Here is a 56,658-nt window from a genome sequence, read left to right on the forward strand (position 1 = left end):
TAAGTTCTTTTTCAAGCTTCAAGATATGACTTTCACGATTTTGGAGCTTTTCAATCTCTTCTTCGATGCCTGCACCATACTCCAATATTTCTTCGATGCTTCGTCCATATTTTCGCTTTAATTGATTGATTTCATTTAGACGGCTTTCAATGAACTCCACCCGTTCCGTATCATAATCCAGGGAATCTAACTGATCTCTAATAGTAGAGACCGCTTCTTCCAGAAGGAAATAACTATTTGAAACGGTTTCCGAGCTCTTTTTTAACGATTCGTCAAGGCTTGCTGCTTCTTCCATATTACTCATGGCAACCGACAACCAATCAAATGCATGTTGCTCTCCATTTAAGGCATTATAACTGGTTTGCAGCGCTTCATGAATCTTTTCGAAATTGTTAATCTTCTTACGTTCTTCCATCAATTCTTCATCTTCATGAAGCTTTAAATTAGCTTTTTGGATTTCGTCGGATTGAAACTGGATTAAATCCAATCGATGGACCATTTGCTGCTCATTTTGGCTTAGGTTATTTAACTGTTTGGATGTGACTTCGTAATTCTTATATAGCTTTTGATATTCCGTAAGGGCGGCCGCAATTTTTTCTCCGCCAAATTGGTCCAGCAAAGGAAGATGAAGTCGCTCATCCATTAACTCCTGATGTTCATGCTGTCCATGAATATCAATTAGTGTTCGCCCTATTTCACGCAATATGGCTATTGTAACCAACTTCCCATTTACCCTGCAAACACTTTTTCCGCTAAGCGAAATGTCCCTTCTCAGGATAGCCATTCCATCGTTCATATCTATTCCAAATTCTTTGGCTTTTTCAAAAACCGGATGTTTATCATCTTCTATTTGAAATAAGCCCTCTATCTCTGCCTTCGATTCACCGTGGCGTATAAATTCTGCCGAGCCACGCCCTCCAACCAATAAATGAACCGCATCTATGATAATTGATTTCCCTGCCCCGGTTTCCCCAGTTAAAACTGTCAACCCTGTTTCGAACGAAACGGACAGGCTATCAATGATCGCAAAGTTTCTTATCGAAAGTTCTGTTAACAATCAGAATCACCTCACCAAAATATTAGAGCATGTCCAAGAATTTGCTGGAAATGATCTTTGCTTCTTCATCGGAACGACAAATTATTAAACATGTATCATCACCGCCGATGGTTCCGAGTATTTCTGGCCAATTTAAATTATCAATCAAGGCACAAATTGCTTGGGCATTACCTGGCATCATTTTCATGACAAGTAAATTATTTGCAGCATCAATGCGAACAAAAGCATCTACCAGCATTCTTTTTAATTTCTGTAGTGGATTAAAGCGTTGATCGGCTGGTAAGCTATATTTATATCTGCCATCCGATAACGGTATCTTTACAAGGTGGAGTTCTTTAATATCTCTTGAAACGGTGGCTTGTGTAACATTGTAACCGGCATTTTTAAGTTCTTCCACTAAGTCATCTTGTGTCTCAATATCATTATTCGTAATTATTTCCCTGATTTTTATATGACGCTGTCCTTTATTCATAAGTAGAAGCACCTCTCAACTGTTGCTCATTTTAAATATCTACGTTGTCTTGGTTCTAGCAAGCTTTTTTTGTATGTAATCGCTCGTCTTTTTCCTAATCTTCATATACGTTCTTCCTACAGAAATGACCGTTGAAGAAAGAGGCTATATTAATGTTAGCGGATTTTTATACAATTGTACAACTTTTTATTTACTGTACCGTTCTTCACGATTATTTTATTCTAAAATTTTCTTAGCATACTTTTGTACATTTCCTTGACGCTTCGCTTTGCCAATGTTGCCAAGTGAAAAAAAGCTCCTTTAGCTAACCATTCAGCCAAGGAGCCATGCAAAGATTCTTCTATTCTTTTTTGAACTGAGAATGTGCATCTCCAACGATGTCATCCACCGTTTTGGATAGCAATATGTCCCCCACGTCCTTAGGGCCTTCCCAAAATAAATGAAGCAGAAATTCAATGTTTCCATCCCCACCAGTAATAGGGGAGAACGATGCATCTTTAATATCGTATCCTTCCGTTTTTGCAAAGGAAATAATCTTATTCAACACTTCTTTATGAATTTTAGGTTCCCGGACAATCCCTTTTTTGCCGACTTGGCCCTTACCAGCCTCGAATTGAGGTTTTACAAGTGCCACGACGTCGCTTTTGGGGACAAGCAAGGTTTTTAAGACAGGTAAAATCAAAGTGAGCGAGATGAAAGACACATCAATGCTTGCAAAATTGGGCATCTGCCCATCAAGATCAGCAGGTGTGACATAGCGGAAATTAGTCCGTTCCATCACCTTAACACGCTCATCTTGCCTTAGCTTCCAAGCAAGTTGATTATAGCCGACATCTAGAGCGTATGACATTATGGCGCCATTCTGTAAAGCACAGTCGGTAAAGCCCCCAGTGGATGAACCGATATCCAGAAGGATTTTTCCATCCACGTGTAAATCAAATTCATTTAACGCCTTTTCAAGTTTAAGTCCGCCTCTCGATACATAAGGCATCACTTTCCCTTTAATCGTCAATTCAAGATCTACCGGCACTTTTTCCCCCGGTTTTTCATATCTTTCTTCATTTGCATAGACAAGTCCTGCCATGACCATACGTTTTGCTTTTTCACGTGTATCGGCCAGTCCTTGTTCTACCAATAAAATATCTAATCTTTCTTTCGCTACTTTCATATTGTCAGGCCCTTTTTTCTTTTTTTGGCGTTATCATTTTTATCTTTTTCATAACGGTATCAGTTGTCAATCCGATTTCATCCAATAACTCGTTGACACTGCCATGTTCAATGAAATAGTCTGGTATACCCATTCGGTCTATGATTGCCCCATAGAATCCTTGATCATGTGCATACTCGAGCACCGAACTACCAAATCCCCCTTGAAGGATTGCTTCTTCAATTGTAAGCAGTGGCATCTTCTCTCCAAGTAAACTGCTAAGCATTTTTTCATCAAGAGGCTTGATGAAACGGGCATTTATAACTTTAACGGAGTAATCCTCTTTTTCAAGTAGAGCTGCAGCTTCAAGAGCCATCGGAATGGTTGTCCCAAATGTTAAGATGGCAGCATCCGAACCCTCTTTCAACACTTCCCAAGAACCGATGGGGATTTGTTGTAGTTCTGTGTCCATGACAACACCCAGTCCATTTCCACGTGGAAAACGCATAGCTATTGGACCATCGTTATAATGTATGGCTGTATTTACCATATGCTGACCTTCATTTTCATCTTTTGGCATCATCAAAACGATATTGGGGATATGGCGTAAGAAAGCGATATCGAATACACCTTGATGTGTTTCCCCATCAGAACCGACCAGTCCTGCCCTGTCAATTCCAATAAAGACATTCAAGTTTTGACGGCAGATATCATGTACCACTTGGTCATATGCTCTTTGTAGGAAAGTCGAATAGATAGCCAAAAATGGTTTCATTTTCTGTGTTGCCAATCCGGCTGCAAAAGTAGCCGCATGCTGCTCTGCAATTCCGACATCATAGAAACGCTCCGGGAATTCCTCCGCAAAACCTACTAACTTCGATCCGACAGGCATTGCAGGTGTTATGGCTACTATACGTTCGTCCTCCCGTGCAAGCTTACGCACGGTTTCACTTACTAACGAACTCCAAGCCGGACCTTTACTAGGTGATTTAACAAAGTCACCCGTTTCGACTTGGTAAGGACCTGTCCCATGCCAATTGCCGGTCGTATCCAACTCGGCAGGCGAGTACCCTTTTCCTTTTTTGGTTATAACATGCAAAAGGACCGGACCTTTTGTTTTCTTGGCAAATCTCAAGTTTTCTAGCAATTCTTCATAATTATGGCCATCTACTGGTCCAAGATAAGTAAAACCTAATTCCTCGAAAAACATGCCAGAGACCAACAAATATTTCATACTGTCTTTCAAGCGTTCGGCTGTTGCTGCAAGCTTTCCACCAACGGCAGGGATTTTCTTCAGGAACATTTCCAATTCATCTTTTGCCCAATTGTATTTCCCTGCAGTCCTTAATCTACCCAGTACCGAATGTAAAGCGCCTACATTAGGGGCGATGGACATTTCATTGTCATTCAATATAACAATCATGTCCTTTTTTTCATCACCGATATGGTTCAGAGCTTCTAGAGCCATCCCCCCTGTAAGGGCGCCATCTCCAATGACGGGTAAGATGAAACTTTTTTCGCCCTTGACATCGCGAGCTGCTGCCATTCCCATTGCAGCAGATAGGGAAGTCGAGCTATGACCCGTTTCCCATACATCATGAGGACTTTCAATCATTTTAGGGAAGCCACAAAGCCCTTTATATTTCTTTAAGGTATCAAACTCTCCAGCTCTTCCTGTTAAGATTTTATGAACATAGGATTGATGGCCTACATCCCATAAAATTTTATCGTACGGACTATCGAATTCTTTATGAAGCGCGATTGTCAACTCCACCACGCCTAAATTGGGACCAATATGCCCACCAGTTACTGATAATTTTTCCACAAGGAATTTACGAATATCCACACTTAATTCAACAAGCTCTTCATTATTCATATTCTTCAAAAATGAAGGGTCTTTTATAGATAGAAGATCCAAACAGGACCACTCACTTTCTGTCATTTCCGGTTATAAGCTTAATCAAAGCCTCAAAAGCGACTATATAGAAGGCTTGACCGAAAAATTCTTTTTAAGTTAAAAATAGCCGCCAACACCCAGGTGATTTCGGCGGCTTATTGTACCTATTTTATCACGTAACGTCAATTTATAAAGTCATATTTATTTGCATAAATTTTCACAATGAGTATACCATAAAACTTTGTTTGATAACAAATTTAGTAACACTCAATGATCTCGGTTCGCAATCAGATTGGTCAATTCATTCAACAAGCCAGTTTGTAATTTCGTTTCCGCCAAGGATTCATGTGCCAAGTGAATATGCTGATTCAACTTTTCCTTTGCCCCCTGAAGCGTCAACAATGATGGATATGTGCTTTTATGGTTAGCCGTGTCACTGCCGACAGGCTTGCCTATCACTTCAACCGAACCTTCAATATCCAGAATATCATCCCGAATTTGAAAAGCAAGTCCCAGGTGATAAGCAAAGTCGCGTAAATGTTGGCGCTGTTCGGCAGTGGCTCCTGCTAAAATGGCACCGGAAAGAATGCTTGCCGCCAATAGTTTTCCCGTTTTATGTTCATGAATATACTCCATCTCACTAAGGGTCAACTGCTTGTCTTCACCTTCCATATCTGCTACTTGTCCACCAACCATCCCTTCAGCTCCAGCGGATTTTGCAATCTCACCTATTAACTCCAGCTTCATTTCCGCACTTACTTGTGGATGGGTCATTTCGGCGATCAGCTGGAAGCTATAGGTAAGCAGGGCGTCTCCTGCTAGTATGGCCACCGCTTCACCGAAAACTTTATGATTCGTCGGCTTTCCACGACGTAGGTCATCATCATCCATCGCTGGCAGATCATCATGAATCAACGAATACGTATGAATCATTTCAAGTGCCGAGGCCGCCGGGATCCCCAGTCTCATATCTTTGCCGAATGCCGCCAATACCGAGAAGACCAATAAAGGGCGGATACGTTTCCCCCCTGCCTCCAAGGAATAGGACATGGCTTCTTTAACACTTTCAGGCGCGTTCAATTTCTTAACATAATCAACGACTTCTTTCTCTATTAGAACTTTATACTCTTTTGAAAAAGTATCAAAGGTTGCCGTACTCATATTATTCTTCCTCCTGCACAGCAAAGGTTTCCAGTTCCCCATCTTCGCGTAAAATTTGCGTCAATTGATCCTCTACCGTTTTCAACTTGGTATGGCATAGTCTGGATAAATCCATACCTTGTTTATAAATGGAAATAGCTTTTTCCAGTGGAACGTCTCCTTCTTCCAACTGTTCTACTATTTTCTCAAGGTTTTCCATCGCTTCTTCAAATGTAACGTCCTGTTTGTCCGTCATGGCTCAATCCGCTCCTTTATTTCGGTTATCTCACATTCAAGTGTTCCATCTTTAATCGAAACAGCTATTTTATCCCCAGTCGATACTTGCTGAGTGCTCTTAATCAGCGTCTCATCTTCGGTAAAAACAAGCCCATAGCCCCGCTCCATGATTTTCAGTGGGCTTAGAGCCGACAAGGTTGCCGTCAATGAAACGAACCGCTGTGATTTTTGGCGATAAATCGCTTCCATTGTCTTTCGCAATGTTCTTTCATACTGCTGTAAGTCTTCCTTTGAAGTCTTGACGATTTGTTCAGGATGCTGTTTTTTCAAAGTTTCAGTCATCTGATTTAAATCATCCCTCTTTTTCATGAAATATCGCGTGCTCGTTTTTCCTAATCTCTCTGTCGCTCTGTCCAGCTGTTCAAGTTTTTGTTCGTACATTTTATGAGGATAACGGAAGGCATAAGACCTTTCGAGCCTACTCAAATGCGTTCGTTCGGAATTCACTTTCTCCTGGATGGAGCGTGTCAAGCGGTTCTTGCGGTTCATCAGCCTTTCCAGTATTTCATTTAGATGGGGAACTGCAAGCTCCGCTGCCCCAGTCGGTGTAGGCGCACGCATATCTGCTACAAAGTCAGCAATCGTGAAATCAGTCTCATGGCCCACTGCCGAAATAATCGGGATATCCGAATCATAAATCGATTCAGCCACTATTTCTTCATTAAACGCCCATAGCTCCTCAATGGAACCTCCGCCCCTTCCGACAATCAGCACGTCGGATTCAGCTCTCGCATTTGCCAGTGATATGGCCTGTGCAATCGATTTAGCTGCATTGTTCCCTTGAACCAGAGCTGGATAAATAATGATTCTAGTAATGGGATAGCGTCGCTTGATGGTCGTGATAATATCCCTTAAGGCTGCCCCCGTCGGTGATGTGATGACCCCCACTGATTTTGGGTATTGCGGTATCGTCTTTTTATGTTGAGCCAAGAACAAACCTGCATCTTCCAACTTTTTCTTTAACTGTTCATAGGCAATGTATAAGTCACCGACACCGTCTGGAGCCATACTTTTCACATACAACTGATACTGTCCACTGGCTTCATATAGGGAAATATCTCCCTTCACCAGAACTTTCATTCCATTTTCAGGAAGAAATTTCATCCCTTTGTTATTGGCAGCAAACATGACAGCAAGCAGGCGGGCTTTCTCATCTTTTAGAGTAAAGTACATATGCCCGCTAGTGTGTCGCTTAAAATTGGATATCTCCCCTTTTATGTATGCATTTTGCAAATGTGGATCCACATCGAACTTTCGTTTAATATATTTCGTCAATGCCGACACACTTAAATATTGTTGGTCGCTCATATTTTATCTCCTTCCGACGGAATCGGATATAAAGGAAGCTAGCCTATAAAGCAGACTTATAATTCCCAGTAATCTTAAAATAGAAAAAAGCGGTCTCTTGTTATTATAAAACAAGAGGTCCGCTTCTTTGAAATAATTTGGCGTTTTTTTTAACTTTTCATTGCTTGTTTATCCAAGTTAAGTGTTTTCTGAGCAGATTTAACAGTATTCTTCATGAGCATGGTAATGGTCATGGGCCCTACCCCTTTTGGTACAGGAGTTATGTAAGAAGCTTTATTTTTTACATCTTCAAATGAAACGTCTCCACAAAGCTTGCCTTCATCATTTCTGTTCATGCCAACATCAATCACGACGGCACCTTCTTTAATGTGGGAACTGGTGATTGTATCCCTTTTCCCAACAGCTACCACAACCACATCGGCCTGCCTAGTATAGTAAGCAAGGTCACTCGTCTTAGAATGACAATATGTAACCGTTGCATTCGCATTTAAAAACAGCTGTCCTGCTGGTTTTCCAACGATATTGCTTCTTCCTACGATAACTACATGCTTGCCCTCTAGCTTATAGTCGATATGTTCAAGCATGACCATAATTCCATAAGGCGTACACGGTAAAAAAGCGTCCTGTCCCGTCATCATCCTGCCGATATTGATTGGGTGAAACCCATCTACATCCTTCTCAGGCGATATCGCTTCAATAATCGCTTTTTCCTGAATATGTCCAGGTAATGGCAGCTGCACCAAAATTCCATGAATGCTGTCATCCTGGTTTAATTCCTCGATCTTCCGTATTAAATCCGGCTGTGTTAAATCTGCAGGTTGCTTAATTAATACAGAATGCATACCTAAATCTTCACAGGCTTTTTGTTTGTTTCGCACATAGGTTTGTGAAGCTTGATTGTCACCGACTAATATAACTGCCAAACCCGGCACGACATTTTTTTCACGTAATTGTTGGACTTCCTTGCTAATATCCTGTCTTACTGCCTCGGCAATTTCTTTACCATTAATGATTTGAGCTGACATGTGTATCATACCTCCCAAGTTAATACTGCTAAAGAAATTGCGGAGACTTATCAGTATCTAAACAGCCTTAGTTGCCGATTTTTTCTTTGACTTTGGATAAAACGGCATTCACAAAGCTGCTTGATTGGTCATCACCGAATTTCTTAGCAATTTCAATAGCTTCATTCATCGCAACACTTACCGGGACATCTTCGCTATAGACCATTTCATAAACTGCGATTCGCAGTAGATTCCGATCGATATTCGCTAGTCTTTCAAGTGTCCAGTTTTCCAAGTTCTCTCTGATCATTCCATCAATCTGTTCACGTTTTTCCGCAATCCCTGTCACTAATGTTTCAAAATATTCGTCAGTAGGTGCGCCATTCAGCACACTTTCCATAGCTGCTTCTGGTTCTGACTTGGCGATATCTATTTGGTATAGTGCTTGAAGGGATTTTTCACGGGCTACTCTTCTTTTCATAATCTTGCTCCTTTAACATCTACTATTATATATGAAAATGCTAGTACAGACGAACATTAATTAACAAATTATCGAAAATATTAAGATTTTATCTTTTTTCCCTCTTAATTAATCGATTTCCCACTAATAAAAAGGCCAAAAGACTCTAAAGGACGAGAACTCAACGTAATTTATCTTGAGTATTCACGTGAAATAGATTCTATAAACACTCTTTTGTTCAACAGATAGTTATATTTTTCGAAACTGTCAAAAGCTCTTGCCTAGCTTTCATGATCTTATTTCATCTTTTACACTCTAACAGAAAACGCCCATAAATTAAAGGGAAACTTCCATACACCGCCTTATTATGTTCGTATTACAAAATATTATGAGACGTGGATGAATTCATTAAATAAAGGCCCTAAAAACAAAAACCCGACAAATAGTCGGGTTTTTGCATGTTTGAGTTAGAATGATGCCGATTACACTTCTTGTTCGTAATCCGCTTCCTGTTTTGCGTTTTCGAAAGCTATTCCTACCACATGAATATTCACTTCACCCGCGTCGATAGCGGTCATATTTAATAACGCCTCACGAATGTTGTCCTGAACTTCCTGTGCAATCTTCGGAATAGAAACACCAAATTTCATAACACAATAAAGATCGACTTTAATTGTTTCTCCTGTTAAGTCTACCTTAACGCCTTTACCGTGGTTCTTCTTGCCAAGCTTTTCAACTACACCCGTAGCAAAATTTCCGCGCATATGTGCCACACCTTCAACCTCTGATGCAGCTATACCTGCGATAACCTCTATAACCTCAGGTGCAATCTCCACTTTACCAAGTCCACTATTGTATTCATCCATTTCGAGTAACTTGCCTTCCATTTCACTCATTATAAAAGCACCTCCTGTCTTCCTTACATTATGAGTTCATTACATCATATATTTCAAGGAATTTGGTATTAAATTCTCCAGAAACAAATTGTTCATGCTGAAGTAACTTAATATGGAAAGGAATTGTAGTCTTAATTCCTTCGATGACAAACTCACCCAAAGCACGTTTCATTTTCTCGATTGCTTCTTCTCTTGTCGGTGCGTGGACAATCAATTTAGCAATCATTGAATCGTAATATGGCGGTATCGTATATCCTGGATATGCTGCAGAATCAACACGTACTCCATATCCACCTGGAGGCAGATACATCTGAATTCTACCTGCGGAAGGCATAAAGTTCTTGTCAGGATTTTCTGCATTGATCCGGCATTCGATGGACCAGCCATTAAAGCTGACATCTTCTTGCGATAGGGAAAGCACATCACCGGAAGCAACTTTAATCTGTTCTTTGATCAAATCGACACCTGTGACCATTTCCGTAACAGGGTGTTCCACTTGGATACGTGTATTCATTTCCATGAAATAGTATTTCCTATTCACATAGTCATAAATAAATTCAACCGTACCTGCACCAGAGTAATTAACGGCAAGCGCAGCCGTAACCGCAGCCTGACCCATTTCCGCACGAGTCTCACCATCAAGTGCCGGAGATGGCGTTTCTTCTACAAGCTTTTGCAAACGTCTTTGAACCGAGCAGTCACGTTCTCCTAAATGTATGGCATTCCCGTGGTTATCGGCCATCACCTGTATTTCGACGTGACGGAAATCTTCGATATACTTTTCAATATACACGCCTGGATTGCCGAAGGCTGTTGCCGCTTCCTGCTGGGTTATGTTAATGCCTTTAACGAGTTCTTCTTCAGTTCTCGCGACTCGGATACCTTTACCCCCGCCACCGGCTGTAGCTTTAATAATGACTGGGTAACCCATTTCATTGGCAAGAGCAACGCCTTCATCCGTATCTTTAATGATTCCCTTAGAACCAGGTACGATTGGGACACCCGCTTTACGCATGGTTTCCCTTGCCACGTCCTTCGTTCCCATTTTATTTATGGCTTCAGGACTAGGCCCTATGAATATAATATTACATTCACGGCATAGTTCAGCAAAATTAGCGTTTTCAGCAAGGAAACCATAGCCAGGATGAATCGCATCCGAACCTGTTTTCTTGGCTGTACTGATGATGTTCGTCGTATTCAAATAGCTATCTTTTGATAGCTTAGGTCCTATGCAGTATGCCTCATCCGCAATTTGTACATGCAATGCTTCCTTGTCGGCTTCTGAATAAACCGCTACAGTTTCGATACCAAGTTCTTTGCAAGCCCTAATAATCCTGACTGCAATTTCACCTCTATTAGCAATTAATACTTTCTTAATCATTTAGAAACAGCTCCTCATTCAGGCTTCACTAAAAATAATGGTTGACCATATTCTACAAGTTGGCCTTCTTTTACAAGTATTTCAACTACTTCCCCGTTTACTTCTGCTTCGATTTCATTGAACAGTTTCATTGCTTCAACGATGCAGACAATTGTATCCGATGTAACTTTGGAGCCTACTTTCACGTAAGCATCAGCATCCGGAGATGGGGATTGGTAGAACGTTCCCACCATCGGGGAAGTGATTTTATGTAAGTTTTCTTGCTCATTTACAGGTGTTGCGGACGTTTCCGCTGCCGTAGTTGCTGGCTGTGCTGTCGGTGTAGGTTTAACTTCGGCCACTTTAGCTTGCACGACTTCTTGGGCAGGTGCTGGATAAGCTACTGTTCCTACCTCTGTTTTCTTTAATTTAATTTTCGTTCCTTCATTTTCATAAACGAATTCACCAATGTTGGATTGATCGACTAGCTTAATAATTTCACGAATTTCTTGGACCTTCATTTTAGGCACCCCTTGTCTAATTTTATGGAAATTTGAGACAATTTAATATATATGTAACTCTAACCATGTGTTGTATGGCTCTTGCCGTCTCTTTGCATTGAAGCCGCTTTCTACTAATACATCGAGAGACATTTACACACTTCTCCTGTATTATAACAGAATATTAAACTTCTCAAAAATATTGTCTTGCAGGAAGTATTATACCTTTTAATACCTGCTTCTAATATCATACAATATTAGCTTATAAATATTCAATGATAGATTAGTTGCGACTTGGTATTTACACTTCTATATTACACTTTCATCATAAGATTATGATTTTTTTGAAATCAATTTTTAAAAGCTTTCTCTAGTTCATGCCTGATTAAACCATATATATTCCTTAGTATAACCTTTTTATTACTTTTATGGAATATTAGAGGATAATTAGAAGCTGAGGAATTTCGTTCATCGCCCTCCCCTTCTTATGGATCCACCTAATTGGCAATACCAATAATTTTCCATATAAAAAGGCCTTTTCTACTAAAGAAAGGGCCTTTTTCATCTATTCATACCTTTTCGAACTGTTGTGTATCAGTTTCCAATCAGATGTTCAATTATTTTTCAGGTTGAAAGTTCACGACAACATTTTGTGCATTTTCCACCTCTTTACGTACAAGGCGTATGATGTTATTGGCTTCTGTTTTAGTTTGTTTATCGGCTTTAACACTAACCTTTACATCCGTTCCATCTACACGAACAAGCGCTGCATTGTAATCCATTGCTACGATTAAATTTTCAATGATATTTTCCTTCACTTTCGTCTCGCTTAATTGTTCAATTTTCGCATAGGCTTCATCTCTTTCTTCAGCCGATAGATCTGTATCACCCATTTTAACCGTTAATTCTTCATTCAATTTGGCACGTTCATCCTCAATTTGCATTCTTAATGCTTCAAATTCATCACCGGATGCAATGGTGACAGAGGAACCAGCTTCGTCTGTAGAAGTCTCTTTGCCTTTATCCTTCTCATTTTCTTCTTTACTTTCGATTTTACTTTCCATTTTACTTTCTTTTTGTTCTTCGGTTGCCGTCAAATCTGCTGCATTTTCCTCAGGAGCTGTTAAATAATAGACCGAGAGTACCACTACTAGACTCAACATCGTCAATAACCAAACCGTTTGTTTTTTTAATAACATGTGCATTTTTCCCCCTTATTTTTTAGGCATGACAGATACCCGGTGACTTGGCACATCAAGCGAGCGTGTTACAGCTTCGACAATCCATTTCTTGATTTGTATGTTGTCTGCCCCTTTGGCGACAACGAGTACCCCACGTACGTTGGGCTTTTGGGTTTCGGAAATGATTGGTCCCTCTTTTTCCCCATTTTTAATCAGGACAAGCTGTTCGTCTACCGAGGTGTCTTCGACCGTTCTTTTTCCGCCTTCCTGGTCGGTTTCTTGAGTGACTTGTTTTTGAGTGGTTTTGTTTCTTTCAAAGACTTTTTTCTCGGAAGCATCCACATAGATTACGACTTTTACATCATCCACACCTGAAATTGATTCTAGTGCTTCCTTCATCTCATTCTGAAGGTAAACTTCATAATCTTTTGTCGACTTGAAATCTCCCTGCTTTTTTTGACCAAACGTTTCTACATCCTCATCATCCTGCTTATCACTACTAAATACCGCTTTATCGTCCATAATCTTCCCAGTCTGGTCACTAGTGGTCAAAAGGTTTCCGACCATCATGATCCCCACACCCAAAAGGACAACAATTAAGGCATAGACATACATCGGTGGTTTTTTATCTTTTGGATCTTTTTGGTCCGAATCTTTATTCAATAGTTTGTTTAGCCAGGATAATGGACCCTTTTCTTTATCCATGTTTTCAGTCACTCCTCTCCCCGGCGATTTCAATGATCTCTTCATCAACAGACCAGCTTGTTGCCAGAAACTTCTTGACGGCTTCTAGATTTACATGAATGGTAGAAGTCTTTCCCTCTGTGTTAATATCCACCTTCGCCACCGTCTCTATCGCGGAAGTTGAGTCTTCTTCTGCCTCCTCCAAGGAAATATTGATATGTTGCAATTCTTCTAAGCTTGGACTTTGTTCATTGATGACACCTACATCAATCGAACTGATCTTCACCTTATAATCCTTCATCAACTCCTCTTCCACTTCTGTCTGTAAGTCAACAGCCATTTGTTCTAAAATATATGCACCTTGTGTAGCTTGTATTTCTTTTTTCTTCATTTCGGTTAAATTTCCTAAATCTTTTTTATTTTTATTTTCGAATTCACTTGTCACAGCAGTAAGGATTTTTTCAAAATCGGTATGAAATAACCCCAAGATTGGAGTGAGAATAATGGCTATCAACAACAACCCGATGACCATTTTTGCATATTTTTGCAGTGCTGAACTAGGAAGAAGCATATCGATCACGGTTGCCAGCAATACAAACACGATAATATTTGTTATCCAACCAGCTAAAAAGCTCACTCACACTTCACCCTTCCTAGCGGACCATCAGCGTTATGTTCCCGGCGGCTATAATTACGGTAATGCATAAAAAGAACATGAGAGATACGATGGCCAGCGCTGCAAAAATATAAATCATACTTTTACTGATGATGTCGAGACAATTGATGACGGGTCCTCCCCCGAGAGGTTGCAAAAGACTTGCCGCCAATTTATAGACAAAGGCAATCATTAAGATTTTTATGGCAGGGAAGGTGATAATGAGCAGAAGAATCACGACGCCTGCCAAACCAACCGTATTTTTAAGAAGGACGGATGCACTGATCACTGTATCCGTTGCATCTGTAAACATCCTCCCTATCACAGGAATGAAATTGCCTGTAATGAATTTTGCCGTCCTGATTGTCACACCATCAGCTACAGCCGATGATGCTCCTTGAACGGAAATGACACCGAGGAATATCGTCATAAACGCACCAAGGATCCCAATGGAAAAATTGCGTAATAATTGCGCAAGCTGGGTCACTTTATAATGCTCTGACAGCGTACTGACAATGCTTAAAATGGCTGCGAAAAATAACAATGGAAGAACGACATATTGTATCAGGATTCCACTAGTATTCATCAGAAACATCAAGATTGGGTGGAAGAACGCCGCAGATACAAGGCCACCTGAAGCCGCTATTAATGCTAGCAGCAATGGTAGCAGCGCCATTAAAAAGGAAATCATTAAATCAATCGTATCTTTTGTATATTCAATGGCCACATGGAAACTGTTCAACGCTAAAATGATTAAAACCATATAAACGATCGCATAGGCGACCTTACTCACTGAGCTTCGTTCAAAAGCATTCTGGAGGGCCTGAAGGAACATACTGAACACGGTTAACAAAATTAGTGCCCCCAGTAATTTACCGTTTACGAGAAATTCATGGAAGACGAATTTTATGATGCCTTTAAACCATTGTTCGAATGAAAACTGTTTATCTCCGCTTACAAAGTCCATGAAACTGCCCTTTTGGCTTTCGGGTAAGAAGCCCCCATATTCCGTTACGATGTTATCCCAGTATTGCTTAAGTTCATCAACTCCGAGCCTCTCAATTTGAGCTTGTACCAATTCGGATTGCATGATTGATTCCTGATTGTCCTTCAATGTCTGTTCTTCATCAGATTGCATGATGGGCTCTTTCTTGATTTCACCATTTTCGGCAGCATGTCCAACAGATGTATGCAGGAAAAAGAATAAAACGAATAGGGAGAATAAGAAAGGCATCTGCTGCTTCATACATTCACCTCATTGCCTAGTTGGAATCATCCATTAACTAGGGAGCATCTGTATAATTGTTTCAATAATGACCGTTAAAATAGGAATCGCCATGGCCAGGATCAAAATTTTCCCACTTAATTCTATTTTGGAGGCTAGTGAACCTTGTCCTGCATCTTTGGTGATTTGTGAAGCGAATTCCGCAATATAAGCGATTCCGATAATTTTCAAGATAGTCTCCAAATAAACTGTATTGACATGTGCATTAACCGCTATCTTTTCAAGCATTAAAATGATTTCGTATATTTTATCCGCAAGAAAAAGAAAGATCGTGCACCCGACAAAGATGACGAGCAGGAAAGCAAAATTAGGTTTCTGTTCCTTGACTATCAGGGCTAGAAAGGTGGCTACTAGGGCAATTCCGACGATTTTTATGATTTCAATCGCGATTACCCCCTTACTGAAATAGGAATACAGACTTAATTTTTTGAAATAAATCCTCTACCACAGAAGCTACCATGAATAAAATATAGATAAAGCCGAAAAGTGTCACCCATTGGGCATATTCTTTCTTGCCTACTTGATCGAGAATCGTATGAAGAAATGCCACGACCAGGCCCACACCCGCTATCTTGAATATGATGTCCACATCAATGCCCATGTTTATCCCTCCCGCATATGCCCTACATCAGCAAAATGATTAATAATAACCCTGATAAAAACCCTAGGCTTTTCATCATCTTTTCATATTTCCTCTGCCGTTCCAGTGCATCACCCTCTTCTCGTTCCAAGTGTGCCATCGTTAGCATGATTTGTTTCTGCTGATGGTACTTATCACTCTTCCCTAACGTTTCACCGAACTGAGAAAGGATTTCAAATTCCCCTTGTTTTAGGGCCAGGAACTGCCATATTCTCTTCAAACTATCGTCCCAAGCCTCTTTCACGGTCGTTTCACCGGAATCAAGTCGTTTTGCAAACGTATCGAAAAATACGGATAGCGGTTTCGGCATCTGCTTGGAGAGCTTCTGGGAAGCTTCTTTCAATGGGGTCTGCCCATACATGATTTCCGCCTCAAGCGATTGCATGGCGACTTTTAATTGACGTAACTGGCGGGGTCGCAGACTTAATTTCTTAGCCGCCTCAAACCCTGACCATGTTGTGGCTAAAATGATGATGACCGCTCCGATTAATTTAAACATCAGAGCTCACTACTTTCCCCGAAGATAATTGTGCACCCGCAGAATCGAATACGCTATAACTGCGGGTACCGGACTTCGTTCTTTGTAATTCGACGAAGCGTTCAAAAATGTTATGCCTTAAGATTTCTGAGATGAATGGGCGTTTTTTCAAATCTTCCAGCGTATGTCCATGCGTAGTAATAATCAGTTTAATCCCCGCATTCACGGCTTCGAGTACCGCTTGTGTATCTTCTACCCGACCAATTTCATCCACGATCAATACATCCGGGGACATGGAACGAATCATCATCATCATCCCTTCCGCTTTAGGGCAGCCATCAAGTACGTCCACCCTTGGTCCGAAACTAAGCTGGGGCACACCGTGGACACAACCAGCTATTTCTGATCGCTCGTCGACAATGCCCACTTTTTGTGGAGCGATTCCCTCACTATCCATTCCGCTCGATATCATCCTGGCGATATCACGAAGAATGGTCGTTTTCCCTGACTGGGGGGCACCGATCAAAAGGGTATGTTGCCATTCCCCATTATATAAATAAGCAGTGAGCGGTTCGGCTGCGCCTATCTTTTCACGTGCTATCCGAATGTTAAAGGACGAGATGTCTCTTATTGCCTTAACTACCCCATTTTCAAGGATGACCTTACCAGCAAGTCCCACTCGATGTCCGCCGGCTATGGTAATATAACCACGCTTCAATTCTTCTTCTAGCGTATATAACGAAAATTGGCCTATAGAATTCAATATTTGCTCTGCGTCACTTGGGGTCACCTCATAAGGAAAAAAGAAAGGATGCCCCCCTACTATCACCTCTAATGGTCTGCCAACTCGAATTCTTAACTCTTCCATCTTTTCAATCATCATCGGTGTCATGCCTTGGAGATGTGCGCATAACTTTTTTGGTAGAAAAGAAAGTACCATTTCCATTTAGAAAATCCTCCTGTATACACCACTTTCATTAAAATGTATGCCGGGAATCTCATAATCATGACAAGCTAATTAAAGAAACGATAGTCTAGTATCTTTTAACAAAAGTAAAAAAGCACAAAAAAAAAGCCCGGGAAGTTAATCCCGGACTTCTTCTGATTAGGCACGTGATACGTATGAGCCTTCATTTGTGTTAATCAATAATTTATCGCCTTGGTTGATGAAGAATGGCACTTGAACGGAAAGGCCCGTTTCAAGTACAGCCGATTTTGTTCCACCTGAAGATGTATCGCCTTTGATGCCTGGCTCTGTTTCTGCAACTTCAAGTTCAACTGTATTAGGAAGCTCGACGCCTAGTGTTTCTGCTTGGAAAGTCATGATATGCACTTCCATGTTTTCCTTCAAGAATTTCAATTCGCGTTCAATGCTTGAAGCTGGAAGTTCGATTTGATCGTATGTTTCATTATCCATGAATACGTGGCTGTCTCCGCTTGCATAAAGATATTGCATTTTACGGTTCTCAATATGTGCTTTCGCCACTTTTTCACCCGCACGGAAAGTCTTTTCTTGAATGGAACCTGTACGAAGATTACGTAGTTTAGAACGTACAAAGGCTGCCCCTTTACCTGGCTTAACGTGTTGGAATTCGATAACCTGCCAAATTCCATTATCTACTTCAATAGTAACACCCGTGCGAAAATCGTTTACAGAAATCATAAATTTGTCCTCCTACATGTACATGTTTACAGAATGATTAACTCTTTTGATGAATGTGTAAGTGCTTCGTTACCATCTAATGTAACGATTGTATCATCTTCAATGCGTACTCCGCCTATGCCCGGTAAATAGATGCCCGGCTCGACGGTAACTGCCATGCCTGGTTCTAAAATGATATCAGACCTTAAGGATAATGCTGGGCCTTCATGAACTTCCAGGCCAATCCCATGTCCTGTCGAGTGACCGAAGTATTGCCCAAATCCCTTTTCTTCAATTAAGTTTCGAGTTAGTGCATCCGCTTCCTTACCCGTCATACCAGGTTTGATCCCGGCCATTCCGCGTAATTGCGCTTCTAAAACAATGTCATAAATATTAATAAGTTCTTCACTTGGCTTACCGACTGCTACTGTGCGTGTAATATCCGACACATATCCATTGTAGTATGCACCATAGTCCAATGTGATGAAGTCACCTTTTTCAATTATCTTATCCGTTGCAACACCATGCGGAAGAGCCGATCGAACACCCGAGGCGACAATGATATCAAAAGAAGATGAAGTTGCTCCTTGTTTTCTCATAAAGAATTCAAGCTCATTGGAAACATCCAGCTCCGTGATGCCTGGACGGATAAAATCAAGAATATGTGTAAAGGCAGCATCAGCGATAGCAGCCGCTTCCTTTAATATCTTAATCTCTGAAGTAGTCTTTATCAAGCGTAAATTCTCAATAACTCCAGACAACGGCATAAGTTGACCATCAATAGCCTTCTCATAAGCCTTATATGTCGCATAATTCATATGATCTTGTTCAAAGCCAAGCTTGCTGATATTCATCTCTTTTGCCTGTTTTCCGACTTCTTCTATAATTGTTCCCGTGTGTTGAACGATTTCGAAACCTGTAGCCTGCTTCCCTGCCTGTTCTATATATCGGAAGTCAGTGATGAACTTAGCACCTTTCTGCGAAATAAGGACCACACCAGCACTGCCCGTAAAATCGGTCATAAACCGGCGATTATATGTACTTGTGATCAATAACCCATCAACATTCACTTTTTCCATCGAAGCGCGCAACCGTTCCAGCTTATTCATCCATTTCTCCCCTTTGCAATCTTCGTAATGGCCTGTAGTGCCAATTCATATCCCTGAATCCCCAATCCTACTATTTGTCCAGCAGATACAGGGGCAGTCACCGATTCATGTCGAAAACTCTCACGGGCATGTATGTTCGAAATATGCACTTCTATGACAGGAACATCAATACCGGCAATTGCATCGCGAATCGCGTAGCTATAATGCGTGAAGGCCCCTGGGTTGATGATGACCCCATCCAACCCATGGTCTTCTGCCCAATGGAGCTTATCGATGATCGCACCTTCATGGTTAGATTGGAAACAGATTAATGTCACGTCTAACCCTTCTGCTTGCTTTTGCAATTGGGTTTCCAAATCTTCTAGAGTCGTGGAACCATAATGCACCGGTTCCCGTTTACCTAATCGATTTAGATTCGGACCATTAACTAATAAGATCTTACTCATCTTTCAACACCTGCTCATGGTTAAGAATGCTTTCCATGAATATTCTATCATAAGTATAAATTGTCTTACTACTTTTTTACAAAAGTCAGATCAGCTTCCTGACTGATTTTGAGCGATTTCTTTTTGACGCAGATATTCGTGATGGTCATAGGATATGGAATATCCTACAAAAAGGCCGTATAAAATAAAAATGCAAACACTCGTTATGATGGAATTTGATGACATCTTTGAAAAAGTTGGCAAGTCTGAAAACATGGGCTTCAAGGCGAACATCAGTAACACCCAGCATAACAATCCGTAAACAATGCCAGCAAAGATACTTTTCAACTTTTTAAAGAGCCCATAATATATAAAAGCAACACCGATGGAAAGGATTCCGTAAACCAGCAAAGTCATCCCCGTCCCCTGCCATCGATCAATCCAGGCCATGTCCGACCAAGAGGTTAGTATGAATCTGGGGCTAAACTCCATAAACTTAAAATAATGTGCCGCTATTCCGGCTAAACTAGCAAAGATTCCGCCAAAAAAACCAATGGCGATAACATTAGCAAGCAACAAACTTTTATTCTCCTGCCGATTATTTTCATTTTCATTAGAAGACATTTCAAACACCTCCGATATGTAGTATGTCCTTTCTTAAATAGGAATATTTTCTTTTTTTGTCCGTAGAGGGTAGATTTACTAGAGGTTTTGGTAATTATTCTGTATGATTAATTCATAAATAATGTACTTTTCTCAAAGGATAATATCCGTTCTATGTTGAAGTTTATATGTATAAGAATGTTCTCTTTCTTTAGATCGTTCATTCCTTATTGTTGAGGAACAACATCTTAATTCCATCTCTCATTAAATTCGATAGGTCGGTCTTATAAAACCTGAAGGCACATGAGGGTCAACATGTTAGCATCCATGAGAGAGCTACATGAAAAACTAGTTAGGTTGGTGTAGAAATGTCTGAGGTTCAAAAACCCGTTTATGGAGGGCAGGCTGTCGTGGAAGGCGTCATGTTCGGCGGCAAGCATCACACAGTCACTGCTGTCCGACGTAAGGATTCAACGATTGCGTATTATCATTTACCACGAGAATCAAAGCCTTTTATGAATCGGCTAAAAAAAGTTCCATTTGTACGGGGCATCGTTGCGCTTATACAATCAAGTGCCAACGGCTCTAAACATCTCAATTTTTCCACAGAACAGTATGAAGAAGAAACAGCTGAAACGAAGGTAGAAAAGAAAAAAGAGCCAAAGGAAGCATCAAGAATCAGCGTGTGGCTGAGCGTAGCCGTGATAGGCGTACTTTCCTTTCTTTTTGGAAAACTGATGTTCACCCTTGTCCCCGTCTTTCTTGCTGAATTGACAAGACCCATCTTTCCTAGTCACCTGGCACAAATCATGGTCGAAAGCTTGTTTAAGTTGATACTATTGCTCGTCTATATCTACATAGTATCCATGACTCCATTAATCAAGCGCGTTTTCCAATATCATGGTGCGGAGCATAAAGTGATTAATTGTTTTGAAAGTGGCAAGGAATTGACTGTAACCAATGTTCAAGCTAGTTCAAGGCTCCACTACCGTTGTGGTAGTAGCTTTATTTTATTTACAGTAATCGTTGGCATGTTTGTGTATCTCCTTGTCCCGACCGATCCTCTATGGCTCCGCGTCGTGGATCGCGTTTTACTTATCCCAATCGTCCTGGGGATAGCTTTCGAGGTATTGCAATTGACTAATAAGGTGAGAGACATTCCTGTGCTTCGTTACCTGGGATATCCTGGTCTTTGGCTACAGCTATTGACAACCAAACCACCTTCCGACGATCAAGTCGAGGTGGCACTTGCATCCTTCAATGAGCTCTTAAGGATGGAAAAAAGTACGGAGCAAGGTTTAGATTCGGATGTTATTGTGTAAAACACTAATAACAAACCTTTGTAATAAGAATATATATATACCATTTTTACTTTTGGTAATATTTTAAATGGATTATGTTTAAAATAAGTAAAAAATGCTCATGATGCTCTTAAGGAGGTGTCTTTGTTGAAACGTTTCATATCAATTTTGATATACGGTATCATCGCCCTCGGAATCTTCGGATTAATAAGCAGAATATTTAATGACCCGATGGGACTCCTAAAAAATATTCTGATTATAGCCGCAGTCGCAGGGATTATTTATATGATTTACACCGGGTTAACAAAGAGTAAGCCAGTGAAAAAAGAGCAGCAGGCATTTCGTAAGGCTGCGCGTCAGTCGAAAAAAAGGCTGAAAAGCAAAACGTCGAAAAAGGATAATGTGGCTAGCTTTTCTGCAGCGAAAACATCCAAAAAAATTACAGCACGCAAAAAAACGGATAGTCACTTAACCGTCATTGAAGGAAAAAAAAATAAAAAGAAAAATCGGGCCTCATTTTAAGAGCCCGATTTTTTGTGCATTAATAGGTCCATCTCTTTAAAAATTCCCTTGTGTATACACGTCCCCGCTCAATTAGCTCCTCCTTCATTTCATCATTCATATTGAAATCCATTGCAGAAATTCCCTTCATCGGAATAAATACAATGTTATTTACATGTTTTTTAGAAATATAACGTGAATCATGAGCATCTTTCATCGTTTTGAAAAGTGCTGAAAATAATTCCACCGCATTCCCCACTTCATGAGGCTTCCATATTTCGTCTGTACTCAATCTCAAACCTATGACCGGACGTTCCTTTCTTACATGTTCTGAATTAAATAACCACATAGGAAAATTGCTAAGTACCCCCCCATCGACAAATAAAGAAGTTCCTTTACCGACATTCAATTTAACAGGTTCGAAAAAGTAGGGAATGCTACAGCTCATCCTTACCGCTTTGGCCACTGGAAAAGTGAGGGGATCCACCCCATAGTTCTTCAAATCATCAGGTAAAACGACCAACTTGCCGTTTGTAATATCCGAGGCAATTATGCGAAGTGATTGTGGAGGAAGATCATTAAAGGTCACCACGTTTCTAATAGCCAATTTTTCGGCCACCCATTTCTCCAATGCCTCCCCCTTATATAAACCTAATTTCCAGTAAACGAGAAGCCACTTGGCAAAAGGAATCGGTATGAGACCATGTCTTCGATCCAGTAAGCCTGATAGGTTAATATCGATAAAAAGCTTCTCCATTTCTTCCCCTGTATATCCAGCTGCAATAAAGGCAGCTATTATGGAGCCCGCACTTGTTCCTGCCGTTCTATGAAAAATAAACCCACGATCCTCCAATTCCTGGAAGCCCCCTAGTAAACCATACCCTTTTATCCCGCCTCCGGAAAATACGCCGTCAATGATCATAGTTGCCCTCCCTAACCCGGTCTATTCATCTTTAAGCAGGCTAGGGGCTATTTATGACTGATTAACGGAAAGTTTTCTTCTTAAGTGAAGTACTGGACTACAGATTCCGGAAAAAATTCCTCTATATATCCTCTGATGGTGGTTTCCAATTCTTTAGCTTCTTCGTTTTGATAAACATACTTACCAATTCCATAACGGCCCCACTTATATTTCCGTTTTGTTTCATCCAATTCCAATTTTGATTTCGGGTAATTCTTTTGAATCACTTTCTTAGCAGGTCCCGTAAAGCGATGTTGTATCAATTCGAACGTTAAATCAGGTATGTCTACCCCCTTCAAGGCCACACTTAACCTCTGAAATAATTCATAATAACCCTCCTGCCAGTTCTCATGCCTGTAAATGGGTGCAACGATGAAACCTAAGGGATACCCCGCACCCGCAACTTTACGTGCCGCCTCGATCCTTTCCTCAAAGCTTGAAGTGCCCGGCTCAAAATTCTTGATGACGTACTTTGTGTTGATGCTGAAACGAAATCTTGTCTTCCCGTTATGTTTAGCGTCCAAAAGATGATCGACATGATGAAATTTCGTCACGAAACGGAGCACGCCATATTCACTTTTACCGAAGTATTCGATCGCCCGTTTTAAAGAATGGGTCAAGTGGTCTATGCCGACGATATCGGAGGTACAAGCAGCCTCAAAACGAGTGATTTCTGGTTTTCGTTCATTTATATATTTTTCTGCAGCCTCAAAAATCTCATCCAGATTGACGTATGTCCTAATATACGGTTTTGTACCAAGCGTCGTCTGTAAGTAACAATAGTGGCAATGCCCCATACATCCCGTGGCCAAAGGAATCGCATATTCGGCCGAAGGTTTGGAAGTGTCGAATTTCAACGTTTTTCTGATACCTACCACAAGTGTGGACTTTGCTACGCGATACTTTTGAAAGTCGTTTTCTCCAGGCAAGTCCCGAATTTGATTATGTGAAGTCGTTTCACGTATCTCGATGCCCAAATCCTCGAACTTCTGTTTTAATTCTCTTCCAAGCGGGTAATCAAGCGCCCTTGGTTCGATATATACAAGCTGTGGGATAAATGGTTTCATATCCGTCTCCATTCCGTGACCATTTCAGGTCATAGTTTTATTTAAACTAGACAATCTATATATAAGGATAGTTTTAGCTTTTTCCATTATCCTCATGATTAAATTAAATTGGTAAATTATAGAAAGGGGGCCCATGATGAAAGAGGAACATGATTCATTCAAAAAAAAGACCGAAAACGAAGAAATGACTGTCACAGATAACGAAAATCCATCTTCGCAGCGCATTCCTGGAGACTCTGTCGATAAATACTCTGCTTTAAGAAGCGCAAATCTTGAGTTGGCTGAAAAAGAAATCGGCCAGCAAATAGAGAATAACTAAAAAAGAAAGAGAAGACCGACTCATTAGGATTCGGCCTTCTCTTCTGGTTTAAGTGTTTTTTCATTAATGATTTTAAACACAAGGAATAGCAAGATAACACCCATCGCCGCAGAAATGATATAACTCATATTCAAATGATTTTTCATTAGAACGGACATAAGCGGGGGTCCTGCAGCTACACCGATAAATCTGGCGGCGCTATAAAAAGACGAGATGGTTCCTCGTTGTTCCTTTTCGATATTTTCAGTAATCAAAGCATCCAATGTCGGAAGAAGTGCTCCAATTGCAATTCCCAACACACTAACGACTATTAGCAAAATTACGAGTTTGTTCTTTGTATAGCCTACAAAGGCAATGCTTGCAGACATCATAATTAAGCTGGCCAAAATGATTTTTCTCATTATTGGAATGCTCCCTTTAATTTTCCTCCCGGCTATATAAGAAGAAATACATAAAAATAATAAAGGGATAGCTATTATGAATCCTTTTTTCACTCCTTTTAAATGATGCAATTTCTCCAGATTATCTGATAAAAAAAATAGCACGGCAAAAAGGAGGAGCATCACAAAAACACCAAGTACGAAAACAACTGACAGCCATTTTCCTTCTTTCTTGAATGTCTTCTTGGTTTTCTTAAAGAATTCCTTGAATTTGACTGGCTCATCTTCATTTTTTGGAACTTTGATGAAAAAGAAAACGAAAAAAATTGAAATCAGGCTAAAAAAAGAAATAGAAAAAAACGGTAGGAACCAAAGGATAGCAGCAAACAAGGAGCCTAAAATAGGGCTCAGAACTTTTCCGAACGTATTCGATGTTTCGATAAGGCCAAGCGTCGAGCTGGTCTTTTCATCATCATCTTTATATAGATCCCCAACCAAGGGAAGAATAATTGGCGTAGCCCCAGAAGCTCCAATACCTTGAAGGACCCGCCCAATGATAATCCAGGTATATGGACTATCCATTTTCCAGGAAGCGAAACCTGCAATCAACCCACCAATCAAGGCTAAAAGTAAACTAGGTAAGATGACTTTTTTCCTTCCAATACGGTCGGACAGATAACCAGCTACCGGAATAAGAAAAATGGAAGCAACCGAATAACTCGTGATGATCATACTCGATTGGAAAGATGATATGTTCACCTTCTCTTCAAAAACAGGCAGTACGGGTATAAGCATAGAATTCCCCAGTGTCATCACGAGTGGAATAGAAGCCATACTTACAATACACCACACGCTTACCTTCTTATTAGTTTCCTGGTTTTCCATTCATGCACCTCATTAAAGTTGATAATGAATAGTCTATCCATAAAACAGAAAATCCTTCGCGGAATCATCTTTAAAATCTGGTATCAGATACAGTAAAAGGAAAAATAAAAAAAGCCGTCAAGGAAAGCTGTTTGCCTTAACGACTTAATTGTGGCTTTAATATAAAGTTTGGCCAAAACCACTTTCATACCTACATTTTTCTTTATAAAAACAAAATCCATTGTGAAGTATGTACAACTTTTATAAAAAGGTTTTGATCATTTTCTACCTGTAACCTTCCACAATTGCGCCCTTTAATAGAATAACTAAGAAATGGCATCCTAAAATTTGTTGAAGCTACCATGTTTGGTTTGGCAATTTTTATATACCATTGGATTTCTGTAGACTTTTTAATAAGGAGTTTCCTATTTTTTCCTCGTCATTTCTACCTAACCTATAATTGGCCAGAACTACGGAGGCAACTTTCTTTTCCTTATCCATCCCTAAAAATGAGCTAAAGCAGCCTGTTCCACCGCCATGCAAAATAACATTATTGTTTTTCTTTAAAAGCCACCATCCAAGCCCCATATCATACTTCTTCTTTCCATTTCCATGGTTTTTATGGCAAAGAGAGAAATATGGTTTCCCTTCATAAATATTCATTTTTGCATATTCTAGTAAATCATCAGCAGTTGAACTTATTGCACCCGCAGCTGATATAAGATTTTTTTGTTCCATTTCTAGTTACCACAATCGTTATTTTTTCTGTCATAACCGCATAAATTATTGTTTGATGTTCCTAAATATGTATCGCTTAGTCCAAGTTCAAAATGAATAAAGTCATTCATATCGTTCCAATACCCCTTGCCTGATACAGTCCCCAATACATACCCAATTAATGACATGCCGAAATTTGAATATTTCCATGAATAATCTACTTTTTGCAATTTATTTTTTTCGATTAGTATTTTCATTTTGTTAAAATCCATATTTAACGGATTATTCTTATTCATATCACTATTGCCACTAATCAAACCTAACATTAGGTTAAAATATTCGTGTTTATTTAATGGCAGTGTTGCTGAATATCCGGAAGTGTGAGTAGCAAGACGGAGCAATGTTGGATAGTACTCGTGTTCTTTAATGCCTTCTATATATTTTTGTATGGAATCGTTAATTGACAGCTTGCGTTCAATTACATATTTTGATAAAAAAGAAGCAGTAAAAGTCTTTGTAATAGAGCCGATTTCATAATGATATTTTTTTGCTGAATCGTAATGTTTCATCACTGATTTCAAACATTGGGTTGTTCTCCCCTCTTCTTCTTTTTAAAAGTATTTCAGGAGATTGATTTACATTCTTCAAAATAAATTTGCCTATCTGATGTTTGTCTCAGACTTTATTTACCCGTTAATTGCTTGAATTCTTCGTCTTTCAAACTCCTTCATAATGCTCCATTGTAATTCATTGGTATCTTCATCCAATTTCAAGGTGCCCTCTTCTTCAAAACCGTCTTGTTCTTCACCGTCAAATCTATAAAGTTTCTTTAAAAGGTCCCACATTGTTTCTAATTCTTCAGTTGATAAGTTTTTAAAAAGTTCTTCCAAAAAGAAGATTCCCTTTTCTGCAACATTAAGCAACACCATTTTCCCTACTTTAGTAATTTTCACATTTACTGCACGTTTATCTTTCTTACTGGGAACCACATTAACAAATCCCTTATTTTCCATGATTGTAATTAACTGTTTCACACTCTGTTTCGTGGTTCCTAGTTTTCTAGCTATATTGTTCAATGTTGTATCATCTTCAGGTAAATGGGCAATTGCCACCATTGCCATATGTTGTCTAGATGTTAAAATCTCTAAGGATTTATCACCCTTTACCTGAATTTTATTTGCAAGAGAAAACAAAGTAGCGTAAGTTTGCTGCATTAAAAAAAGTTCTCTGTAAATATCCATATTAGCCTCCATTTTAGACATTATACTGTCTAAAATAAGCGTATCATATTCTACCTATAAGTCAATATACTGTCTAATTCACTTTATCTTGAACTAGATCGTATCCTTTAGCACTATAACAAAAAAGACTACCCTTCTTGGTAGCCTATTTTAAGAATTTTATTTTTTTCGAGCTTCACATTTATCCACTCTATAGCACAAGATTCCCTTAATTTTTCAACATCTTTTATATTCAATCATGGTTTATAATCTGGATCTATCACAGATCCATGACCTTCTTTAATCCATTTGTCGGTTTTAGATGTTCTAGTTCTTTTAGACATGAAAAAAATACCCCTTTAGATAAATTATCTAAAGAGGTATTTCTTCGCAACTTTTTTATACATATCGTGATTTTTTTAAAAATATCGCGACTTTATTTCAAAGCTACATTTTATAGATCATTACCGTTTAAAGCCCGCATTTCAACTGCGCACCGCAGTTAGTACACGTATTACATCCGCCCATCTCTTGAACTTCACCTTTACGGCAAACTGGACACGTGTTACCTACTTCTGATCCAATCGTAACATTAGTCGAACGCAATTCATTGATCGTATCGACCAAAACGACTTTTTTCTTTTCTACCACATCTGTTAAGCCAACCATTTCAAGTTGCTGTTCCATTTGATTCTCTTCTGCTTTCAGCGTCAGTACCTGGCTGTCACGGCTGCCATCTACATAAACCGTACCGCCTTTTGCACCGCCCTTGTATAAACGTTCGTATACTTTTTGGACTTGCTCAACAGTATATCCTTTTGGCGCGTTAACCGTTTTACTGATCGAGCTATCAATCCAACGTTGAATGATGCACTGAACATCTGCATGGGCTTCCGGAGCCAGTTCCATTGCCGAAATGAACCACTTAGGAAGATTCTCCGGGTCCGCCTCGGGATGACGATCCAAGTATTCCTGAACAATGTCTGCTTTGACTTCAATGAATTTCCCTAAACGTCCACTACGGAAATACGTGAAGGAGAAATAAGGTTCAAGACCAGTTGAAACGCCAACCATCGTTCCTGTGCTTCCAGTTGGAGCAACGGTCAATAAGTGCGAGTTGCGTATGCCGTGTTCCGCGATACCTTTACGGATATCTTCAGGCATCTTTTTCATAAATCCAGTATTTGTGAAACGTGTTCTAAGCTCAGTCGTCTCTTTGTCCGTTGAACCCGTTAGGAATGGGAAACTGCCTTTTTCTTTTGCAAGTTCCACTGACGCATTGTAGGCTGACGTCGCAATCGTTTCAAACACCTTGTCCACCAGGATCTTTCCTTCTTCTGATCCATACTCGGTTTCACAGTAGATTAGCAAATCATGGAGACCCATGACACCTAGTCCAACCCGTCTCTCTCCGAGTGCCTGTTTTTTGTTTTCCTCTAAGAAGTAAGGAGTTGCATCAATGACGTTATCCTGCATCCGCACGCCGACTTCAACCGTCCTTTTAAGTTTTTCGAAGTTAACGGTTTTATTGTCTTTATCGGCCATTTTAGCTAGGTTGACCGCAGCCAGATTACAAACCGAGAATGGAGCGAGCGGCTGTTCGCCACACGGGTTCGTGGCTACCACTTGCTGTCCGTAAGCTTTTGCATTCGTCATCTCATTGGCGTTATCAATGAAGAATATCCCAGGCTCCGCAGAATAAGTCGCACATATATTAATTAGGTTCCAAAGCTCTTTAGCACGGATTTTACGGTAGACACGGACTTTATGGCCCATTTTCTCCCATTCGCGCACATCCCCCACATTATGCCATTCTTCATTATAGATCGCCATTTCTTCCGCGTCATAGCTTTCGACATCCGGGAAACGCAATTCATATTCACCGTCTTTTTCTACAGCTTCCATGAATTCTTTCGTTAAACAGATTGAAATATTGGCACCTGTCAAGAAGTCCGGATTATGGACACTATATGTTCCGCCTATACGAACTTTCTCCTCAGCTTCCCTAATGATTTTCTCATTGAATCCACCTAGGCCTGGAATCTCCTTATAATTGATGATTCCTTGATACATAGCCATTTCCTGTTCCGTATGCGGTATGAATTTCAATTTATCCGATGCATATTTTTTTATGGTTTCATCTTTTGTGTTCTCCATTAGGTAACGAAGAATCCTTGGATTTTGCATTTTAGAAATTATGAACTCAGCAATATCAGGGTGCCAATCAGTAAGCATGATCATTTGGGCACCACGTCGACTACCACCCTGTTCAACCAAATGAGTCAATTTCGCTATATCATCAAGCCATGAAACAGATCCTGAAGACTTCCCATTAACCCCTTTCGCCAGGGTATTCCTTGGGCGCAGTGTCGAACCATTCGTACCAACTCCGCCTCCACGGCTCATGATTTCCATGACTTGCTTCCTATGTTCAGAAATCCCTTCGCGTGAATCTGGAACGAACGGCATAACATAGCAATTAAAATACGTAACATCCGTGTTGGAACCAGCACCATATAAAACACGGCCGGCCGGCACAAAATTAAGGTCCTTCAGTTCTTCATAAAATTTATGGAACCATTCCGTTCTCTTTTCTTCAGTCGTTTCCACTGAAGCCAATCCCGTTGCATTACGCTTGGCAATTTGTTCGTAATATATTTCAAGCGGCTTTTCGATGATATCAAGCGGCCGATTAATAATTCCCGTTTCTACTTCTTCCGGATTATCTAGCACTCCGCGGAACTCATCGTCCACTAAAACCTTCGCCTTTTTCGACTCCCAATCAATTTCAACGATATAGCCAAGTCCACGTGCAGGGAATTTTGGATCCTCTTTAATTGTCAATACTACAAAATCGCCAGCAGAGAGTGTGATTTTTTCAGTATCCTTAAAAGAATAGCGGTCAAGCATAACTAGACGGGACACGCCTTTATGCATCATTTTCATATCAGCCGTTACAGGATGAACTTGGGGAAATAAAGATATATCTTTATTCAACCTTTCTAAATCAACCTTTAAAGCTTCTTTAATTACAACCGACATAATTCCCTCTCCTTTACATGTTTCAAGATCCGTTCTTGTTGCAAAAATCAATATGTAGTCTACATGTCCGTTTCGCTTAACAAGTTACATTAAATTTATCATAGCGAAACTCAAAATTCAACATGTAGTATTTAAGTAAATATTTAAACCACTATATATTGTGTTCACTTTGATTATTATTTGATTTTGTCAAACGATAAATCAATTAACTGAGTTAGCAAAAGGGAGGAAAATGTAGATTTAGAATATATTTTCGACAGATTTCAATGAATTTCAACCTTGCTTTTTGAACACCTCTTTCAAAGCCCCGACGTTAAAGGAAAAGCAAACTTGTTCACACAAATCTGAAAACACTTATTTATTATCGATTACCATTCTCCTGCTTTTTCTACCTCATAAAATTCCAGTCATCGCTTTCGTATTTATTTTTGGCAATGTCCTTCACTTCCCGTAATTGCTCTCCATTCAGTTCAAATGGTTCCAATTCAATCGACAGGCCTTCAGCAAATCCTTTTTCAAAGGCTTGTTTTGCTTCGAGGATTGATATTTTTCTACCGGCAAGGTCATTGATTGCCACTGCTTTGTTCTTTAGATTATTCTTCATTTTTTCTTTTACCCGCTCATCGGAGAACTTGAATACACTAAATAACTTATCCTCATCAAGTTCAAGTAAGATGGCTCCATGTTGAAGGATAACACCTTTTTGCCTCGTTTGTGCACTGCCAGCAACTTTTTTTCCCTCAACGACTAGTTCATACCAGCTTGGAGCATCGAAACAGACTGAGGACTTTGGTGATTTCAACACCGCTTTTTCCTGTTCGGTTTCGGGCACAGAAAAATAAGCAGCCAATCCAAGATTTCTAAACCCCCTTAATATTCCTTCAGAAATAACTCGATATGCTTCTGTAACTGTATTCGGCATTCCCGGATAGGACTCTGGGACGATTACACTATAGGTTAATTCATGTTCATGCAAAACAGCCCGTCCTCCTGTGGGTCTGCGGACGAAACCTAACCCTTGCCTTTTAACTTCCGTTAGATCGATTTCAGCTTCTGCCTTTTGAAAATACCCAATTGACAATGTAGCTGGTTTCCACCCGTAAAATCGGATAATGGGTGGAATCTCTCCATTACTCTGCCAGTTTAGGAGCGCTTCATCCATTGCCATATTATAAGCAGCCGAACAATCACCTGAATCAATGAATCCCCATTTTTCTTTTGACACACTTACCCCTCTTTTCCCGTAGGCTCAATAGACCCTCTAATAAAAACTCACAAGTAGTAGTTTACCAGAGTTTTGTACGCTGAAAAAGAAAGGAAGAAAAGCCTGAAATATTTATGAAAATTTTTTTTGATTATTGGTGAAACCAATTATATAATAGACATTGTCTGTATTCGTTTAGGTAGAAGGGAGTTTTTATGTTTGGAGATTTTATATACACTAATCATCATCATAGTAGCCATCGTTGCATATTCACTTTTTAATTGGTTCCGTCAACGTAAAATCGTTAAAACCTTAACACAGGAAGAATTTATTGCTAACTACAGAAAAGTGCAATTAATCGACGTTCGGGAACCCAATGATTTTGATAATGGTCATATCTTAGGCGCAAGAAATATCCCTATGACACAAATGAAGACCCGCTTGGTCGAAATTAGAAAGGACAAGCCAGTATACTTGTACGCTCAAAGTGAGATCATTAGCGGAAGAGCTGCAGCCATGCTATACAAAAAAGGCTATAGAGAGCTTTTCCATCTAAAAGGCGGTTTCAAAATGTGGACTGGTAAGATCAAGGCGAAGAAATAAGTGCATTTTGTGAACGTATCATATCTGTTCGGTATGGGAATGAGAAGCATGGTGATCAATTAAGCGTCTTATTCCACGCGATACATATGAATGTCCAAACGAAAAAGTCCCCGCCAAATGGCAGGGATTTTTTTTATAGGGATCGTCACCCTTGATAACGAAGAATCGGTTTCCTGGCAGCCAATGTTTCATCCAGGCGTTTAATAACCGTTGTATGAGGCGCCTCCTGAACGATTTCAGGGGTTTCTTCAGCTTCCTTGGCTATTTGTATCATTGCATCAATAAAAGCGTCCAACGTTTCCTTAGACTCCGTTTCAGTCGGTTCGATCATCATTCCCTCTTCCACATTCAACGGAAAGTAAATGGTTGGTGGGTGATACCCAAAATCCAGTAACCGTTTGGCGATATCCAATGTGCGAACACCCAACAGCTTTTGCCTGCGTCCACTCAGTACAAATTCATGCTTACAATGACGGTCATACGGCAAATCGAAATAAGGCTCCAACCTCCGCATCATATAATTTGCATTGATGACTGCATTCTCCGTAACGGCCTTAAGGCCATCCGGTCCCATTGACCTTATATACGTATAAGCCCTCACATTGATGCCGAAGTTTCCATAAAAGGGTTTGACCCTTCCAATGGATTGCGGGCGGTCATAATCAAGAACATATTGATCGCCCTCTTGAACCACAAGCGGTTTAGGCAAATAGGGAATCAGATCCGCCTTTACCCCTACCGGACCGGATCCCGGTCCTCCGCCTCCATGAGGGCCAGTGAATGTTTTATGGAGATTTAAATGAACTACGTCAAATCCCATATCTCCTGGTCTGACTTTGGATAGAACGGCATTCAGGTTAGCTCCATCATAATATAATTTTCCACCAGCCTCATGAACAAGCTGTGCCATTTCAAGAATATTCTCTTCGAATAAGCCTAACGTATTCGGATTTGTCAACATTAACGCTGCCGTATCCGGTCCCAAGACTCGCTTCAAGTCTTCAAGGTCCACGAGCCCGAATTCATTGGATTTCACGGTTATTGTTTCCAGCCCGGCAACCGTGGCCGATGCCGGATTCGTTCCATGAGCCGAGTCGGGAACGATGACTTTCGTCCGATTAAAATCCCCATTCGCTTCATGGAAAGCCCTTATCATCATTAGACCCGTCCATTCACCATGGGCACCCGCAGCGGGTTGTAAAGTCACTTGGTCCATTCCGGTAATTTCAATTAAATGTTCCTGCAGATCGAATAATAACCCAAGAGCACCTTGAACGGTCGATGGATCTTGGTAGGGATGGATATGGGAAAAACCATTAAACCGTGCTACATTTTCATTAATTTTCGGATTATACTTCATCGTGCAGGAACCGAGCGGATAGAACCCAGAGTCCACACCATGATTCCGCTTTGATAGAGCGGTATAATGACGCATGATATCCAGCTCTGAAACTTCCGGGAGCTCAGCTTCTTCTTCACGTATATAATCGGCCGGAATGATTTCCTCAAGTGGAACGCTCGCTACATCCATTTCCGGAAGGCTATATCCGATTCGACCGGATGTACTGATTTCAAAAATGAGTGATTGGTCTTGGTTATTCATAGTTGATCCCCCAGTTCCTGCGCAAATTCATCGATTTCTTCTTTTGTTCTAAGTTCTGTAACCGCCACTAACATATGATTTAGCAACTCTGGATAAGCCGATCCTAAATCAAAGCCGCCAATCATTCCTTTTTCAAAGAGGTTTTTATTGACATCTTTGAAAGGAAGGGAAAGCTTAATGACAAATTCATTAAAGGAGGGTCCTTCAAATACAACTTCTATTCCTTGTTCCTGTAGCGCTTTTTTTGCATAATGGGCTTTTTGAATATTTTGTACGGCCATTTCTTTGACGCCCTTTTTCCCTAGTGCCGTCATCGCTACAGAGGCTGCTAATGCATTCAATGCCTGATTGGAACATATATTGGATGTCGCCTTGTCACGACGTATATGTTGCTCACGTGCTTGAAGCGTCAGTACAAATCCCCGTTTTCCATCTTCATCCACCGTCTGTCCGACTAGACGGCCCGGGACTTTACGAAGCAATTTCTTCGTGACCGCAAAATATCCGCAATGAGGCCCACCAAAAGCGGCCGGAATGCCGAATGGCTGGGCATCACCTGTCACGATATCAGCACCGAGTTTGCCTGGTGGGGTCAAAGCACCAAGTGCAAGTGGATTGCTGGACACGATGAACATGGACTTTACATTATGTATGAGCTCTTCCATCTCCTTCAACGGTTCGATGCGGCCGAAGAAGTTCGGGTACTGTATAATCACTCCTGCAATATCATCCATAGCCAGATCCTTTAAAGCAGCCAAGTCCGTGACACCATTTGTATGAGGGATCTCGATGACCTCAACACGTTGACCTTTGGCATATGTTTTCACTACTTCTCTTGATTCTGGATGTACCGTCGCTGATATGAGAATTTTTTTCCGGCGTGTTTGACCGGCGGCAAGCATGGCTGCTTCAGCTAATGCTGTTCCGCCGTCATACATCGAGGAGTTGGCAACATCCATTCCCGTCAATTCACTGATCATCGTTTGATATTCAAAAATGGCCTGAAGCTCCCCTTGAGAAATTTCCGGCTGATAAGGGGTATAGGCCGTATAAAATTCCGAACGGGATAGGACGTGATCGACAATGACAGGTGAATAATGGTCATACACACCCGCCCCAAGGAAGGATGCATAGTTTTTAAGATCCGCATTTCGGGATGCTAGTTTCGATAATTCTTTCATTAAAGCTGGTTCCGATTTGGCTGGTTTTATGTCATATTCACCTTGAAAGCGAACATTTTCCGGTATATCACTGAAAAGGTCATCTACAGCATTGACTCCTATAACTTCCAACATCTCCTGTTTATCCTGCTCTGTCATCGGTAAGTAACGATGTTTCATCTTATGGACCATTCCCTTCTACTTTCCTCTTTTTTTATAAAAAGGCGTTTGGATAATAATAGCTTTCACTCTTTTTGAACGTATTTCGACTTCGACTTCGGTGCCAAGATCTGAATGATTCTTATCGATAAGCACCAATCCTACATTTTTTTTCAATGTTGGCGACTGAGTCCCTGTCGTCACTTCCCCAATGACTTTGTCCCCGCTGTATACTTTATAGCCATGCCGTGGTATGCCACGTTCGATCATCTCGAGTCCGACAAGCTTACGTGTTGCCCCTTTATCCTTTTGTTCAAGAAGCACAGATTTCCCAAAAAAGTCTGATTCCTTCTCCGTTTTAACAGCAAAGCCAATACCGGCTTCAATAGGAGTGATATCCGGTGAAAGTTCCTGCCCATATAACGGTAGTTTTGCTTCAAACCGGAGGGTATCACGGGCCCCCAATCCAATCGGTTGTATTCCTTCTTCTTTACCAGCTTCCAAAATTGCTCTCCAAAGGGCAGGACCATCTTCACTCCGGCAGTATATCTCGAACCCATCTTCACCCGTATATCCTGTACGTGAAACCATCGTGGATATATTATGAATATGGACGTCTTCTTTAAATTTAAAAAAGCCAATCGTGCTCAAATCAGTTTGGTCGGTAATCTTCTGCAATACTTTCTCCGCTTGAGGACCTTGCAGAGCGAGTTGCGCATAATCGTTTGAAACATCATGAATCTTGACACCATCCATACCATTAGCCTGAAGCCAATTAAAGTCTTTTTCGATATTGGCTGCATTGACCACGAGCAGATAGTCGTCTTCCGCTTTTTGATAGACGATAAGATCGTCAACCGTCCCTCCATTTTCATAACACATGGCCGTGTATAATGCTCCCCCCTGTTTCAGCTTGGATACATCATTTGTCAGCATCTTTTGTAAAAAGACAAGGCTCTCAGTACCTTTCACCTCAATCTCTCCCATATGCGATACATCGAATAAGCCCGCTTTTGTGCGTACAGCCTCGTGTTCATCTTTAATGCCCGAAAACTGCACAGGAAGCTCCCAACCACCAAAATCTATCGTTTTCCCACCGTTTTCACTATAAACCTCGAATAATGGCGTTCTTTTCAAAGTGCTCAAAAAATGACCTCCCTCTATTTTTTTGTTGTTTCCCTTTATCACTAAATGTTTTCCTTAGAATCCATTAATCATGGAAAAGGACACAAAAAAGGACAGAGAAAGCCAAATTGGCTTTTTCTCTGTCCTGAAACCTGAAAGTTTACCTATATAATAGGTTTTCCCCTTTGGTGGCCATCATTAAGTAGTTTGGCGCTCTCCAGAGTCGCGTCCGATAAGAGTTCATTTGCCTGAGAGATTCACTGCTAAGCTTGCTCCTTCGGCGCTACATCTATAGATATGTAGTCTCTCCCCTTACCATCACCCGCTTATTATTGTAAATGATTGAAAGAATTAGCGATTCCCACACTGACCGTTTTCAACTATCTAGAAAGTAATGCAATATCTGTGCTTTGTTAATCTTGGGATAAAGCATGTGCAGAATGCTAATACTATGCATACTAAGATTTATAAACTCATTCTTATATTTCAATACTATTGCAATTTTCTAAATATATTTACATCCTACCTTAAGATACTTTTCTCTGCAATAACTTTCGTAGAGAAAAATTCATTACTTTATAAAAAACATCGATCCAACTACAAATAAGAAAATTACGTGTAAGAAGGAGTAAGTACCAATGAAAATTAATATATCCTTCAGTTCTGATTGGAATGATGAATTGCTTCAAAAGATGGAAAATGACGGACCCTGGGGAAATTGGGATCTTTACAAATTGGCGGTCCAAATGGAAGAGAACCTGATCATTCCTGATTTCGAAGGTCTACAAGCCCCCAAACATCTTCCACAACTCACGCCGCTTCCCCATCAATTAGAAGCTGCGCGACAGGTGGTTGAAGATATGAACGGCAAAGCCATTTTGGCTGATGAAGTCGGTCTCGGTAAGACGATTGAAGCAGGATTGATTTTAAAAGAATATATGATTCGCGGTCTTGTCAAGAAAGTTTTGATCCTTGTGCCCGCATCACTTGTCACCCAATGGGCTTTCGAATTGAATACCAAATTTCATATTCCCGCGGTCGTGCAAAGGAAAAGTTATGTGTGGGAATCATGTGATATCGTTATTTCGTCCATCGATACAGCTAAACGAGCCCCCCATCGGGATATCATTTCCAATCTAGAATATGACTTTATCATTATTGATGAAGCTCATAAACTTAAAAATAATAAAACGAAGAATTATGAATTCGTTCAGAACCTGAAAAAGAAATTTTGTTTATTACTGACTGCAACACCGATTCAAAATAAAGTCGAAGAAATCTTTAACCTCGTTTCTTTATTAAAACCTGGACACTTAGGGAATGCCACACTCTTTTCTGAGAAATATAAAGGGAAAGGTCGGAACATTCTAGAAGATGAGCATTTAAAGGATCTTGTCAATACGGTCATGATAAGGAATCGCCGTGCCGATACAGGGATAGAATGGACAAAACGGAATGTCGAAACGATCATCATTGAATTTTCACCGACAGAGCAAGCCTTGTACGATGCCGTAACTAAGTTTAAACCGATGTCAGAAGGTACGAAGGGAAGCGCCTTTTCGTCACTCACCCTCCAAAGGGAAGCATGCAGTAGCAGAGAAGCAGTTTATTATACATTGAAAAACATGAAGGAAAAATATAAAGAACCGACCGCTGACTTTGAAGCAAAGTTAGATGGACTTTTTGAGAAAGTGAATCTAACCGAACAAAATTCAAAGGCAGAGAAAGCTTTGGAACTTATAAAAAAAATTGATGACAAGGTAATCATTTTCACCGAATACCGGGCTACCCAACTTTATCTTCAATGGTATTTACAGAAACACGGCATTTCTTCCGTACCCTTCCGCGGTGGATTTAAGCGTGGGAAAAAAGATTGGATGAAGGAACTCTTTCAAAAGAAAACCCAAGTATTAATTGCCACCGAGGCTGGTGGGGAAGGAATCAACTTGCAATTCTGCCACCATTTGATCAATTTCGATCTACCTTGGAATCCAATGAGGTTAGAACAAAGGATTGGACGGATTCATCGGCTAGGCCAAGAGGAAGACGTCATGATCTATAACTTTGCAACGAAGAATACTGTGGAAGAACATATATTGAAATTGCTGTATGAGAAAATCCATTTGTTTGAAAAGGTGATCGGAGAATTGGATGACATCTTAACAAAATTGGATATTAACAATATCGAGGAATATTTAATTGATGTTGTCGGGGAATCCAAAACGGAAGGCGAAATGAAAATAAAAATGGATAATTTAACTTCCATGATTCAGTTCGCACAAGATATGAAGGATGGTGAAATTCATGCAGCAACAGGAAATTCATGATTTTTTATTAACTTACTTTCAAGCCAATGACTGTGTTGTGCTTGAAGACACCTCAGCCTATCTCACAGTTCAGTTAACGGTTGAAATGGATAAGGAACTGATGAACAGACCTTTTTATTGGCACTATCTCGAAAAAACCGGCGGGATACCAAATCCTGGCCAACTCACTTTCATCACGCACCCCGAACTGGCACCACCTGATATGAAAGGGGAAAGAATTCACTTTGGGTCGCCACGGCTTCATCAAATTATCCAATCAACCAAAAGACTGGCAGGTTTCATTAGGCTTTTTGAGGATAGACCTCCCTTAAAGACCGGGCAAAGTCCATTGTTCCCGTGGCTAACCCAAAATGTAAAGATATCTTATCAATGTGACAGAAAAAAGGATACCTTCATGTCTATAGGGCTTAATTTAATTTCAGGGGAGATCATGGAAGGATTTCACGAACGTTTATTGCCGGTCAAAGTCACTCCTAAAATACCGGATTACTCATTTACGCTTTCGCCTTTGATCATGCCAAAAAGCGGTTTGTCCAGGCTCGATACATATATTCGTAAAAGCTTTGAGAATGATGACCATACCTGGGCAGAAGAGGCCATGGTACGTTGGCAGACCGACCTTGATTTATTGGAACATTTCTACAAGGATATGGAGGAGAAAAGTGAAAGTTATTTTACTGAAAAACAGGCATTGCAGGCCCAATATGAACCAAACATTCAGATTTCCATCATCAATGGCGGTTTGTTTTATTTATCCGACCGAACTTTAGCATAACCTTCTCCTAAGCAAATCAAAAAGAAAGCAGATGTCCGAACGGAAGCTCAAGACATCTGCTTTCTCTTTTTGATTTTTTTAATAAACATGGATAATGCAAAAGGAACAATGCCAAACCAGTGTGAGACAGTAGGCTCTTTATCCTCTTTCCGGTGACGGCGCTTTTCTTTTCTTTCCCTCTTCGATAAATTGAAATACTGTACAATTTGCTGTGTAATATATTTGATATAAGCATTTGTCGACATATACAATCACCCATGACTAAGTATGTCCGATATATGCCTCTTTTATTCCAACCAAGCAGAAGAACGGTTAGTCCTTGAGTTTTTCTATCCATTCTATTACTCTACCTATTTTTTTATCATATAGAATGATGATTCGGCCTGTCCGATTATTCTTAGACAAAGATGAAAACTCGATATAGGCATATCGCACATCTTGTTTCGTTAATTTATAATGCACGTCACCATTTGGATACGAAATGTCCCCCTGAATGCTTTTAGGTATCTCACCGTCCCATTCGGCTGTCACCTCATTAACGGCTAGATGCACTAAGTGATCGGAAATTAATGTTTCTTCAACTTCTTTATAAAATTTTTTATCAATGACAAATTGATCAATCATCAAGATCGTGAACATAATAAATACACTAGCTATAATCATAACCATCGGGAATACGACTCCTTTTTGATTATCCATCAGCCGCCATCTCATTCTTGAGGAAAGGATGAAATTTCCGAAAAAAGGTCTTACCTGATTTATCTGTTATATGGATTTCAATGACATTGTCAACCTTTTCCACCTCCACATTTGATATGTTCTGCAGAATGACCTCATGACCCCCGCCATTAACACGCCTCCTAAGCTTGTCATTATATTGTTCAATCAAAGATAAATCTTCACCTGACAGTAAATATAATTTATTTCCCACCACATCCTGACTTTTAGAGCTTCTGACTTCCTGTTGCATTTGCAATGTGAATATCTCCCACTCTTTAGGGTGAATTTTGTTTTTCGTACCTATCTGTATTTGAATGATTGTGAAAAGCTGGAGGACAAAGAGTGAAATAGTCATCAAGATCATTAAGGAAAAAAGCATTTCAATCATTGTAAACCCTTCATTTTTTCGCAACATCACAAATCGATTCATATTCTTCCGCTGCGTTTTCATATCGAACACATCCTTCAACCATATCAGAACCCCCCTTTTGGGCATTCCAGCTCAATTCATACAATCTTTCCTGGTACGTAATATCCTCTTCAACAGCCCGTATTTCCCCATCCATGTATGCCGACAACTTCTCATACAGCAAATAGTGGGCGTCTGCCCTTAAGACTACATTTTTTCGATTGGACAACGACTCTTCAAGGATAGGTAGGATCGACACCACTAAGAATACACAGAGAGAAACGGAAGCTATCATTTCTAAATAGACGTATCCTTTACTGTTTCTCAATCCTGAACCTCCCCTTACCGATATTGACTACTAGCTTGTATTTCCCATTTGTCGTATCAATCGTCATCGTACCGGATTTAGAAACATTACCATACTGATTAAAATAAAACGCAGCTCCCAATGTCCCCTTCAAAAACTGTATGTCTTTAGGAATTGACCTCTCTAGTATCCCTTCTTCCTTATATGAATAAATGGTGTAAACACCCCTCTCGTCATCCACATAAAAATAGATCAAACTTTCGTGGCTTATAGCATACTGTTGAGCATAAAAGATGTCTTCATTCAACTGATTAAGGAACATTTTATTTTCCATCCCTTTAAAGAAGCTTGGGTATAAGTTAAGACCTAAAGCACTTAATAGAAGAAATACCACTAAGACAATCAAGGTTTCCGACATGGTGTACCCTCCAGATGAAGGGTTACCCTTCCCAAGGTTGCTACTCAACGACAGTAACCTTTCCTTTGTTGTCTATACTGATGCTGTCCCCATTCGGACAGGACTTTTGTTTAAGGTATCCTTGCGTTTCCAATTCACTAATACCCGAAGGCAACTTAGAATTGTCTATTTCATAAGCCTGGACTTGAGCTTGAACCATCTTTACAAACGCTTCACACCCCTTGGAATGAATGGTTGATTGGTGTTTGGTGATATTTGGTATGGTGATGATCAATAGAATCGAAATAACGAGCAATACGATAAGCATCTCAATTAATGTAAAGCCTTTCTCATTTAAATATTTCTTCATATCAATCTGCTAAACAAGAAAATAACAGGAATCACACAATTATTTCCGGAGCAGATTCACCTCCTAATTTTTCTAGTATCTATATTCCATCGAGAAGCGAAAACATCGGCAGTAAGACCGCCAAATATATAGAAATAATCAATAGCCCAATTAATGAAAATAGTAGCGGTTGTATGATTTTCATGACTGTATTCATTCTTTCTTCAATCTTTTCCAGTAAGAAACGGCTGTAATGAAGTAACTCTGAATCTAACCGGCCGTACTTCTGTCCATTTGCTGCGATAATCGATAAGTTTTCATCAAAGTACGGAAGTTCCTGGAAGATTGACTCAAGGGATCTTCCCTCCATTAAATCATCTTTAATGATGGAACAAAGTTTTTGATAGAATGGTTGCTGCTGGTTTATGGAGAATAATTTAATGCTCTGGTTAATGGATAGTCCCCCAGCGAGCAAGCCGCTGAACTGACTTGCAAAAAAGTATGTTTCGTACAGTTTAAAAAAGGGACCTGCCAGAGGAATTTTCATTAATAGTCGTCTTTGTCTTAATGGACATAGTTTGTCGAACCAAAATTGTTTGAATATATAACAGAAAAGAAGCAATGCAAGAAGGATAAAGGGGATGGTTGGGAGGATGCCAGAAGAAGCAGCCAACAAATTCAGAATCAGATTCTGTTTGACATTCATCGTGAGAAAGATCGTTTGAAACTTGGGAAGAAGGACACTTTGAAGAACGTAAAATACGATGCTCACAAAGAAGAACAAGAAAATAGGATAGACCATCAGCTTTTTCACTTTTTCTGTATCTTCCGTTCGCTTCTTCCAATAATGTCCTCCTTCCTTTAACGCCCGATCAAGGTCGCCGTATTGTTCACCATAAAATATAAAACTTACAAGTTCTGGATGAAATCTAAGGTTCGTTAACACTTGATGCAACGGGTGCCCACTTCTTAAATCCAAAATAGCCTGTTTGAAATCCCCGGACTTTTTCTTTGATTCCTGGAACTCCAGGAAGTGGATCGCTTCGGCCAAGGGATAACCATGGGCTAATAATTCACCCATCTTCGTAATAAAGACAGCTTGTTCTTTTAGCGTCCATTTACTTTTTGGTCTCCTGGTAAACCAGCCTTTCAAATTCATTTTGATTCACATAGCCCATCGCTACCGCTTTCCCTATTTCATCTTTTAACTGACGGTAAGTGGCCTTCCCCTTTCCTTTTTCCTCTTTCGTCACCTGCAGAACTTCAGCCAGACTCTTTCCATTAAGCAATTCATACACACTTGCCCTTTTATTTCGGTATGTCATTGAGCAGTCAGGCTTACATTCACCTTCACAATGCGGGCATTTCAGCTCCACCAATCTTTGGGCCGTGACGCCAATCAAGCTCTGTTCGATTTCTAGCCAACTTACACCGAATTCAAGTAGTCTCGAAATGGCTCCTTGGGCATCCCTTGTATGCATAGTAGTGAGTATCAAATGGCCGGTTAAGGCAGCCCGGACTGCAATCTTGGCCGTCTCGGAGTCTCTTATTTCCCCAACCATGATAATATCCGGGTCATGCCTCAGTGCCGCCTTTAAACCGACTGAATACGTAATGCCCGCCTTTTCATTTATTTGAACTTGCAAAACTTTTTCGGATTCGTTTTCAATCGGATCCTCAAGCGTGATGACATTTCGGTTGATCATCTCCTGTGCATGATGAAGGAGGGAATACAATGTCGTCGTTTTTCCACTCCCGGTTGGCCCCGTGAAAATGATCATCCCATGGGAATGTTTCAAAAGGGCTATTAGTTTTTGAGCGGTGTTGGGAAATAGGGATAACTGTTGTAAGGGTAGGATATTTTGCTGGGGAATCAATCGGATAACCATACTCTCGGAATGTGTAGTCGGCAAGGTGGAAAGTCGAAGTCCAACCACTTTATTGGCCAGGTTGACCGTGATGGCTCCGCTTTGGGGCCTTCTTTTCTCGCCAATATCCATGGCGGCAAGAAATTTCAGATGGGAAATGAGCCTTTCTGTTTCAAAAAAAGAGAGATTTTCTTGGGGGACAAGCTTGTTATCAATTCTAAATTGAATGAGTGGGCCTTCCCTGCGGGGTAAAACGTGGATATCCGATGCCGAAAGTTTAATGGCATTGGTAAGGATTTTTTCTGCTGTTTTTTCAATCGATATCAATCATTCATCACCTCCATATTTTCTTGTAGTAGTTTTTCGACGTTATAAGACAAATTCCTTCCTAATAAAAAAAAAATCTCGAAATAAATTCGAGAATAGACTTATATGCTCATTTCCAAATCTATACTATGAGAAACTAAATTTCGTAAAGCATCTTCATTATGACCGATCACCAGCTTTTCACCATCTATGAGAATGGGACGTCTTAATAATTTGGGCTCGTTCGTCAATAAATGAAGAACATCGGAAAGCACCATCTCATCAATGTTAACATCTAAATTTTTATATGCTTCACTTCTTGTTGCCAAGACTTCATCCATACCTTCTGTCGTTAATTCAAGGATGCGCTTTAATTCTTCCTCGTTCGGGGTATCTTTGAATAAATGACGTTCATCGAAGCTCACGTGATTGGCTTTCAACCATTTTTTTGTTTTACGGCAAGAAGTACAGCTTGGATACGAGAAGAAAGTTAATCGTTCCATCCTTAATCACTCTCCGTTCACATATTATATTTTCTACTTTTAATAATGCCATTGTATAATATTTGTACAATGTTTGTATATACATTTGCTCTATATATCTGATTGAAATGTGAACTTTTTCTTAATTAAGGTAAATTTGTAGTTTCTTTCATTCCAATTTTTCTTGTGTGTATTATAATATAATTAGTTAAACTTGGAACTTAGGAGGACACAATGGAACAAACGTTAAGAATTACCAACGTACTAGCAGATCCAACCCGATATTATATCTATCAATATATCGTGAATAATCATCATGGGGTCTCCGTACAGCAAATCGCAGACTCCTTTGAAATCCATCCAAATGTGGCCCGCCTTCATTTATCTAAACTTGAAGATGTAGATATGCTGACGTCAGAGGCACGAAAAACGGGAAAAGGCGGCCGTCCTAGCCGAATTTACCACTTATCAGATAAAGTTATTCAACTTCATTTTCCTTTCAGGGACTATCAGCTCCTTTCAAAGATCGCCATTCAGACAATGATGACACTTGGGGAAGCAGGAAAACAGGCACTTTATGAGACTGGTAAATCGTTTGGAGTAGAGTTGATAAATCAACAGCTGAGAATCAAATCTACCTCCATCGACAGTCTGACCTTTGATGAAAAAGTCAGCATGCTTAAAAATGCCGCAACGATTGCAGGGTTCTCTCCTGAAATAATGGCAGATGAGGATGATAATAAAATATTCTTTAGAATTTATAACTGCCCCTTTAAAGAAGTTACCTCAGCTGATCCCGATACAATCTGTACCATGCACAATTTCTTCTTAAAAGGTATGTTTGAATCGTTATTTGATAATGTTGAACTTGTGGAAATGGATAATATGATGGCTAACTGCGTAACATGTTCTTATAATGCCTCTATCCTCGCCTAGAAACAAAAGGCATACTTTACATTACCTTACAATTTCATTTATAATTATTTAGTATGAACACGACTAGACATAAGGAGGTATTCAGATGGAACGCATGTTTAGAGTTTGTGGCTTTTGGACAGGGATTATGGCAATTTTCTTTTATCTTGGAGATATGTACCAAACGTCTTTACTTTTCTTTGCACAAACCGGATTTTTTGTACTATTGAGTTACCTGAAGTTGTCTGAACGCATGTATATTTACGTTTTTGGTGCCTATCTTACCGTTTTCTTTGCAGGATTTTCCTACTGGAGCGTATTTATGATGACTCCAGGTGCTTCACATTAAGAGCAAAATACATAAACCCATGGACGATTAGTCCATGGGTTTTTAATAGGTCTCATTCACGAAATAGGGTTACTTTTTCATCTAAATTTTTCGTTTGCAACAAAACTCTGAAATATTGGCTATGCCCCCCTGGCATGATTAAGCTTCGAATCGCCCGGTTACGCTTTGCAGTTTGAGAAAACGGGTCGGTCTCTTCATGATTCTTCAGTTCTTCTAGAATTCCCCCTTTCAGTAAAAATTCGTTTTGTTCTAAGAATCCCCTCAATGTTAAATTATTTTTTTTCCCAAGTTTGATAAGGGTGTCAAAATGTATATGTGTCGTCAGGTCCATCTCGCCGGGGCGTTCCAGTACTTCATTTACCAATGTATGCTGAAAGAAACCTCTTAAGCTACCAAGCCGATGAGCGGGCTCTTTCCATTCTGCTTCCGTATATCCATAATCAATTGTAAGGAGAAGCCCGGATTGGAGGTGGTGAGTCATCCTCTCATATTCACTAACCATCTTAAGCGGTATCTCATAACGTTGATGTTCATTCAGTATGATATTCTGTTCTTCCAAATAGGAAAGGATATGAGGATTTTCAAGTGGGGCCTTAATTTCCATTAATTTCTCTTCTTTTATTGTGACGAATATTTCAATAAGTTCACCCTTTTCCTTTTCAATGACATGCACGGGCAATGCATCAAAAAGTTCATTAGAAAATAAGATTCCATTTATGAAGGGACACTCTGCGAGATCAGCGGCTAAAACAACCTGTTTACACGGACTCATTAGCATTTGCTGTAACTTGTTATGATAGGGGCTGCTGTCCACAAGGATATAAGTGAACTCCTCCCATAACAGGGGTTCTTCTTCTTTTATATAACCAAGAATGTCATGCGCAAGCTTTCCATTTCCAGCACCCACTTCAACAACATTAGGAGGAAGCCCTCTTTCCTTTATTAAGAAAACAAACCACCTGGCCAGTGTCCTCCCAAAGGAATCCCCAACATTACCTGACGTATAAAAGTCTCCATTCACACCGATTTTCTCTTTTTCCCGCATATAATAGCCTAAAGTGGGAGAGTAGAGAACAGATTCCATATAATCATGATAGGAAATTCTTTTCTGCAGACTTTTTTCAATCATTTCATGCAACACCTTCTCCATATTCCCATCTCCATTCACCTACTACATTCAGTATAAATTTCTATGTTTCAATATTCAATCAATTCGGAGGGTGCCAAATAAAACAGGTGCCCGAATCGGCACCTGCAGCTTCACTTATTTCAAAAAGGGATTCGTATCCTTTTCATCTAAAATTGTGGTGATGGGGCCATGCCCCGGGAAGACAATCGTATCATCAGATAGTGGCAACAATTTCGTTTCAATACTTTTTAAAAGCACGGATTCACTGCCCCCTATTAAGTCGGTTCTGCCAACACTTCCCTGGAATAAGACATCTCCAGAAAAGAGAAGCCGTTCATCATTGGCATAATAGGAAACGCTACCTGGCGAGTGCCCAGGTGTTTCCAGTATTTCAAATGTAAATTCTCCAATAGTAAGCACCTGTTCATGTGCAAGGATATGATCAGCTGGCTTCATGCGCATAGGATTTTCAGGAAACCAGTTCTGCGAACCATTTAAGGCAGGATCAAGCAACCACTTGGCTTCCCTTTCATGAATGTATGCAGGAACCTCATAATGATCGCGGATGGCATCGAGTGCCCCGATATGGTCAAAGTGGGCATGCGTCAATAAAATGGCTAGTGGTTTGAATTTTTTTGTCTGTATGTACTGAATGATCTTCTGTGGCTCTTCGCCGGGATCAATAATCAAGCAATTTTGACCTTTGGAAACGATATAACAATTGGTTTGTAACGGTCCTAAAGGTATTTGAGTCCATTTCATCATCAACAACTCCAATTTGTTTTATTACCCTTATCTTACACCAATTTGGCCCTCCATTGTTAAATCAGTTTACTCGCGACATAGAAGTGTCATCTTTTAACCCTCGACAAATAATTGAAAAAATATTAAAATATTAACAAATGCAATCTTTTCTACATATTTTTGGTAATCACTTTAATCTCTGGGTATATTATTAGGGATTGGGTTTTTGAATTAGGGAAAAGGGGGTTTTGATATGGTATTAATGGTCATTTTCGGACTTGTGGCAATAATGGGTGTAGCAGCTGTCGTTACCACAATTAAAAAAAGAAACTTCTTAGGATTCATATTCGCAGCAGGCAGTGCAGCCGTATTTGGCTGGTTCACTGTTATGACTATCATCAACAGCGGTTTTCCAGTTGCCCATTAAAAGAAAAAGCTCGCCAAGTGGCGAGCTTTTGATTTACTTCATTCATTTTACTTAAAATATTTTTTTTATTTGATGGGTTTTCATATCAATGATTTTTTCAAATTGATTCCCATATAAGCATAGACTGCCATCAAGCGAACAGCTTAATGGTTCGTTTTCCATGTCCTTCATCAATTCTTCTTGTGCACCCGTTTCCCAATTCATTTTAGTTAAAGTAAACTTATTTTCATATTGGTCAGCATCCTTTGATTCTACAGGAACGAACGTTACTAGTTCTTTATCTTTTTCAAGTAGATCATAGGCTGGTATCACCCAATCTGAAAAGCTTTTCAACAGTGGCACGGAAAAAGATTGGATCGATTTGTTTGTATCATCATAGAATGCGTATGTACCTCGATCATGTTTTTCTGTCTCCACTTGAATAGTCATAAGCGTAGTTTTCACTTTTTTGAAATGAATGACGTCCAGCATTAAATTTTCCTCTGCCTTATCATTCAACGCTTTTCTTTCTAAAGGAGCCGTCAAAGCAGGTTCATTCCTATTCCAATCAAGAAACATCAGTCCATTCTCACTATCCCATTGAGCAAAAGGTTGAGGAAAATCAAGTGATTGAACCGTTTGTTCTTCTGCATTTATCACATAACTGCTGTATGTCCAGTCTTCGTAAAAACTGGTAACAAACAACATCCCCTCTTGGTATGCATTCCAATCAAAGGCCAATTCATAGGCAGGTATCACTAGAGAATATTGCGGATTACCTGTTCGGTCCAAGATTGTGATGGAAGCCTTACCTGATGATGTGAAGGAAGAAATCATCACATGCTTACCAGATGGACTGATTGATACTTCCGTAAAATCGGAAGCAGGTTGATAAAAAATGGTCGAAGCATTTGTTTCCAAATTCCATTCCATCAATTGTCGGGAATCGGTGCCATCTTTCTTTTCAGCATATAAAATGGTGTTGGAATCAAGCCAACCATAAATGGCTTCAATCTTATCCTTTTCTGAAGCAGGAATTTCCAATGTGCTTAATGAAGTTTTCTGGTTGGATTGGGAATGTTCTTTTTCCGTATCAGCCATGGGTTTACTAAGGTCATTGGAAGGCTCACAAGCCGAGATCAGAAGGGTAGTGGAGATACACAATAAAACGATACTTACTATCTTAAAGATAGGCAGCATTTGAGTGAGGGCTACATTAAACACTTTAATCTCCACACACCTCCCCTTGAAACTAAACGCCTGGCATATGTGTGAGCAAGACATTAGAAAAGAGTAAGAGATTTACAGAATGAACCTCTTATGTCTTTCATTATAAAGGAAAAAACAAAAAATGTGGCGATTAATCGCCTTATATTTCTTTGGAAGTATATTCCGAAAAAAATTGATTTTCACATATATAAGGCTGCCATTAATATAGGCACGGATTCTCTATAAATCGAAGGAAAATGGGATAAGGGTAGCGGGTTGATTCCCTTGCCTAACTCTATCGTATAACCTTCTTTCTTGAATTTCTGAATGAACCAATCTTTATATCCTGCATGACTGTCCACATATTGGACTGCACGGTACCCGCTTTTCTCTTCAAACTCTTTTGCGGTTTCTGCACTTTGCTCCGGTTCTAAGCCTTCGTATCCCCAATAAAACTCTTTGCCCTGGGTATGGAGAGCCAGGACTCTAGCAAAATTACGTCTTTCGGCCAATTCTTTCATGGCAATCGCTTCTGGTTCGGACAAACAGGCCTCGCCAGGGAAATCCCTTGGTGCCGGTGACTGTGGAACTTTTCTCTGTTTTTCAATTTCCCATTTGGCAGGATATTGATTATTCAAATCCACCCCGCGTATATTGGCCTTCCACGCATAGAAAGCAGGATTACGATTATTCATTTCCAACACATCTGTGTGCCCCTCTGCGGCTGCCTCTCCTTTAAGGACAAGATCAACACCATCAGGATTGACCATGGGAACCATCGAAATCGTCATTTCCTGAAAAAAAGGCAAACAAGCCTTCCCACATATGCAATCATCATTTGTGAAGGCAAGGAGCAACTCATTCAGCCATTTCATCAAAATGGCCGAGGTGATCCACTCATTAGCATGAAAAGAACCGTTATAATGAATGACCTTTTCCCCCTGACCAATACTCACTTCTAACAGCTCTTTACCTAACACACTCTTACCAATCGATTCCACCTGTATAAATGGGTAGTGCACTGTTAAAGTCTCCAAATCATCAAGAAGCGACTGATAATCATAGAACTTCTGCGGATTAAGAAGGGGAGCCATGATGCGAACAGGTACCGAAAAAGGGCCCTTTTCCGATTGATTAACCAGTAGCAATGCATCCATGGGCAGATGATAATGAATGGAGATCGCCACCAGGTCAAGGTCGTCTCTTAGTTCCTTCTGAAGGATGAAACCAGGAATATTTACATAGTTCCCCTCCTGCAGAACGCCTTGAAGGTTTCTGTTAGCCACCTCAATCAACTCAATCGGGATTCGAAACAGACTACTGTAATAGCCCAAACTATCGCCATATCTGCTAATGATAATCATTCATTACCGTCTCCTTTCATTCCTTAATAGTTATGAAATGAAGAACGGAAACATGTAAGTACCTTTCCTCTTTAGAGAAGCTTTTTCTTCACTTAGAGTCTTTAACAGAACATGATTGAGAGCCTCTTTTTATATTCGTCCCTAAACCCTACCTCATTTATTGAATATTCTATCTTCAAACAACTTTTTTTCCCTAAAACGATCCCAACCTCGCGTAAAATCAAAAGATCCTCATGGATTTAACCGATTCTTAATAAGCCATGCTGCCCCGATGACCCCCGCATCATTTCCAAGGGTTGCGAGATGGATTTTTGTCGACTTACGGACTCGCTTAAAAGCATACGTTTCAAACGCTTGACGGACAGGTTCAAGCAGTATTTCTCCTGCATGGGAAACCCCACCGCCGATTACAATTTTTTCAGGATTCATGACATTGCCGATATGGGATAATGCCAAGCCTAAATAATTACCCACTCGATTCACCACGGTTTTCGACAAAGGATCGCCTGACTTTGCACATTGAAAAAGCAGTTTGGAAGACAGTGGATCTCCGGCTTCTATTCTTTGTTGGAGAAGACTCGAATTGTCGCCAGTGGCCAAAGCTTCTGATGCAAGACGAACGATTCCCGTTGCTGAGGCGACCGTTTCCAAACATCCAACCTTACCGCAGTTGCAGGAAACCCCGCCGTCTGTTACCACGGTCATATGGCCAATTTCCCCTGCTGCTCCACTCGTACCATGGACAATTTGTCCATTATGAATGATCCCTCCGCCTACACCTGTTCCAAGCGTTACACATACTATGTCTTTGGCCCCTTCTCCCGCGCCTTTCCACATCTCGCCCAATGCTGCCATGTTGGCGTCATTCTCGATCACGGCCGGAAGGGATATCTCGACTTCCAATAAATCTTTTAAAGGATAGTCCTTCCATCCAAGATTAACAGCTTCATAGATGGAGCCATTCGAGAAATTGACAGGCCCTGGAGCGCCCATACCTATTCCTAACACTTTACTTTTCGGCTCATTAAGTTCCTCCAGCTTTGCGTCGACCGCCTTGGCGATATTCAAGGTTATGAACTTTCCATTTTCGGATTTGTCGGTAGGAATTTCCCACTTACTGATCATCTCTCCATAAGTTGTGATTAGAGCAAGCTTGGTCGTGGTACCCCCTAAATCTACCCCTAACAGCATCTTTTCCATACAATCACCTTTTTTTCTCATTTTTTTCTCTTTCCAGAGTCAGTTGCTGCCTAATTAAGAGAATCGCCATCTGATAGTCCTTCGTGTCCATCATTCCCATCTGATGGATTTCCCTAATTTCAGATTGCATCATTTCCAATTCGGCTACACGATCACCGAAATAAATAAATGTCCCGAATTTTTTTAAGTATTGTTGTAAATCATAATATGTTTTCATACTGAACCTCTTTACTATTTTCTATAAAAGTATAACCTATTTGTTTGCCATGTGAAAATCTTCCATGTTATTTTTTGTACTTCTCATACATGTCCATCCCTATTCATATGATGTACATGAGGAACGTGACATTCGATATTCGAATTTATCCAGTGTTCCATTAATAACTCACCTTATACCATTCAGCCCACAAAACGGAGGGGACAAATGAAACTACAATTGAAGTATACCGTTTTTTTAATACTGGCTACCATTTTTATTATCCTATATTTTTCAGACACACCCCAAGTAGAAGAAACGATAACTTTCTTTCCAATTGACTCTTCCCTCCAATTTGAACAGGCCTCTACTCATTTGGTGGTGAAAGAAACTGGAAAAGAAATCTATTCCCTTAACTGGGATGTTCGTTCCTCATTGGATCGGACCGCGTACTTACGTCAGGATGTTTCCCTCCTATTTAAGAATGGAAAATTAGTAGGTACGTTAAAAAACTGGAAACAAAATAGGAAAGAGCTCTCACAAAGTGCCAAGTCCAAGGAAGGTGAGAGTGGCCTCTACGATGCAATTACCTTTCATTATGCCGAATTGCACCCTTCTGATACTATTTTCACTAGCGCACAGCAAATGAGTAAAGATAAACTTTATGCTGTGTCCACTCCCGAACTTCAATCTTTTCATAATCCTCTTTCCGAGGAACAGAAGGAGTGGAAAAATGTGCTGGACAGCGTGACGAAGGAAATCACACTACATAGTTTGGATGAAGCTAAAAAGAAATATCAAATTAATCTAAATCAATACAAAGTCATTTCGCTAACCGAGTTACCCGCCAAAAAAAATCAGTGGCTTTCTAGTTTCCCCTCATTTCAAAGGGAAGAAATCGTCGGTAAACTATGGGAAGGCCTTTACAAAAATTATGTTTTAGGCATAAAGAAGGAGGATGGTTCCAATGTGAGTCCACAAGGCAGCACCATCCCCCAATTGCTTGTAGCAAAAGACAAAAGTGAAATACTGGTCCTTTTCACCAGTAAAGATGGCACCCCGAATTTACTACGGCAAAAACTATAGACTTATCTTTCCAATTCTTCTAGTAGTTCCCTATATGATTTTTCCTTCGGAGCAAGCTCGACAGCCTTCTGGGCCTGCTCTTTCGCTTCGTCCATTAGTTCAAGCCTTGTATAGGTCAAAGCAAGATTATAATGTGCTTCATGTAACTCAGGATTTTGTTCGATTGCTTTTTCAAAGTAATGGCGGGCTCCATCGAAGTCCTCATTATCAAAGGTTAGGTTTCCTAGAATGAAGTGAGAAATCGGTGCGTCAGAATTCCCCTCCACATACTCGGACAGCATTTCCTCCGCTTTCCCTTCCTCACCATCTGCCATGTAATCTTGGGCTAGCATGGCCATAGTCTCATCATCCTGTTTCTGATTATTATAACCGTATTGCAGTAAAAAGTAAGTCAGTATCACAGTCCCTATAAAAAAAGCCATCTGACGTAAAAGGTTTTTTGCCTTCGGTAAGTGGACCGCTCCCGCCGCCAGGAAACCACCGATCAATCCCCCTATATGCCCTGCATTATCAATGCCCGGAACGCTAAAACCATAAATCAGGTTAATGATGATCAAGACAATGACAGTTGAACCCATCGAACGCATAAATAACTTTGGATAGACCACCCCGAAATACAAGAGTGCTCCAAAACATCCGAAAATAGCTCCGCTTGCCCCTGCTGAAAGGTTCGTGGTCATAATGAAGCTGCCTAATGTTCCTGCAAATCCAGCAAATATATAGATGAATAGAAATCTAGTATTACCATATATCCGTTCCACTTCCGCACCTATCAAGTACAGCGAAAATGTATTCATAAGCAAGTGGATAAAGCCAATATGGACAAACATCGGTGTAAAGAATCTCCACCACTCCCCTTGTAAGATATAAGGCGAGTATTTAGCTCCAAACTTAATCAAAGTCTTAGAATCCGTGCTTCCCCCACTGAACTCCATCAAGATAAACACAGCAACTGAAATCGCTATCAATATATAAGTGAAGAATGGTTTAGCATTTTGAAATACTTTTTGTTCAGCCTTAGCCTTTTTGACTGACGCTGAAATCGCCATCTTCTTTAACTCGAGGACTTGTTCTTCTTCCAGCGCCTCCTCTTCCGGCACGGAAATCGGTAGTGGTTTTTTCAAAGTATCTTCGAGATTTTTTATCGAAGTCGAAACAGACTCACCTGTGAAAATAAATGTGTTCACTTTCGTTTTTTGAACGATTGCTGGTTGGACACTGAATTCATAATCATCAACCGGGGCAAACTTACTCACATAGATACTTAAGATGTTGATTGGTTTCTTGTATAATTTCTTCCTGACTTGCTCCCCATTCTTTAAGGTCCGGTCGATATCCCTTTTTAGCCAGTTGGCCCAATCAAGGTCATGGCGTATCAGTCTGATTACTGGAAAATCCACACTTTTATCACTTTCAAGCCATATTTCCTCATGGTTCTCTGTTACAGTAATCATGCGGTAATCATATTGAACCGATAGCAGCCTGACAATCTCCCAAAACAGATAATCCTCTTTAAATCCCACTGCATTCCCCACTTTCCAATGAATCTTATCCTTTAATAATCCTGATCATTTCTAATTAAAACTATAGACGAATTTATGGAAAAAGTAAAAAAAGAGTTGTAAAGTATCTAACTAAAAAAAGGAACCTCCATAAGGTTCCTTCCACTCGGTCATCTTTTGGTTTGTGTAAACATGCTTTGCATCATTTTATCCCTTATCATTGGCATGTTTAAGGATTTGGTCACGAGAAATTTTCTAACCATGCTATTAGAAAGGGCAACATTCATCAGGCGATACCGGTTTTTAAAACCTGCGTAAACCACTAAACCAATCAAAAAGATTTGTACAATTAATCGAAGCATAACGATCCCTCCTATCATTAGTGTGATACAGGAAGGAAATTTTATGAGCGAAAAATGATAATCCAACCTTTTCTTCGCCTAATGGGCATATGTACGTAAGATTTTTGTAGGGGTAATCAGTTTACCAACTGCGATATCATGCACCTCTATCGGCAGATCATCGATTAACTGTACATCATATGTAAGAGCTAACGTCTTTCCTCGGTAATTAGAAAGGAAGCGATCGTAATAACCTCCACCAAATCCTAGGCGATATCCTTCTTTTGAAAAAGCTAGACCGGGGACAACCAACACATCCATTTCACCGACGGACACTTTATTCGTATCCTCTATTGGCTCAAGAAGGCCATAATAAACGGATTCTAACTGATTGAAGGAAGTGATTTTCTTAAACTCCATTACCTTCTCTTCAGGATGGCACTTCGGTACGGCTATTGATTTACCTTCCCTCCATGCTTGTTCAATAATCCTCACTGTTGGAATTTCTGGAGGAATAGAGATGGTGATTCCGATTGTTTTGGCTTTTTTCCACTCTTCCAGTGTAAATAAATTTTCGGAAATTTTATTCGATAAATCTTCATGCTCTTCGTTGCTCATTTCCAATAAACGAGATCGAATGCGCTGCCGGAGTATTTTCTTATTCTCTCTCATCTTTTTCTACTCCTTTAAGTCTACTGCTATAAGTATCTCATAAAAAGGACTCATTTACGAAACCAAGAAGAGATTGCTGTCGAAATGCAATATTTCGCATGGCAAGGAGGGGATAGCTAAAGAAGAAAACAAAAAAAAACAACAGGAAAAATCCTGTTGCTTACTTTGTTTCGCGGTGAGTTGTGCTGCGTTTTTCTCTTGAGCAGTATTTTTTAAGCTCAAGACGGTCTGGATTGTTACGTTTATTTTTTTTAGAAATATAGTTACGGTCTCCACATTCAGTGCAAGCTAATGTAATATTTACGCGCATGTGTATTTCCCTCCAAACATATTGACTTTTTCACATAGGACTTTTCTATAATAGCATTATTCATTGTGAATTACTAGTATGTTTTTCGGGAAAAAATAATTTAAGTTTTTTCTTTCTTAATTCTCGACGTTTTGCATGGATAGGAGCAGTTTATTATTCAGGAATTTGGCTTCATCTTTTGTTTCGGCATGGATCGCCCAAGCCACCACTTCCACACATTCTTTGGGGAGGATTTCCGTTTCCAGGGTGAACATGCTAGTGACCTCTCCCTTAGCAAGCGGCGAGTATGCAAGAAGTCCTTCTTTCAGCGATTTAAAGCATCCATCTTGATAGAGACTCCCTTTACCTTGGATACAGTATTGCGATATACCTTTCCCCTTTACAAGCCCACCTAATAAAGCTATGGACTGAGTTGCAACATGTAAGATTGCTCGTTCTCCCGGACAATAAAATGCAACCGTTTGTTTTTCGAAAACGTTTTCATAGTGAAAGAACATTTTAGGGTATTTAGGCTCAAATGATGTATTTCTTATCGTGAACTTTGAAAAGGTAATCTGCCCCTCGGTAAATGTTTGTAAAAGCGACCTTATTTCCCCCCCGGGATGACTCATCATATCCTCTTCGGGATACCAATCGAAACTCTCGTCCATCCATATCCCCGCCTTTAACCCCTTTCGAAATGTTTCCCGGTTATCCTGCGGCATATATGCGGATAATGAACTCATCAAATCATCCCTTTCTCTTCTCTAATTTATATAAAACTTATCGATAGGCGCTGACAGCGAAACTGATTCCTTAAGATCCTGCACACCAGTTAAAGATAGTCCAT

At 40.1% G+C, this 56,658-nt stretch carries 65 protein-coding genes and 2 riboswitches (1 of these 67 cut by a window edge); of the genes, 10 read left to right on the plus strand and 55 right to left on the minus strand.

All coding sequences use genetic code 11. The features are described from left to right. The 24 genes from recN to ACIQXN_RS10120 form a co-directional block, all read right to left on the minus strand. On the minus strand, window positions 1–1,057 hold the 5' portion of the coding sequence (gene recN, locus ACIQXN_RS10005) for a DNA repair protein RecN (protein WP_402965696.1). Its footprint begins 659 nt before the window's first position; the window shows 1,057 of its 1,716 coding nt (coding positions 1–1,057); it begins with the start codon at window positions 1,055–1,057; its stop codon lies off the left edge, out of view. A gap of 22 nt (window positions 1,058–1,079) precedes the next feature. Then, a complete protein-coding gene (gene ahrC, locus ACIQXN_RS10010; protein ID WP_402965699.1) occupies window positions 1,080–1,529 on the minus strand; it encodes a transcriptional regulator AhrC/ArgR in 450 nt (149 codons plus the stop codon). A 340-nt stretch (window positions 1,530–1,869) separates the two neighbouring features. Further along, on the minus strand, window positions 1,870–2,697 hold the full coding sequence (locus ACIQXN_RS10015) for a TlyA family RNA methyltransferase (RefSeq protein ID WP_402965702.1): 828 nt from the start codon (window positions 2,695–2,697) through the stop codon (window positions 1,870–1,872). Window positions 2,698–2,701: 4 nt separating this feature from the next. After that, a complete protein-coding gene (dxs, locus tag ACIQXN_RS10020; RefSeq protein ID WP_402965705.1) occupies window positions 2,702–4,594 on the minus strand; it encodes a 1-deoxy-D-xylulose-5-phosphate synthase in 1,893 nt (630 codons plus the stop codon). Between the two features lie 246 nt (window positions 4,595–4,840). Continuing rightward, a complete protein-coding gene (locus tag ACIQXN_RS10025; RefSeq protein ID WP_402965708.1) occupies window positions 4,841–5,734 on the minus strand; it encodes a polyprenyl synthetase family protein in 894 nt (297 codons plus the stop codon). 1 nt (window position 5,735) lies between these two features. After that, window positions 5,736–5,969: an exodeoxyribonuclease VII small subunit gene (locus tag ACIQXN_RS10030; RefSeq protein WP_402965710.1), complete on the minus strand. Its 234-nt coding sequence runs from the start codon at window positions 5,967–5,969 to the stop codon at window positions 5,736–5,738. Then, a complete protein-coding gene (gene xseA, locus ACIQXN_RS10035) occupies window positions 5,966–7,318 on the minus strand; it encodes an exodeoxyribonuclease VII large subunit (protein WP_402965713.1) in 1,353 nt (450 codons plus the stop codon). Before xseA ends, ACIQXN_RS10030 begins: the two co-directional genes overlap by 4 nt. A 149-nt stretch (window positions 7,319–7,467) precedes the next feature. Next, on the minus strand, window positions 7,468–8,343 hold the full coding sequence (folD, locus tag ACIQXN_RS10040; RefSeq protein WP_402965716.1) for a bifunctional methylenetetrahydrofolate dehydrogenase/methenyltetrahydrofolate cyclohydrolase FolD: 876 nt from the start codon (window positions 8,341–8,343) through the stop codon (window positions 7,468–7,470). 67 nt (window positions 8,344–8,410) lie between these two features. After that, on the minus strand, window positions 8,411–8,803 hold the full coding sequence (gene nusB, locus ACIQXN_RS10045; protein WP_402965719.1) for a transcription antitermination factor NusB: 393 nt from the start codon (window positions 8,801–8,803) through the stop codon (window positions 8,411–8,413). A 461-nt stretch (window positions 8,804–9,264) separates the two neighbouring features. Next, window positions 9,265–9,669, minus strand: coding sequence for an Asp23/Gls24 family envelope stress response protein (locus tag ACIQXN_RS10050; protein WP_402966094.1), 405 nt, complete (start codon window positions 9,667–9,669; stop codon window positions 9,265–9,267). Window positions 9,670–9,706: 37 nt separating this feature from the next. Next, on the minus strand, window positions 9,707–11,059 hold the full coding sequence (accC, locus tag ACIQXN_RS10055) for an acetyl-CoA carboxylase biotin carboxylase subunit (RefSeq protein ID WP_402965722.1): 1,353 nt from the start codon (window positions 11,057–11,059) through the stop codon (window positions 9,707–9,709). Between the two features lie 14 nt (window positions 11,060–11,073). Next, window positions 11,074–11,559, minus strand: a complete 486-nt coding sequence (gene accB / locus ACIQXN_RS10060) for an acetyl-CoA carboxylase biotin carboxyl carrier protein (protein ID WP_402965725.1) — start codon at window positions 11,557–11,559, stop codon at window positions 11,074–11,076. Window positions 11,560–12,155: 596 nt separating this feature from the next. Next, entirely contained in the window at window positions 12,156–12,737 is a 582-nt protein-coding gene (locus ACIQXN_RS10065; protein ID WP_402965728.1) for a SpoIIIAH-like family protein, read from the minus strand. A 15-nt stretch (window positions 12,738–12,752) separates the two neighbouring features. Further along, complete coding sequence (gene spoIIIAG, locus ACIQXN_RS10070; RefSeq protein WP_402965731.1) at window positions 12,753–13,424, minus strand: stage III sporulation protein AG; 672 nt, start codon at window positions 13,422–13,424, stop codon at window positions 12,753–12,755. A gap of 4 nt (window positions 13,425–13,428) precedes the next feature. Beyond that, a complete protein-coding gene (spoIIIAF, locus tag ACIQXN_RS10075; RefSeq protein ID WP_402965734.1) occupies window positions 13,429–14,040 on the minus strand; it encodes a stage III sporulation protein AF in 612 nt (203 codons plus the stop codon). A 16-nt stretch (window positions 14,041–14,056) separates the two neighbouring features. Continuing rightward, window positions 14,057–15,196: a stage III sporulation protein AE gene (gene spoIIIAE, locus ACIQXN_RS10080; protein ID WP_483878340.1), complete on the minus strand. Its 1,140-nt coding sequence runs from the start codon at window positions 15,194–15,196 to the stop codon at window positions 14,057–14,059. Window positions 15,197–15,337: 141 nt separating this feature from the next. Beyond that, on the minus strand, window positions 15,338–15,718 hold the full coding sequence (spoIIIAD, locus tag ACIQXN_RS10085; protein WP_402966096.1) for a stage III sporulation protein AD: 381 nt from the start codon (window positions 15,716–15,718) through the stop codon (window positions 15,338–15,340). A gap of 22 nt (window positions 15,719–15,740) precedes the next feature. Then, the gene (gene spoIIIAC, locus ACIQXN_RS10090) at window positions 15,741–15,944 is read right to left on the minus strand and encodes a stage III sporulation protein AC (RefSeq protein ID WP_034308319.1); all 204 of its coding nucleotides are present in this window, start codon (window positions 15,942–15,944) and stop codon (window positions 15,741–15,743) included. Window positions 15,945–15,966: 22 nt separating this feature from the next. Further along, complete coding sequence (spoIIIAB, locus tag ACIQXN_RS10095) at window positions 15,967–16,482, minus strand: stage III sporulation protein SpoIIIAB (RefSeq protein WP_402965740.1); 516 nt, start codon at window positions 16,480–16,482, stop codon at window positions 15,967–15,969. Next, on the minus strand, window positions 16,475–17,407 hold the full coding sequence (gene spoIIIAA, locus ACIQXN_RS10100; RefSeq protein ID WP_402965743.1) for a stage III sporulation protein AA: 933 nt from the start codon (window positions 17,405–17,407) through the stop codon (window positions 16,475–16,477). The genes spoIIIAB and spoIIIAA overlap by 8 nt, the downstream gene beginning before the upstream one ends. A gap of 159 nt (window positions 17,408–17,566) precedes the next feature. Further along, window positions 17,567–18,124: an elongation factor P gene (gene efp / locus ACIQXN_RS10105; RefSeq protein WP_034308328.1), complete on the minus strand. Its 558-nt coding sequence runs from the start codon at window positions 18,122–18,124 to the stop codon at window positions 17,567–17,569. A gap of 26 nt (window positions 18,125–18,150) precedes the next feature. Further along, window positions 18,151–19,212, minus strand: coding sequence for a M24 family metallopeptidase (locus ACIQXN_RS10110; RefSeq protein WP_402965748.1), 1,062 nt, complete (start codon window positions 19,210–19,212; stop codon window positions 18,151–18,153). Beyond that, on the minus strand, window positions 19,209–19,658 hold the full coding sequence (gene aroQ / locus ACIQXN_RS10115) for a type II 3-dehydroquinate dehydratase (protein WP_402965751.1): 450 nt from the start codon (window positions 19,656–19,658) through the stop codon (window positions 19,209–19,211). Before aroQ ends, ACIQXN_RS10110 begins: the two co-directional genes overlap by 4 nt. Window positions 19,659–19,748: 90 nt before the next feature. Beyond that, window positions 19,749–20,261: a YqhR family membrane protein gene (locus ACIQXN_RS10120; RefSeq protein WP_402965754.1), complete on the minus strand. Its 513-nt coding sequence runs from the start codon at window positions 20,259–20,261 to the stop codon at window positions 19,749–19,751. Between the two features lie 347 nt (window positions 20,262–20,608). Here ACIQXN_RS10120 and ACIQXN_RS10125 point away from each other — a divergent pair, with 347 nt between their 5' ends. Continuing rightward, window positions 20,609–21,562 (plus strand): DUF1385 domain-containing protein, encoded by a 954-nt coding sequence (locus ACIQXN_RS10125; protein WP_402965757.1) that lies wholly within the window; start codon window positions 20,609–20,611, stop codon window positions 21,560–21,562. Window positions 21,563–21,688: 126 nt separating this feature from the next. Next, complete coding sequence (locus ACIQXN_RS10130; RefSeq protein WP_402965760.1) at window positions 21,689–22,063, plus strand: SA1362 family protein; 375 nt, start codon at window positions 21,689–21,691, stop codon at window positions 22,061–22,063. Between the two features lie 19 nt (window positions 22,064–22,082). Here ACIQXN_RS10130 and ACIQXN_RS10135 read toward each other — a convergent pair whose 3' ends face one another. Together ACIQXN_RS10135 and splB are read right to left on the minus strand one after the other, a co-directional pair. After that, on the minus strand, window positions 22,083–22,964 hold the full coding sequence (locus ACIQXN_RS10135; protein WP_402965763.1) for a patatin-like phospholipase family protein: 882 nt from the start codon (window positions 22,962–22,964) through the stop codon (window positions 22,083–22,085). 80 nt (window positions 22,965–23,044) lie between these two features. Beyond that, window positions 23,045–24,070, minus strand: a complete 1,026-nt coding sequence (gene splB / locus ACIQXN_RS10140) for a spore photoproduct lyase (protein WP_402965766.1) — start codon at window positions 24,068–24,070, stop codon at window positions 23,045–23,047. A gap of 136 nt (window positions 24,071–24,206) precedes the next feature. On the opposite strand from splB, the gene ACIQXN_RS10145 reads away from it, so the two are divergent. Then, a complete protein-coding gene (locus tag ACIQXN_RS10145) occupies window positions 24,207–24,389 on the plus strand; it encodes a hypothetical protein (RefSeq protein ID WP_402965769.1) in 183 nt (60 codons plus the stop codon). A 23-nt stretch (window positions 24,390–24,412) separates the two neighbouring features. Here ACIQXN_RS10145 and ACIQXN_RS10150 read toward each other — a convergent pair whose 3' ends face one another. The 6 genes from ACIQXN_RS10150 to ACIQXN_RS10175 all read right to left on the minus strand — a co-directional run bounded on the left by ACIQXN_RS10150 (window position 24,413) and on the right by ACIQXN_RS10175 (window position 31,837). After that, a complete protein-coding gene (locus ACIQXN_RS10150; RefSeq protein WP_402965772.1) occupies window positions 24,413–25,654 on the minus strand; it encodes an MFS transporter in 1,242 nt (413 codons plus the stop codon). A gap of 360 nt (window positions 25,655–26,014) precedes the next feature. After that, window positions 26,015–26,371 (minus strand): serine hydrolase, encoded by a 357-nt coding sequence (locus tag ACIQXN_RS10155; protein ID WP_402965775.1) that lies wholly within the window; start codon window positions 26,369–26,371, stop codon window positions 26,015–26,017. 2 nt (window positions 26,372–26,373) lie between these two features. Continuing rightward, window positions 26,374–26,922, minus strand: coding sequence for a serine hydrolase (locus ACIQXN_RS10160; RefSeq protein WP_402966098.1), 549 nt, complete (start codon window positions 26,920–26,922; stop codon window positions 26,374–26,376). 114 nt (window positions 26,923–27,036) lie between these two features. Further along, window positions 27,037–27,591, minus strand: coding sequence for a MarR family winged helix-turn-helix transcriptional regulator (locus ACIQXN_RS10165; RefSeq protein WP_402965778.1), 555 nt, complete (start codon window positions 27,589–27,591; stop codon window positions 27,037–27,039). A gap of 450 nt (window positions 27,592–28,041) precedes the next feature. Beyond that, the gene (locus tag ACIQXN_RS10170; RefSeq protein ID WP_402965781.1) at window positions 28,042–30,612 is read right to left on the minus strand and encodes a vitamin B12-dependent ribonucleotide reductase; all 2,571 of its coding nucleotides are present in this window, start codon (window positions 30,610–30,612) and stop codon (window positions 28,042–28,044) included. 388 nt (window positions 30,613–31,000) lie between these two features. Beyond that, window positions 31,001–31,837, minus strand: coding sequence for a lipoate--protein ligase family protein (locus tag ACIQXN_RS10175; protein ID WP_402965784.1), 837 nt, complete (start codon window positions 31,835–31,837; stop codon window positions 31,001–31,003). Window positions 31,838–32,035: 198 nt separating this feature from the next. Between ACIQXN_RS10175 and ACIQXN_RS10180 the strand changes: the two genes are divergently transcribed. After that, complete coding sequence (locus ACIQXN_RS10180; protein ID WP_402965787.1) at window positions 32,036–32,419, plus strand: rhodanese-like domain-containing protein; 384 nt, start codon at window positions 32,036–32,038, stop codon at window positions 32,417–32,419. Between the two features lie 145 nt (window positions 32,420–32,564). Here the strand turns inward: ACIQXN_RS10180 and gcvPB are convergent, their stop codons facing one another. Genes gcvPB through gcvT form a run of 3 tightly spaced genes read right to left on the minus strand, consistent with a single transcriptional unit; the run spans window position 32,565 to window position 36,487 of the window. Further along, a complete protein-coding gene (gene gcvPB / locus ACIQXN_RS10185; protein ID WP_402965789.1) occupies window positions 32,565–34,022 on the minus strand; it encodes an aminomethyl-transferring glycine dehydrogenase subunit GcvPB in 1,458 nt (485 codons plus the stop codon). Then, the gene (gene gcvPA, locus ACIQXN_RS10190; protein ID WP_402966100.1) at window positions 34,019–35,362 is read right to left on the minus strand and encodes an aminomethyl-transferring glycine dehydrogenase subunit GcvPA; all 1,344 of its coding nucleotides are present in this window, start codon (window positions 35,360–35,362) and stop codon (window positions 34,019–34,021) included. The genes gcvPB and gcvPA overlap by 4 nt, the downstream gene beginning before the upstream one ends. An 18-nt stretch (window positions 35,363–35,380) precedes the next feature. Further along, entirely contained in the window at window positions 35,381–36,487 is a 1,107-nt protein-coding gene (gene gcvT, locus ACIQXN_RS10195; RefSeq protein WP_402965792.1) for a glycine cleavage system aminomethyltransferase GcvT, read from the minus strand. Window positions 36,488–36,604: 117 nt separating this feature from the next. Further along, window positions 36,605–36,689: riboswitch (glycine riboswitch) on the minus strand. Between the two features lie 3 nt (window positions 36,690–36,692). After that, window positions 36,693–36,788, minus strand: a riboswitch (glycine riboswitch). 316 nt (window positions 36,789–37,104) lie between these two features. Between gcvT and ACIQXN_RS10200 the strand changes: the two genes are divergently transcribed. Both ACIQXN_RS10200 and ACIQXN_RS10205 read left to right on the plus strand, forming a co-directional pair. Further along, on the plus strand, window positions 37,105–38,793 hold the full coding sequence (locus tag ACIQXN_RS10200) for a DEAD/DEAH box helicase (protein ID WP_402965795.1): 1,689 nt from the start codon (window positions 37,105–37,107) through the stop codon (window positions 38,791–38,793). After that, entirely contained in the window at window positions 38,771–39,568 is a 798-nt protein-coding gene (locus ACIQXN_RS10205) for a YqhG family protein (RefSeq protein WP_402965798.1), read from the plus strand. The genes ACIQXN_RS10200 and ACIQXN_RS10205 overlap by 23 nt, the downstream gene beginning before the upstream one ends. Window positions 39,569–39,615: 47 nt before the next feature. Here the strand turns inward: ACIQXN_RS10205 and ACIQXN_RS10210 are convergent, their stop codons facing one another. The 9 genes from ACIQXN_RS10210 to ACIQXN_RS10250 all read right to left on the minus strand — a co-directional run bounded on the left by ACIQXN_RS10210 (window position 39,616) and on the right by ACIQXN_RS10250 (window position 44,427). Continuing rightward, entirely contained in the window at window positions 39,616–39,813 is a 198-nt protein-coding gene (locus ACIQXN_RS10210) for a YqzE family protein (protein WP_402965801.1), read from the minus strand. Between the two features lie 67 nt (window positions 39,814–39,880). Then, window positions 39,881–40,267: a competence type IV pilus minor pilin ComGG gene (gene comGG, locus ACIQXN_RS10215; RefSeq protein WP_402965804.1), complete on the minus strand. Its 387-nt coding sequence runs from the start codon at window positions 40,265–40,267 to the stop codon at window positions 39,881–39,883. Next, complete coding sequence (gene comGF, locus ACIQXN_RS10220) at window positions 40,260–40,739, minus strand: competence type IV pilus minor pilin ComGF (protein ID WP_402965807.1); 480 nt, start codon at window positions 40,737–40,739, stop codon at window positions 40,260–40,262. The genes comGG and comGF overlap by 8 nt, the downstream gene beginning before the upstream one ends. Beyond that, window positions 40,687–41,025 (minus strand): hypothetical protein, encoded by a 339-nt coding sequence (locus ACIQXN_RS10225; RefSeq protein ID WP_402965810.1) that lies wholly within the window; start codon window positions 41,023–41,025, stop codon window positions 40,687–40,689. The genes comGF and ACIQXN_RS10225 overlap by 53 nt, the downstream gene beginning before the upstream one ends. Beyond that, window positions 41,012–41,422: a competence type IV pilus minor pilin ComGD gene (gene comGD / locus ACIQXN_RS10230; RefSeq protein ID WP_402965813.1), complete on the minus strand. Its 411-nt coding sequence runs from the start codon at window positions 41,420–41,422 to the stop codon at window positions 41,012–41,014. The genes ACIQXN_RS10225 and comGD overlap by 14 nt, the downstream gene beginning before the upstream one ends. A gap of 40 nt (window positions 41,423–41,462) precedes the next feature. Further along, window positions 41,463–41,771 (minus strand): competence type IV pilus major pilin ComGC, encoded by a 309-nt coding sequence (gene comGC, locus ACIQXN_RS10235; protein ID WP_402965816.1) that lies wholly within the window; start codon window positions 41,769–41,771, stop codon window positions 41,463–41,465. A 79-nt stretch (window positions 41,772–41,850) separates the two neighbouring features. After that, a complete protein-coding gene (gene comGB / locus ACIQXN_RS10240; protein WP_402965819.1) occupies window positions 41,851–42,909 on the minus strand; it encodes a competence type IV pilus assembly protein ComGB in 1,059 nt (352 codons plus the stop codon). Then, on the minus strand, window positions 42,869–43,945 hold the full coding sequence (comGA, locus tag ACIQXN_RS10245; protein WP_402965822.1) for a competence type IV pilus ATPase ComGA: 1,077 nt from the start codon (window positions 43,943–43,945) through the stop codon (window positions 42,869–42,871). Before comGA ends, comGB begins: the two co-directional genes overlap by 41 nt. A gap of 101 nt (window positions 43,946–44,046) precedes the next feature. After that, the gene (locus ACIQXN_RS10250) at window positions 44,047–44,427 is read right to left on the minus strand and encodes a Spx/MgsR family RNA polymerase-binding regulatory protein (protein WP_402965825.1); all 381 of its coding nucleotides are present in this window, start codon (window positions 44,425–44,427) and stop codon (window positions 44,047–44,049) included. 213 nt (window positions 44,428–44,640) lie between these two features. On the opposite strand from ACIQXN_RS10250, the gene ACIQXN_RS10255 reads away from it, so the two are divergent. Both ACIQXN_RS10255 and ACIQXN_RS10260 read left to right on the plus strand, forming a co-directional pair. Beyond that, a complete protein-coding gene (locus ACIQXN_RS10255; protein WP_402965828.1) occupies window positions 44,641–45,342 on the plus strand; it encodes a helix-turn-helix transcriptional regulator in 702 nt (233 codons plus the stop codon). Window positions 45,343–45,427: 85 nt separating this feature from the next. After that, the gene (locus ACIQXN_RS10260; protein ID WP_402965831.1) at window positions 45,428–45,670 is read left to right on the plus strand and encodes a DUF2626 domain-containing protein; all 243 of its coding nucleotides are present in this window, start codon (window positions 45,428–45,430) and stop codon (window positions 45,668–45,670) included. Between the two features lie 52 nt (window positions 45,671–45,722). Here ACIQXN_RS10260 and ACIQXN_RS10265 read toward each other — a convergent pair whose 3' ends face one another. Both ACIQXN_RS10265 and ACIQXN_RS10270 read right to left on the minus strand, forming a co-directional pair. Then, the gene (locus ACIQXN_RS10265; protein WP_402965834.1) at window positions 45,723–46,820 is read right to left on the minus strand and encodes a class I SAM-dependent methyltransferase; all 1,098 of its coding nucleotides are present in this window, start codon (window positions 46,818–46,820) and stop codon (window positions 45,723–45,725) included. A 114-nt stretch (window positions 46,821–46,934) separates the two neighbouring features. Continuing rightward, window positions 46,935–47,561, minus strand: coding sequence for an MBL fold metallo-hydrolase (locus ACIQXN_RS10270; protein ID WP_402965837.1), 627 nt, complete (start codon window positions 47,559–47,561; stop codon window positions 46,935–46,937). 235 nt (window positions 47,562–47,796) lie between these two features. On the opposite strand from ACIQXN_RS10270, the gene ACIQXN_RS10275 reads away from it, so the two are divergent. Next, window positions 47,797–47,970 (plus strand): DUF2759 domain-containing protein, encoded by a 174-nt coding sequence (locus ACIQXN_RS10275; RefSeq protein ID WP_402965840.1) that lies wholly within the window; start codon window positions 47,797–47,799, stop codon window positions 47,968–47,970. A 51-nt stretch (window positions 47,971–48,021) separates the two neighbouring features. On the opposite strand, the gene ACIQXN_RS10280 is transcribed toward ACIQXN_RS10275, so the two are convergent. From ACIQXN_RS10280 to ACIQXN_RS10295, 4 genes are all read right to left on the minus strand, one after another. After that, window positions 48,022–49,185: a YqgU-like beta propeller domain-containing protein gene (locus ACIQXN_RS10280; protein ID WP_402965843.1), complete on the minus strand. Its 1,164-nt coding sequence runs from the start codon at window positions 49,183–49,185 to the stop codon at window positions 48,022–48,024. 173 nt (window positions 49,186–49,358) lie between these two features. Continuing rightward, entirely contained in the window at window positions 49,359–50,522 is a 1,164-nt protein-coding gene (locus ACIQXN_RS10285) for a M14 family metallopeptidase (RefSeq protein WP_402965846.1), read from the minus strand. 231 nt (window positions 50,523–50,753) lie between these two features. Beyond that, window positions 50,754–51,722, minus strand: a complete 969-nt coding sequence (locus ACIQXN_RS10290) for an ROK family glucokinase (RefSeq protein ID WP_402966102.1) — start codon at window positions 51,720–51,722, stop codon at window positions 50,754–50,756. A gap of 4 nt (window positions 51,723–51,726) precedes the next feature. Continuing rightward, window positions 51,727–51,939, minus strand: coding sequence for a YqgQ family protein (locus ACIQXN_RS10295; protein ID WP_402965849.1), 213 nt, complete (start codon window positions 51,937–51,939; stop codon window positions 51,727–51,729). A 207-nt stretch (window positions 51,940–52,146) separates the two neighbouring features. Here ACIQXN_RS10295 and ACIQXN_RS10300 point away from each other — a divergent pair, with 207 nt between their 5' ends. Continuing rightward, window positions 52,147–53,004: a hypothetical protein gene (locus tag ACIQXN_RS10300; RefSeq protein WP_402965852.1), complete on the plus strand. Its 858-nt coding sequence runs from the start codon at window positions 52,147–52,149 to the stop codon at window positions 53,002–53,004. 2 nt (window positions 53,005–53,006) lie between these two features. On the opposite strand, the gene ACIQXN_RS10305 is transcribed toward ACIQXN_RS10300, so the two are convergent. From ACIQXN_RS10305 to ACIQXN_RS10325, 5 genes are all read right to left on the minus strand, one after another. Beyond that, window positions 53,007–54,527 (minus strand): rhomboid family intramembrane serine protease, encoded by a 1,521-nt coding sequence (locus ACIQXN_RS10305; RefSeq protein ID WP_402965855.1) that lies wholly within the window; start codon window positions 54,525–54,527, stop codon window positions 53,007–53,009. Between the two features lie 149 nt (window positions 54,528–54,676). Beyond that, window positions 54,677–54,868: a hypothetical protein gene (locus tag ACIQXN_RS10310; RefSeq protein ID WP_402965858.1), complete on the minus strand. Its 192-nt coding sequence runs from the start codon at window positions 54,866–54,868 to the stop codon at window positions 54,677–54,679. Between the two features lie 78 nt (window positions 54,869–54,946). Next, window positions 54,947–55,519, minus strand: coding sequence for a 5-formyltetrahydrofolate cyclo-ligase (locus ACIQXN_RS10315; protein ID WP_402965861.1), 573 nt, complete (start codon window positions 55,517–55,519; stop codon window positions 54,947–54,949). A 160-nt stretch (window positions 55,520–55,679) separates the two neighbouring features. Then, complete coding sequence (gene rpmG / locus ACIQXN_RS10320) at window positions 55,680–55,829, minus strand: 50S ribosomal protein L33 (RefSeq protein ID WP_028391797.1); 150 nt, start codon at window positions 55,827–55,829, stop codon at window positions 55,680–55,682. 116 nt (window positions 55,830–55,945) lie between these two features. After that, window positions 55,946–56,554, minus strand: a complete 609-nt coding sequence (locus tag ACIQXN_RS10325) for a hypothetical protein (protein WP_402965864.1) — start codon at window positions 56,552–56,554, stop codon at window positions 55,946–55,948. Window positions 56,555–56,658: the final 104 nt, after the last annotated feature.

The organism is Peribacillus sp. NPDC097295 (genome assembly GCF_044761665.1).
Classification (GTDB): Bacteria; Bacillota; Bacilli; order Bacillales; family DSM-1321; genus Peribacillus.

What these genes read in the sequence shown, in the direction of transcription:
- ahrC (WP_402965699.1), bottom strand. Translation starts at nt 1,529, where the DNA reads ATGAATAAAGGACAGCGTCATATAAAAATCAGGGAAATAATTACGAAT.
- ACIQXN_RS10015 (WP_402965702.1), bottom strand. Translation starts at nt 2,697, where the DNA reads ATGAAAGTAGCGAAAGAAAGATTAGATATTTTATTGGTAGAACAAGGA.
- ACIQXN_RS10025 (WP_402965708.1), bottom strand. Translation starts at nt 5,734, where the DNA reads ATGAGTACGGCAACCTTTGATACTTTTTCAAAAGAGTATAAAGTTCTA.
- ACIQXN_RS10030 (WP_402965710.1), bottom strand. Translation starts at nt 5,969, where the DNA reads ATGACGGACAAACAGGACGTTACATTTGAAGAAGCGATGGAAAACCTT.
- xseA (WP_402965713.1), bottom strand. Translation starts at nt 7,318, where the DNA reads ATGAGCGACCAACAATATTTAAGTGTGTCGGCATTGACGAAATATATT.
- folD (WP_402965716.1), bottom strand. Translation starts at nt 8,343, where the DNA reads ATGTCAGCTCAAATCATTAATGGTAAAGAAATTGCCGAGGCAGTAAGA.
- nusB (WP_402965719.1), bottom strand. Translation starts at nt 8,803, where the DNA reads ATGAAAAGAAGAGTAGCCCGTGAAAAATCCCTTCAAGCACTATACCAA.
- ACIQXN_RS10050 (WP_402966094.1), bottom strand. Translation starts at nt 9,669, where the DNA reads ATGGAAGGCAAGTTACTCGAAATGGATGAATACAATAGTGGACTTGGT.
- accC (WP_402965722.1), bottom strand. Translation starts at nt 11,059, where the DNA reads ATGATTAAGAAAGTATTAATTGCTAATAGAGGTGAAATTGCAGTCAGG.
- accB (WP_402965725.1), bottom strand. Translation starts at nt 11,559, where the DNA reads ATGAAGGTCCAAGAAATTCGTGAAATTATTAAGCTAGTCGATCAATCC.
- ACIQXN_RS10065 (WP_402965728.1), bottom strand. Translation starts at nt 12,737, where the DNA reads ATGTTATTAAAAAAACAAACGGTTTGGTTATTGACGATGTTGAGTCTA.
- spoIIIAG (WP_402965731.1), bottom strand. Translation starts at nt 13,424, where the DNA reads ATGGATAAAGAAAAGGGTCCATTATCCTGGCTAAACAAACTATTGAAT.
- spoIIIAE (WP_483878340.1), bottom strand. Translation starts at nt 15,196, where the DNA reads ATGCAATCTGATGAAGAACAGACATTGAAGGACAATCAGGAATCAATC.
- spoIIIAC (WP_034308319.1), bottom strand. Translation starts at nt 15,944, where the DNA reads ATGGGCATTGATGTGGACATCATATTCAAGATAGCGGGTGTGGGCCTG.
- spoIIIAB (WP_402965740.1), bottom strand. Translation starts at nt 16,482, where the DNA reads ATGTTTAAATTAATCGGAGCGGTCATCATCATTTTAGCCACAACATGG.
- spoIIIAA (WP_402965743.1), bottom strand. Translation starts at nt 17,407, where the DNA reads ATGGAAATGGTACTTTCTTTTCTACCAAAAAAGTTATGCGCACATCTC.
- efp (WP_034308328.1), bottom strand. Translation starts at nt 18,124, where the DNA reads ATGATTTCTGTAAACGATTTTCGCACGGGTGTTACTATTGAAGTAGAT.
- ACIQXN_RS10110 (WP_402965748.1), bottom strand. Translation starts at nt 19,212, where the DNA reads ATGAATAAGCTGGAACGGTTGCGCGCTTCGATGGAAAAAGTGAATGTT.
- aroQ (WP_402965751.1), bottom strand. Translation starts at nt 19,658, where the DNA reads ATGAGTAAGATCTTATTAGTTAATGGTCCGAATCTAAATCGATTAGGT.
- ACIQXN_RS10120 (WP_402965754.1), bottom strand. Translation starts at nt 20,261, where the DNA reads ATGTCTTCTAATGAAAATGAAAATAATCGGCAGGAGAATAAAAGTTTG.
- ACIQXN_RS10125 (WP_402965757.1), top strand. Translation starts at nt 20,609, where the DNA reads ATGTCTGAGGTTCAAAAACCCGTTTATGGAGGGCAGGCTGTCGTGGAA.
- ACIQXN_RS10135 (WP_402965763.1), bottom strand. Translation starts at nt 22,964, where the DNA reads ATGATCATTGACGGCGTATTTTCCGGAGGCGGGATAAAAGGGTATGGT.
- splB (WP_402965766.1), bottom strand. Translation starts at nt 24,070, where the DNA reads ATGAAACCATTTATCCCACAGCTTGTATATATCGAACCAAGGGCGCTT.
- ACIQXN_RS10145 (WP_402965769.1), top strand. Translation starts at nt 24,207, where the DNA reads ATGAAAGAGGAACATGATTCATTCAAAAAAAAGACCGAAAACGAAGAA.
- ACIQXN_RS10150 (WP_402965772.1), bottom strand. Translation starts at nt 25,654, where the DNA reads ATGGAAAACCAGGAAACTAATAAGAAGGTAAGCGTGTGGTGTATTGTA.
- ACIQXN_RS10155 (WP_402965775.1), bottom strand. Translation starts at nt 26,371, where the DNA reads ATGGAACAAAAAAATCTTATATCAGCTGCGGGTGCAATAAGTTCAACT.
- ACIQXN_RS10165 (WP_402965778.1), bottom strand. Translation starts at nt 27,591, where the DNA reads ATGGATATTTACAGAGAACTTTTTTTAATGCAGCAAACTTACGCTACT.
- ACIQXN_RS10170 (WP_402965781.1), bottom strand. Translation starts at nt 30,612, where the DNA reads ATGTCGGTTGTAATTAAAGAAGCTTTAAAGGTTGATTTAGAAAGGTTG.
- gcvPB (WP_402965789.1), bottom strand. Translation starts at nt 34,022, where the DNA reads ATGAATAACCAAGACCAATCACTCATTTTTGAAATCAGTACATCCGGT.
- gcvPA (WP_402966100.1), bottom strand. Translation starts at nt 35,362, where the DNA reads ATGAAACATCGTTACTTACCGATGACAGAGCAGGATAAACAGGAGATG.
- ACIQXN_RS10200 (WP_402965795.1), top strand. Translation starts at nt 37,105, where the DNA reads ATGAAAATTAATATATCCTTCAGTTCTGATTGGAATGATGAATTGCTT.
- ACIQXN_RS10205 (WP_402965798.1), top strand. Translation starts at nt 38,771, where the DNA reads ATGCAGCAACAGGAAATTCATGATTTTTTATTAACTTACTTTCAAGCC.
- ACIQXN_RS10210 (WP_402965801.1), bottom strand. Translation starts at nt 39,813, where the DNA reads ATGTCGACAAATGCTTATATCAAATATATTACACAGCAAATTGTACAG.
- comGG (WP_402965804.1), bottom strand. Translation starts at nt 40,267, where the DNA reads ATGGATAATCAAAAAGGAGTCGTATTCCCGATGGTTATGATTATAGCT.
- comGF (WP_402965807.1), bottom strand. Translation starts at nt 40,739, where the DNA reads ATGAAAACGCAGCGGAAGAATATGAATCGATTTGTGATGTTGCGAAAA.
- comGD (WP_402965813.1), bottom strand. Translation starts at nt 41,422, where the DNA reads ATGTCGGAAACCTTGATTGTCTTAGTGGTATTTCTTCTATTAAGTGCT.
- comGC (WP_402965816.1), bottom strand. Translation starts at nt 41,771, where the DNA reads ATGAAGAAATATTTAAATGAGAAAGGCTTTACATTAATTGAGATGCTT.
- comGB (WP_402965819.1), bottom strand. Translation starts at nt 42,909, where the DNA reads ATGAATTTGAAAGGCTGGTTTACCAGGAGACCAAAAAGTAAATGGACG.
- ACIQXN_RS10250 (WP_402965825.1), bottom strand. Translation starts at nt 44,427, where the DNA reads ATGGAACGATTAACTTTCTTCTCGTATCCAAGCTGTACTTCTTGCCGT.
- ACIQXN_RS10255 (WP_402965828.1), top strand. Translation starts at nt 44,641, where the DNA reads ATGGAACAAACGTTAAGAATTACCAACGTACTAGCAGATCCAACCCGA.
- ACIQXN_RS10260 (WP_402965831.1), top strand. Translation starts at nt 45,428, where the DNA reads ATGGAACGCATGTTTAGAGTTTGTGGCTTTTGGACAGGGATTATGGCA.
- ACIQXN_RS10265 (WP_402965834.1), bottom strand. Translation starts at nt 46,820, where the DNA reads ATGGAGAAGGTGTTGCATGAAATGATTGAAAAAAGTCTGCAGAAAAGA.
- ACIQXN_RS10270 (WP_402965837.1), bottom strand. Translation starts at nt 47,561, where the DNA reads ATGAAATGGACTCAAATACCTTTAGGACCGTTACAAACCAATTGTTAT.
- ACIQXN_RS10275 (WP_402965840.1), top strand. Translation starts at nt 47,797, where the DNA reads ATGGTATTAATGGTCATTTTCGGACTTGTGGCAATAATGGGTGTAGCA.
- ACIQXN_RS10285 (WP_402965846.1), bottom strand. Translation starts at nt 50,522, where the DNA reads ATGATTATCATTAGCAGATATGGCGATAGTTTGGGCTATTACAGTAGT.
- ACIQXN_RS10290 (WP_402966102.1), bottom strand. Translation starts at nt 51,722, where the DNA reads ATGGAAAAGATGCTGTTAGGGGTAGATTTAGGGGGTACCACGACCAAG.
- ACIQXN_RS10295 (WP_402965849.1), bottom strand. Translation starts at nt 51,939, where the DNA reads ATGAAAACATATTATGATTTACAACAATACTTAAAAAAATTCGGGACA.
- ACIQXN_RS10300 (WP_402965852.1), top strand. Translation starts at nt 52,147, where the DNA reads ATGAAACTACAATTGAAGTATACCGTTTTTTTAATACTGGCTACCATT.
- ACIQXN_RS10310 (WP_402965858.1), bottom strand. Translation starts at nt 54,868, where the DNA reads ATGCTTCGATTAATTGTACAAATCTTTTTGATTGGTTTAGTGGTTTAC.
- ACIQXN_RS10315 (WP_402965861.1), bottom strand. Translation starts at nt 55,519, where the DNA reads ATGAGAGAGAATAAGAAAATACTCCGGCAGCGCATTCGATCTCGTTTA.
- rpmG (WP_028391797.1), bottom strand. Translation starts at nt 55,829, where the DNA reads ATGCGCGTAAATATTACATTAGCTTGCACTGAATGTGGAGACCGTAAC.
- ACIQXN_RS10325 (WP_402965864.1), bottom strand. Translation starts at nt 56,554, where the DNA reads ATGAGTTCATTATCCGCATATATGCCGCAGGATAACCGGGAAACATTT.